At 60.0% G+C, this 57,671-nt stretch carries 48 protein-coding genes and 4 pseudogenes (1 of these 52 cut by a window edge); 29 read left to right on the forward strand and 23 right to left on the reverse strand.

Annotated elements, in window-relative coordinates; translation table 11 throughout:
- Positions 1 to 732, reverse strand: partial view of an epoxide hydrolase family protein gene (locus NKI25_RS16210; RefSeq protein ID WP_352998695.1) — the 5' portion only. Its footprint begins 567 nt before the window's first position; the window shows 732 of its 1,299 coding nt (coding positions 1–732); it begins with the start codon at positions 730 to 732; its stop codon lies beyond the left edge, outside the window.
- A 348-nt stretch (positions 733 to 1,080) separates the two neighbouring features.
- Here NKI25_RS16210 and NKI25_RS16215 point away from each other — a divergent pair, with 348 nt between their 5' ends.
- Entirely contained in the window at positions 1,081 to 1,935 is an 855-nt protein-coding gene (locus NKI25_RS16215) for an alpha/beta fold hydrolase (protein WP_352998696.1), read from the forward strand.
- Between the two features lie 357 nt (positions 1,936 to 2,292).
- Here NKI25_RS16215 and NKI25_RS16220 read toward each other — a convergent pair whose 3' ends face one another.
- Positions 2,293 to 2,604: a TrbI/VirB10 family protein gene (locus tag NKI25_RS16220; protein ID WP_352998697.1), complete on the reverse strand. Its 312-nt coding sequence runs from the start codon at positions 2,602 to 2,604 to the stop codon at positions 2,293 to 2,295.
- Positions 2,605 to 2,809: 205 nt separating this feature from the next.
- Here NKI25_RS16220 and NKI25_RS16225 point away from each other — a divergent pair, with 205 nt between their 5' ends.
- Genes NKI25_RS16225 through NKI25_RS16235 form a run of 3 tightly spaced genes read left to right on the forward strand, consistent with a single transcriptional unit; the run spans position 2,810 to position 6,759 of the window.
- Positions 2,810 to 4,093 (forward strand): substrate-binding domain-containing protein, encoded by a 1,284-nt coding sequence (locus tag NKI25_RS16225; RefSeq protein ID WP_352906709.1) that lies wholly within the window; start codon positions 2,810 to 2,812, stop codon positions 4,091 to 4,093.
- 60 nt (positions 4,094 to 4,153) lie between these two features.
- Positions 4,154 to 5,707 carry a sugar ABC transporter ATP-binding protein gene (locus NKI25_RS16230; RefSeq protein WP_352998698.1) on the forward strand — a complete coding sequence of 518 codons (1,554 nt, stop codon included), beginning with the start codon at positions 4,154 to 4,156 and terminating at the stop codon, positions 5,705 to 5,707.
- Positions 5,704 to 6,759 carry an ABC transporter permease gene (locus NKI25_RS16235; protein WP_352998699.1) on the forward strand — a complete coding sequence of 352 codons (1,056 nt, stop codon included), beginning with the start codon at positions 5,704 to 5,706 and terminating at the stop codon, positions 6,757 to 6,759. The genes NKI25_RS16230 and NKI25_RS16235 overlap by 4 nt, the downstream gene beginning before the upstream one ends.
- A 17-nt stretch (positions 6,760 to 6,776) precedes the next feature.
- Here the strand turns inward: NKI25_RS16235 and NKI25_RS16240 are convergent, their stop codons facing one another.
- From NKI25_RS16240 to NKI25_RS16265, 6 genes and pseudogenes are all read right to left on the reverse strand, one after another.
- Positions 6,777 to 12,326: a trifunctional serine/threonine-protein kinase/ATP-binding protein/sensor histidine kinase gene (locus NKI25_RS16240; protein WP_352998700.1), complete on the reverse strand. Its 5,550-nt coding sequence runs from the start codon at positions 12,324 to 12,326 to the stop codon at positions 6,777 to 6,779.
- Positions 12,327 to 12,463: 137 nt separating this feature from the next.
- Entirely contained in the window at positions 12,464 to 12,859 is a 396-nt protein-coding gene (locus NKI25_RS16245) for a response regulator transcription factor (RefSeq protein ID WP_352998701.1), read from the reverse strand.
- 280 nt (positions 12,860 to 13,139) lie between these two features.
- Positions 13,140 to 13,424: pseudogene (locus tag NKI25_RS16250) on the reverse strand (oxidoreductase C-terminal domain-containing protein); the annotation flags it as partial.
- A gap of 1,175 nt (positions 13,425 to 14,599) precedes the next feature.
- Positions 14,600 to 15,460 (reverse strand): ATP-dependent DNA ligase, encoded by an 861-nt coding sequence (locus NKI25_RS16255; RefSeq protein ID WP_352957607.1) that lies wholly within the window; start codon positions 15,458 to 15,460, stop codon positions 14,600 to 14,602.
- Between the two features lie 452 nt (positions 15,461 to 15,912).
- A complete protein-coding gene (locus tag NKI25_RS16260; protein ID WP_352998702.1) occupies positions 15,913 to 16,920 on the reverse strand; it encodes an alpha/beta hydrolase family protein in 1,008 nt (335 codons plus the stop codon).
- On the reverse strand, positions 16,910 to 18,523 hold the full coding sequence (locus tag NKI25_RS16265; RefSeq protein WP_352998703.1) for an RcgA family putative transporter: 1,614 nt from the start codon (positions 18,521 to 18,523) through the stop codon (positions 16,910 to 16,912). The genes NKI25_RS16260 and NKI25_RS16265 overlap by 11 nt, the downstream gene beginning before the upstream one ends.
- Positions 18,524 to 18,774: 251 nt before the next feature.
- Between NKI25_RS16265 and NKI25_RS16270 the strand changes: the two genes are divergently transcribed.
- Positions 18,775 to 19,011: a hypothetical protein gene (locus NKI25_RS16270; RefSeq protein WP_352998704.1), complete on the forward strand. Its 237-nt coding sequence runs from the start codon at positions 18,775 to 18,777 to the stop codon at positions 19,009 to 19,011.
- Between the two features lie 359 nt (positions 19,012 to 19,370).
- On the opposite strand, the gene NKI25_RS16275 is transcribed toward NKI25_RS16270, so the two are convergent.
- Positions 19,371 to 20,126: an SDR family NAD(P)-dependent oxidoreductase gene (locus NKI25_RS16275; RefSeq protein WP_352998705.1), complete on the reverse strand. Its 756-nt coding sequence runs from the start codon at positions 20,124 to 20,126 to the stop codon at positions 19,371 to 19,373.
- 133 nt (positions 20,127 to 20,259) lie between these two features.
- Between NKI25_RS16275 and NKI25_RS16280 the strand changes: the two genes are divergently transcribed.
- The gene (locus tag NKI25_RS16280; protein WP_352998706.1) at positions 20,260 to 21,153 is read left to right on the forward strand and encodes an AraC family transcriptional regulator; all 894 of its coding nucleotides are present in this window, start codon (positions 20,260 to 20,262) and stop codon (positions 21,151 to 21,153) included.
- 50 nt (positions 21,154 to 21,203) lie between these two features.
- Here the strand turns inward: NKI25_RS16280 and NKI25_RS16285 are convergent, their stop codons facing one another.
- The 6 genes from NKI25_RS16285 to NKI25_RS16310 all read right to left on the reverse strand — a co-directional run bounded on the left by NKI25_RS16285 (position 21,204) and on the right by NKI25_RS16310 (position 24,388).
- The gene (locus NKI25_RS16285) at positions 21,204 to 21,395 is read right to left on the reverse strand and encodes a hypothetical protein (protein ID WP_352998707.1); all 192 of its coding nucleotides are present in this window, start codon (positions 21,393 to 21,395) and stop codon (positions 21,204 to 21,206) included.
- 57 nt (positions 21,396 to 21,452) lie between these two features.
- Positions 21,453 to 21,797 (reverse strand): hypothetical protein, encoded by a 345-nt coding sequence (locus NKI25_RS16290; protein ID WP_352998708.1) that lies wholly within the window; start codon positions 21,795 to 21,797, stop codon positions 21,453 to 21,455.
- Between the two features lie 91 nt (positions 21,798 to 21,888).
- On the reverse strand, positions 21,889 to 22,431 hold the full coding sequence (locus tag NKI25_RS16295; protein WP_352998709.1) for a hypothetical protein: 543 nt from the start codon (positions 22,429 to 22,431) through the stop codon (positions 21,889 to 21,891).
- A 120-nt stretch (positions 22,432 to 22,551) separates the two neighbouring features.
- On the reverse strand, positions 22,552 to 23,250 hold the full coding sequence (locus NKI25_RS16300) for a thermonuclease family protein (protein ID WP_352998757.1): 699 nt from the start codon (positions 23,248 to 23,250) through the stop codon (positions 22,552 to 22,554).
- Complete coding sequence (locus NKI25_RS16305; RefSeq protein WP_352998710.1) at positions 23,247 to 23,786, reverse strand: thermonuclease family protein; 540 nt, start codon at positions 23,784 to 23,786, stop codon at positions 23,247 to 23,249. Before NKI25_RS16305 ends, NKI25_RS16300 begins: the two co-directional genes overlap by 4 nt.
- Entirely contained in the window at positions 23,783 to 24,388 is a 606-nt protein-coding gene (locus NKI25_RS16310) for a hypothetical protein (protein WP_352998711.1), read from the reverse strand. Before NKI25_RS16310 ends, NKI25_RS16305 begins: the two co-directional genes overlap by 4 nt.
- A gap of 176 nt (positions 24,389 to 24,564) precedes the next feature.
- Between NKI25_RS16310 and NKI25_RS16315 the strand changes: the two genes are divergently transcribed.
- From NKI25_RS16315 to NKI25_RS16380, 14 genes and pseudogenes are all read left to right on the forward strand, one after another.
- Positions 24,565 to 25,509 carry a lytic transglycosylase domain-containing protein gene (locus NKI25_RS16315; RefSeq protein ID WP_352998712.1) on the forward strand — a complete coding sequence of 315 codons (945 nt, stop codon included), beginning with the start codon at positions 24,565 to 24,567 and terminating at the stop codon, positions 25,507 to 25,509.
- An 11-nt stretch (positions 25,510 to 25,520) separates the two neighbouring features.
- Positions 25,521 to 25,871 (forward strand): TrbC/VirB2 family type IV secretion system protein, encoded by a 351-nt coding sequence (locus NKI25_RS16320; RefSeq protein ID WP_236372199.1) that lies wholly within the window; start codon positions 25,521 to 25,523, stop codon positions 25,869 to 25,871.
- A gap of 3 nt (positions 25,872 to 25,874) precedes the next feature.
- Positions 25,875 to 26,174 (forward strand): VirB3 family type IV secretion system protein, encoded by a 300-nt coding sequence (locus NKI25_RS16325; RefSeq protein ID WP_352998713.1) that lies wholly within the window; start codon positions 25,875 to 25,877, stop codon positions 26,172 to 26,174.
- A gap of 3 nt (positions 26,175 to 26,177) precedes the next feature.
- Positions 26,178 to 28,598, forward strand: a complete 2,421-nt coding sequence (locus tag NKI25_RS16330) for a VirB4 family type IV secretion/conjugal transfer ATPase (RefSeq protein WP_352998714.1) — start codon at positions 26,178 to 26,180, stop codon at positions 28,596 to 28,598.
- Complete coding sequence (locus NKI25_RS16335) at positions 28,588 to 29,673, forward strand: lytic transglycosylase domain-containing protein (protein ID WP_502897385.1); 1,086 nt, start codon at positions 28,588 to 28,590, stop codon at positions 29,671 to 29,673. Before NKI25_RS16330 ends, NKI25_RS16335 begins: the two co-directional genes overlap by 11 nt.
- A gap of 11 nt (positions 29,674 to 29,684) precedes the next feature.
- Positions 29,685 to 30,386 carry a type IV secretion system protein gene (locus NKI25_RS16340; RefSeq protein WP_352998715.1) on the forward strand — a complete coding sequence of 234 codons (702 nt, stop codon included), beginning with the start codon at positions 29,685 to 29,687 and terminating at the stop codon, positions 30,384 to 30,386.
- 22 nt (positions 30,387 to 30,408) lie between these two features.
- Positions 30,409 to 30,600 (forward strand): hypothetical protein, encoded by a 192-nt coding sequence (locus NKI25_RS16345; protein ID WP_502897386.1) that lies wholly within the window; start codon positions 30,409 to 30,411, stop codon positions 30,598 to 30,600.
- A gap of 15 nt (positions 30,601 to 30,615) precedes the next feature.
- A complete protein-coding gene (locus NKI25_RS16350; protein ID WP_352998717.1) occupies positions 30,616 to 31,653 on the forward strand; it encodes a TrbL/VirB6 family protein in 1,038 nt (345 codons plus the stop codon).
- 35 nt (positions 31,654 to 31,688) lie between these two features.
- Positions 31,689 to 32,384: a VirB8 family type IV secretion system protein gene (locus tag NKI25_RS16355; protein ID WP_352998718.1), complete on the forward strand. Its 696-nt coding sequence runs from the start codon at positions 31,689 to 31,691 to the stop codon at positions 32,382 to 32,384.
- Positions 32,381 to 33,190 (forward strand): TrbG/VirB9 family P-type conjugative transfer protein, encoded by an 810-nt coding sequence (locus NKI25_RS16360; protein ID WP_352998719.1) that lies wholly within the window; start codon positions 32,381 to 32,383, stop codon positions 33,188 to 33,190. Before NKI25_RS16355 ends, NKI25_RS16360 begins: the two co-directional genes overlap by 4 nt.
- Positions 33,190 to 34,416 carry a type IV secretion system protein VirB10 gene (virB10, locus tag NKI25_RS16365; RefSeq protein WP_352998720.1) on the forward strand — a complete coding sequence of 409 codons (1,227 nt, stop codon included), beginning with the start codon at positions 33,190 to 33,192 and terminating at the stop codon, positions 34,414 to 34,416. The genes NKI25_RS16360 and virB10 overlap by 1 nt, the downstream gene beginning before the upstream one ends.
- Positions 34,397 to 35,419: a P-type DNA transfer ATPase VirB11 gene (gene virB11 / locus NKI25_RS16370; RefSeq protein ID WP_352998721.1), complete on the forward strand. Its 1,023-nt coding sequence runs from the start codon at positions 34,397 to 34,399 to the stop codon at positions 35,417 to 35,419. Before virB10 ends, virB11 begins: the two co-directional genes overlap by 20 nt.
- Positions 35,416 to 37,539, forward strand: a complete 2,124-nt coding sequence (locus tag NKI25_RS16375) for a type IV secretory system conjugative DNA transfer family protein (protein WP_352998722.1) — start codon at positions 35,416 to 35,418, stop codon at positions 37,537 to 37,539. The genes virB11 and NKI25_RS16375 overlap by 4 nt, the downstream gene beginning before the upstream one ends.
- Before the next feature lie 318 nt (positions 37,540 to 37,857).
- Positions 37,858 to 38,031 (forward strand): annotated as a pseudogene (locus NKI25_RS16380) (KTSC domain-containing protein); the annotation flags it as partial.
- Between the two features lie 130 nt (positions 38,032 to 38,161).
- Here the strand turns inward: NKI25_RS16380 and NKI25_RS16385 are convergent.
- Complete coding sequence (locus tag NKI25_RS16385) at positions 38,162 to 38,395, reverse strand: hypothetical protein (protein ID WP_352998723.1); 234 nt, start codon at positions 38,393 to 38,395, stop codon at positions 38,162 to 38,164.
- A gap of 681 nt (positions 38,396 to 39,076) precedes the next feature.
- Between NKI25_RS16385 and NKI25_RS16390 the strand changes: the two genes are divergently transcribed.
- On the forward strand, positions 39,077 to 39,262 hold the full coding sequence (locus NKI25_RS16390) for a hypothetical protein (protein WP_352998724.1): 186 nt from the start codon (positions 39,077 to 39,079) through the stop codon (positions 39,260 to 39,262).
- Positions 39,263 to 39,679: 417 nt separating this feature from the next.
- Positions 39,680 to 39,934, forward strand: a complete 255-nt coding sequence (locus tag NKI25_RS16395) for a hypothetical protein (protein ID WP_352998725.1) — start codon at positions 39,680 to 39,682, stop codon at positions 39,932 to 39,934.
- Between the two features lie 201 nt (positions 39,935 to 40,135).
- Here the strand turns inward: NKI25_RS16395 and NKI25_RS16400 are convergent, their stop codons facing one another.
- On the reverse strand, positions 40,136 to 40,285 hold the full coding sequence (locus NKI25_RS16400; RefSeq protein WP_352998726.1) for a hypothetical protein: 150 nt from the start codon (positions 40,283 to 40,285) through the stop codon (positions 40,136 to 40,138).
- 224 nt (positions 40,286 to 40,509) lie between these two features.
- Here NKI25_RS16400 and NKI25_RS16405 point away from each other — a divergent pair, with 224 nt between their 5' ends.
- Positions 40,510 to 41,064 (forward strand): GNAT family N-acetyltransferase, encoded by a 555-nt coding sequence (locus NKI25_RS16405; protein WP_352998727.1) that lies wholly within the window; start codon positions 40,510 to 40,512, stop codon positions 41,062 to 41,064.
- Positions 41,065 to 41,217: 153 nt separating this feature from the next.
- Here NKI25_RS16405 and NKI25_RS16410 read toward each other — a convergent pair whose 3' ends face one another.
- Together NKI25_RS16410 and NKI25_RS16415 are read right to left on the reverse strand one after the other, a co-directional pair.
- Positions 41,218 to 41,922: a gamma-glutamylcyclotransferase gene (locus NKI25_RS16410; RefSeq protein WP_352998728.1), complete on the reverse strand. Its 705-nt coding sequence runs from the start codon at positions 41,920 to 41,922 to the stop codon at positions 41,218 to 41,220.
- Positions 41,923 to 42,499: 577 nt separating this feature from the next.
- Positions 42,500 to 43,015, reverse strand: a complete 516-nt coding sequence (locus NKI25_RS16415) for a TetR/AcrR family transcriptional regulator (protein WP_352998729.1) — start codon at positions 43,013 to 43,015, stop codon at positions 42,500 to 42,502.
- A gap of 112 nt (positions 43,016 to 43,127) precedes the next feature.
- Between NKI25_RS16415 and NKI25_RS16420 the strand changes: the two genes are divergently transcribed.
- The 6 genes and pseudogenes from NKI25_RS16420 (at position 43,128) to NKI25_RS16450 (ending at position 49,318) form a co-directional block, all read left to right on the forward strand.
- Complete coding sequence (locus tag NKI25_RS16420; RefSeq protein ID WP_352998730.1) at positions 43,128 to 43,523, forward strand: hypothetical protein; 396 nt, start codon at positions 43,128 to 43,130, stop codon at positions 43,521 to 43,523.
- A pseudogene (locus NKI25_RS36460) lies at positions 43,516 to 44,021 on the forward strand (DUF2867 domain-containing protein). The gene NKI25_RS16420 and the pseudogene NKI25_RS36460 overlap by 8 nt, the downstream one beginning before the upstream one ends.
- Before the next feature lie 117 nt (positions 44,022 to 44,138).
- Positions 44,139 to 44,680: pseudogene (locus NKI25_RS16435) on the forward strand (helix-turn-helix domain-containing protein); the annotation flags it as partial.
- 738 nt (positions 44,681 to 45,418) lie between these two features.
- On the forward strand, positions 45,419 to 46,297 hold the full coding sequence (locus NKI25_RS16440) for a CPBP family intramembrane glutamic endopeptidase (RefSeq protein WP_352789620.1): 879 nt from the start codon (positions 45,419 to 45,421) through the stop codon (positions 46,295 to 46,297).
- 474 nt (positions 46,298 to 46,771) lie between these two features.
- Positions 46,772 to 48,097: an NRAMP family divalent metal transporter gene (locus NKI25_RS16445; protein WP_352998731.1), complete on the forward strand. Its 1,326-nt coding sequence runs from the start codon at positions 46,772 to 46,774 to the stop codon at positions 48,095 to 48,097.
- 810 nt (positions 48,098 to 48,907) lie between these two features.
- Positions 48,908 to 49,318, forward strand: coding sequence for a hypothetical protein (locus NKI25_RS16450; RefSeq protein ID WP_352998732.1), 411 nt, complete (start codon positions 48,908 to 48,910; stop codon positions 49,316 to 49,318).
- A gap of 20 nt (positions 49,319 to 49,338) precedes the next feature.
- Here the strand turns inward: NKI25_RS16450 and NKI25_RS16455 are convergent, their stop codons facing one another.
- The 4 genes from NKI25_RS16455 to NKI25_RS16470 all read right to left on the reverse strand — a co-directional run bounded on the left by NKI25_RS16455 (position 49,339) and on the right by NKI25_RS16470 (position 57,669).
- Positions 49,339 to 49,692: a Y4oE-related protein gene (locus NKI25_RS16455; protein ID WP_352998733.1), complete on the reverse strand. Its 354-nt coding sequence runs from the start codon at positions 49,690 to 49,692 to the stop codon at positions 49,339 to 49,341.
- A 107-nt stretch (positions 49,693 to 49,799) separates the two neighbouring features.
- Entirely contained in the window at positions 49,800 to 51,053 is a 1,254-nt protein-coding gene (locus NKI25_RS16460; RefSeq protein ID WP_352998734.1) for an adenylate/guanylate cyclase domain-containing protein, read from the reverse strand.
- Positions 51,050 to 51,439, reverse strand: a complete 390-nt coding sequence (locus NKI25_RS16465; protein WP_352998735.1) for a response regulator — start codon at positions 51,437 to 51,439, stop codon at positions 51,050 to 51,052. Before NKI25_RS16465 ends, NKI25_RS16460 begins: the two co-directional genes overlap by 4 nt.
- The gene (locus tag NKI25_RS16470) at positions 51,436 to 57,669 is read right to left on the reverse strand and encodes a GAF domain-containing protein (RefSeq protein ID WP_352998736.1); all 6,234 of its coding nucleotides are present in this window, start codon (positions 57,667 to 57,669) and stop codon (positions 51,436 to 51,438) included. The genes NKI25_RS16465 and NKI25_RS16470 overlap by 4 nt, the downstream gene beginning before the upstream one ends.
- Positions 57,670 to 57,671 lie beyond the last annotated feature (2 nt).

Here is a 57,671-nt window from a genome sequence, read left to right on the forward strand (position 1 = left end):
GGTGGCGGGCATATTCGTGTGGATGCCGATCAGGCCCGGCAGCGTCTGCAGCGCCATCTGCTCGGTGACGGCATTCCCCCAATCGCCGCCCTGCGCCACATATCGCGTGTACCCCAGGCGCGTCATCAGTTCGCCCCAGGCTCGCGCGATCCGGATTGGATCCCAGCCGGCCGCCGTCGGCTTCCCTGAGAAGCCGTGTCCCGGCAGCGAGGGGATGACAAGGTCAAAGGCGTCGGCGGCGCTGCCCCCGTGGGCCGTCGGATCGGTCAGGGGACCGATGATCTTCAACTGCTCGATGATCGAGCCGGGCCATCCATGGGTGACGATGGCCGGCAGCGCGTTCGCATGCTTCGAGCGAATGTGGATGAAGTGGATATCCAGCCCGTCGATCTCGGTAACGAACTGCGGCAAGCCGTTCAGGTAGGCCTCGCATTTGCGCCAGTCGTATTCGGTCTGCCAATAATGCGCGAGCGCCCGCATCGTCGCGAGCCCAACGCCTTGGGTGGTGTCGTTCACCGTCTCGCGCTCGGGCCAGCGCGTGGCTTTGACACGCTGCTTGAGGTCGACGAGATCCGCTTCCGCAACGTGGATACGGAGCGGGCGGATGGCGGCAGATCCGCCACTCGTCGAAATGGCCCCGGCGAGACTCACCGAGGTAATCATTGCAATGGCGCCTGCGGCGGATGCCGCGAGGACTTCCCGGCGGGTGGACACCGAAGATATTGGTGACATCTGTACTCCTCATAACCTGGTCAAAGCTGCTCGCGTCGAGACAGCATCAATCCATGAGGCCAGTAAGTGCCGGTCGGCTCTATTGGACGTTGGTATCGCCGATACCTTGGTACGCTCCCGCGTCAAACGCATCTCACGCAACGCCGAGGCTCCGCCACGTGACCTCGGGGCTGATGCCTGAGGCGCTTGCAGCAGGACAGCGCCAAGGGCGGGCGCACCCACGCCGTCCTCGTCGGTACAAAAGTATCGGCGATACCTGCGTCCAATGGATTTTGCGGGGCAGCGCGGGTCTGATCACGGTGAATCCATACTTCGGCGGTGACGTCGATCTTCCGAAAGGGACTCGCCATGGGCAAACTAATCAAAGCAGCGGCGCTGGCTGGGGCGATGAGCCCGGAGACCTTGGCGTCGGCGCAGACCGGCAACATCAAGCCGACCATCGTGCTGGTCCACGGGACCGCCTGGGACGGCCAAATGCTCCTCCTCGCACAGAACGGTTTCCGGGTGGTTGCGCACGACCGACGCGGCCATGGCAGGTCCAGCCAAGCCTCGTACGGCAACGACATGGACGGCTATGCCGACGATCTCGCAGCCGTGATTGAGGCGCTGGACCTTCAGGACGCCACATTGGTCGGACATTCGACCGGAGGAGGCGAGGTCGCTTGCTATATCGGACGGCACGGGACCAAACGGGTCGCCAAGGTTGTCCCGCCGATCATGCTCAAGACCGAGGCCAATCCGGAAGGACTGCAGATCGAGGTGTTCGACGGCATTCGGGCCGGCCTCGTCAAGGACTGGTCGCAATACTACAAGGATCTGGCCGTCGCATTTTGCGGCGCCAACCGGGGGGGCACGAACGTCTCGCAGGGCACGCTCGACGGGTTCTGGCTCAGGAGCATGCAGGCCGGCCTGCTCAACGCCTGCGAAAGCGTCAAATCATTCTCCGAGACGGACTTTTCCCAGGATCTGCAGAAATTCGATGTCCCGACGCTGGTTCTGCACGGGGAAGACGGTCAGATCGTCCCGGTCAAGGATTCGGCGCGGAAGTCGGCGAAGCTGATCAAGGGCGCCAAGGACATCTACTACCCTGGCGCGCCTCACGACATCACAGCCACGCACCAGGATCAGATCAACGCCGACCTGCTCGCCTTCATCTCAAATCACGATCGCGCGTCGTCAGCAATTCCGTGGAGGAGCCAATGACCATCTTTGGCAACCTTTCGCGGACCTTGAACCGCGTGTCAGGCGGCGCGCGAGGCCAAACGTTGTGCGCTCGCATAGCCGAGCGATCGCCTGAATGCTGGTTCTGTCAGCTTATGTCACGGATTGTAGAGCCGAACCATTGCGCCATCGAGCTGGCGCGCTGGCATAGGCGCGGAACATACACCGCGGCACGGCTGCCGTACGGATAGCCACGGCCGCTAACGACAACATATGGAGCCTATGCCGATAACTGGCAGGCTGGGGTTACGCCCCAGTCGGGATCGACCCAGGGAACCGGTTATCCCTTGAGGAAAGGGCTTTTATGGGTCTTGGAGGCCTCTAACTGTAGTCTGAGCGTCACGGCATCACACATTTGGCTGAGGTCTCCGAGGCACAATATTGAAGCCCAATTTGAACCATTAGTACGCGAGGCATCTTCTTCGGCGTGCCGGAGCTTACCCCGGTCGGCCGGGATGACCTCATACAACGCCGGTAGGGCTGGACCACGAGGTCCTTCTCGACGATCACGCGGAGTGGCCAGCCGGGCCGAATGGTGAGCGTGGGTTGGATATTGAAATTCTTCTCAACTAACCGCTGGCCGGCTTCGTTCCTACTCTGCTGAGCCGATTGCTGAGGCGCCCGAAGATCGCTTTGGTCGCTACCGACCACCGAGCAGGGTCGCGAGCACGACGCCCCTGATGAGCTGCCAAGTGTGGAAGTCCACTCCGTTCTCGGAAGGGTCCGTTGGCACAAAATGGGAACGAATACAGTTGAAGCTCAGGTCCAGGCTCCTGTCGAATGCTAGGTCGCCTAATCTGGTGTCAAGATCGATTCTGAATTAGAATTCAGACTGGTGTTGGGGCGGATCAAGGGCATGGAACGCACAGAGAGAAAGCACGTCAATATCGAGTTGCGTACATTCCGGTCGATCCTGTTGGTCGTTCTCGGGACGACGATTTTACCTGCGGGCGTCTCAGCCCAGAATTCGATCGTGGCCGTGGACCCCAATCTGGCGCCGTGCGGGACGTACAATGCCGCGGCGCTCGATCCGAGACCGGTTCCAAGTGCCATCGGCGGCCCGGCGATGATCGAAGCGTTGCTGCAGCAAGGCTTCCACACGCCTGCGACGATGCTGGGGGCGCCCAAGGACCTACCGGTAACCTGGTACGACCAGGTCAGGGTGACTCCTGAAGATGCCAAGCGGATTTGCGATCAGCACCTGACGGCGGTCTACATCGATTGGGCAAGCGCGCCATATAACCTGGCCATGCAAAGCGGCGCCAAGATTGTATTTGATGCCCTGGGCATCAGGCTGCTACGGATTGGAAACTACGCCTTCAATCCCAACGGATTGAGCGGCGTGCTCGCCGCCATTCTGCCGTTGCGGCCGAACATTCTGCTCACCGGTGGCGTCGCAAACCCGGCGCAGCTCGGCGCGATTTTGAAGCCCGCCGTGGATCAAGGCATTGTCATCAGCCTATGGGCTGTCGCATCGCCTAAACTCGAGATCGGGCAGAACGGTCCGATCAAATCCCTGGTCAGCTACGATTTCTACGGGCTCGGATTGCAACTCGCTGATGCCGTCCACCAGCAGTATCCAAACGGCGCCGAGCTCGGCTACATCCACTGGATCAACGACTCGCCGCCGGTTCAGGCGCGCGAGCATGGGTTTCTCGACGGATTGAAGAAATACCCCAACATCAAGATCGTGACCAACGGCGAGCCGGACCCATCGAATCCCGCGTCCGGCTTCACGAACTTTAGCTCGCCGCAGGCTTTCACGACCGCTTTCCTGACTCAGCACCCGAACGTGAATCTCTTGTTCGCCCCTTGGGAAGATCCGCCCGCACTCGGCGAGGCTGCGGCAATCCGGGCCTTGCATCTCGAAGATAAGATCAAGATCGTGACCATGGACCTGGGCGGTGATGGGATCTACCAACTCAGACACAATGGTCCTATCGTCGTGGACATGGCCCAGGATGTGTACGACGCCGGACGGGTGATGGCGCTGACGGCCGCGCTTTCGTCGATCGGCAAAAGCAACTACCAGTACGTTCTGGTTCCGACCTTCCCCGTTTTTTCGAATTCCGACATGAGTGCTGCCTGGGATTTCATGCACGGACCGGAGATGAAATGCCCGGATACAGCCTGCCAGTGAAATGCCTGCTTTTCCGAGCCAAGATGAGTTGGCCAAGAGCGTTGCGAGGGAACGAGCCCGGTGTCCGAGGCTGACGAACACGCATGCGCTCTCGAAATGGCGCATGTCGGCAAGCGCTTCGATCGGAATTGGGTTCTGGAGGATGTGAACCTCAAGGTCCGGCGCGGCAGTATCCATGCAATTGTCGGCCACAACGGCGCGGGCAAATCCACCCTGATGAAGATCGCGCTGGGCGCCGAGAGGCCGACCGCGGGTGAAGTGCGCATCGGCGGTCGAAGCTTGACCTATTCCCGTCCTGCGGAAGCGCGCGCGTTGGGGCTCGGGATGGTGATGCAGGAACGCAGCCTCATCGCGACGATGACGGGCATCGATAACATCTTTCTCAACGCCGAGCGCCAGAATGCCTTGGGCGGTGTCGACCTGCGACGTCAGCGGACCGAGACCCAGGACATGCTCGAGCAGCTCGGCATCCGGCCGTCCACACTTCGACTGTGGGTGTCGGATATGAGCACGATTGAGCAGGAGTTGATCGAGATCGCCAAGGCGCTGCGCCTTGGCAACCGGGTTCTGGTGCTCGACGAGGCGACGGCGCCCCTTGGCAGCGATGAGATCGAAAGGCTGTTCGCGGTCTTGCGCGCCATCGCCGCCCGAGGAACGGGTATCGTGCTGATCACGCACCACCTCTCGGAGGTGTTCGCTGTCAGCGACGAAGTGACCTGCCTGCGTGAAGGAAAGGTCGTCCTGTCCTGCGCGACGAAGTCGGTGGACATGGCTGCGCTCGTCTCCGCGATGCTCGGGCGACGTTCCTTGCCGGAGGCGCATGCGCGCCGACGCGCGCCGGCGCGTCACGGGTCGAGCCAGGTCCCGACCCTGACCGTCCGCAATCTGCGCGTCGGGACAAAGCTGCGCGACATTTCGGTCGAGGCCTTCGCCGGCGAGGTTCTCGGCATCGTCGGGCCTGCGGGCAGTGGTCGCACCACCCTGCTGCGGGCTCTCTTCGGCGACCTGCGCGCCAGTGACGGCGCGCTTCGCCTGTTCGGCAGGCCGTACCGGCCCCACTCTCCTGCCGACGCGATTGCGCACGGTGTCTTTCTCGTTCCGCAGGATCGCGCGGCACACGGGCTCGTCTTGCTCGAGTCAGTTGCCGAGAACATCATCCTCGTCGCGCTGAAACGTCTGATCGACACGTTGGGATTCCTGAAGCGTGCTGAAGGCCGCCGGCAGGTGCGGCAGATGATCGACACACTCGGGATCCGGGTGAGCAGCATGCATCAGCCGGTCCAGGAATTGTCGGGTGGCAATCAGCAAAAAGTCGTTCTGGCGAAAGCCTTGACCGCCGGGTCGCAGGTCTTGCTGTTCGACGAGCCGACCTTCGGCGTGGATATCGCCGCGGCGCGCGAAATCATCACGCGGGTCCGCGGCTTGGCGGATGCGGGCGCGACCGTGCTGTGGGTCTCGTCCGACCTGCTGGAAACCACGTCCATCTCCGACCGCATCGTGATCCTGCGGGACGGGATCATCCGGGCCACCTTCACCAGCGAAGACGGGCATGCGTTCAGCGAACACTACCTCTCGGCGGCGATCCACGCAGAGCCGGACAGAGCGCGCCAGTGAGCCAGCCGGACACGCGCGAGAAGAAACTGTTGCTACGGGCTGGCCGGCGCTTGGGCTGGGCGTTGTGGAGCGCCTCCCGCGGCCAGAGCCCGGCCATTCTGGTCGGGGCGACGCTGGTCGTTTTGGCGATCTTCTCGGTGATACTGCGCGATACCGCATTTTTGACGATGGCCAATCTGCTCGCGATCGTCCGCATCTCCACGACCACCACCGTGATGACCGTCGCGACGGTTTATGTGCTGTGCGCCGCCGAGATCGATCTGTCCATCGCCTCGATCGTTCCGGTCTCGGCGCTGATCGCCGCGGTCCTGTTGTCGCTGCACGTCCACTTCCTGCTCGCCGTCGCCGTGGCGATTTCGTTTGGGGCCTTGGTGGGACTGGTGAATGGCCTGGCCACGGTTTTCTTCGGCATACCGTCGTTCGTGGTGACGCTCGGCTCGATGGGGGTCATGCAAGGTCTGGCCCAGATTGTGACGCATACCAACACGATCTCGATCTCCGACGATCGGTTTCTGTTCTGGTTCGGTTCGGGATCGGTCGGCTCGGTCCCGATCCTCGCCTTCTGGTCGTTCGGGGTACTGGTGGTCGGCAGCGTGATCCTGTCCTACACCGGTCTCGGCAGGCGGGTGCTCGCCACCGGGGCCAATGCCGGGGCAGCGCGCTACTCCGGCATCCGCACGGAGCGCATAAAGGTCGGTGTCATGGTTGCAAGTGGCGCGGCCGGGGCACTTGCCGGCGTGCTCTATGACGGCCAGTACGCGGCCGGGGATTTCACGCTCGGCTCGGCCGATCTGCTGCCGGTCATCGCCGCCGCCGTCATCGGCGGCTGCTCGTTGTCCGGCGGCAGAGGCAGCGTCGTTGGGGCGGTGACCGCGTCGCTGCTGATCGGCATGCTGAGCAATGTACTCCTTCTTGCCGGCTTCGGCGCGCCGGAGCAGTTGATGGTCCAGGGCATCATCATTGTCGCGGCCGTCATCGCGGGCTCGCGCCGCGGTCGTGGCACGCTCTGGCGCTGGCTGGCAGCCTTGGAAAACAACCGCGATCCGGACTGAGCCGTCCTAGCAGTCGATCAGGCCGCGTCAGCGGCAGATGGCGGTTGGCTGGTCGGCAGTGTGAACTGGAAGGTTGCCCCCTGGCCTGCTTCCGAGGTCACCCACAATTTCCCGCCGTGGGCTTCGATGATCGAGCGGCAGATCGAGAGCCCCAGGCCCAAACCATCGGGCTTGTTGCTGTAGAACGCGTCGAATATGCGCTCGTGATCGGAATCCTCAACGCCAATGCCGGAATCACGCACCGCCACGAGTACGTCGGTCGATTCGGCATTCGTCGTACTGATCAGGATTTCCCTTGACCCTAGGGCGGTTGTTTTCATTGCGTCTACGGCGTTCAAGATCAGATTGAGGACCACCTGTTGGAGCTGAATCCGGTCTCCGTTGACCGGAGGAAGATCTCCGGCCAATTGCGTCTGTACGCTGACTTCGTTCCTCGCCACCGCGCCCTGAGTCAGGGCGGTGACTTCCAGGATCGCCTCGTTGATGTCCAATTCTTCCTTCTGCGGCGGGGTCTTCTTGGCGAGAGCGCGGATCCGGCTCACCACCTCACCGGTCCGATGCCCGTCCCGCACCACGCGCGCCAAGGCCTTCCGAATCTCGCCCACATCCGGCGACGGACGGTCGAGCATGCGCAGAGCGGTTTGAGCGTTGATGACGATGCCGGTGATCGGCTGGTTGACCTCGTGGGCGACGGACGCCGAGAGATGCCCGAGGGTCGCGACCCGGTTCGCATGGACGAGGTCCAGCTGGATTTCGTGGTATCGCCGATCGCTCTCGCGCGCCGCTTCTTCCGCCCGCGTCCGCTCCGTCAGGTCGAGAACGAATGCTACGCCTTCGTTTCTTGGTCCATCCAGGATGGCGGCACCAATCAGCACCGGCACGCGCGCTCCGGCTTTTGTGAAAAATTCCTTCTCGTAAGGTTCGACGGCGCCCGTCGCCAGGACTCCGGCCAGCCGTCTTTCGTCACCCGCAAGCCATTCCAGGGGCGTCAACTCTTTCCAGCTCAACCGGCCGGCGGCTAAGTCTTGACGATCATGGCCGACGATGCGGAGGAATGCCTCATTGGCGTCAATGATCCGGCCGTCCACATCCCAGAAGAAGATGCCGATGATGTTGGAATCCACCAGCCGGCGAATCTTCGCCTCCCGCTCCTGAAGATCGCGGTAAAGCTGGGTGTTCTCGAGTGCGATCGCGGCCTCGGAAACCAGCAGCTTCAGAATAGCCACCGCCGCGGGCGTGAATGCTTGTTGCGCCAGGTTGTTTTCCAGGTAGAGGACGCCCAGCAGCCCGGTCTGTTTCAACAGCGGGATGCAAAGTATGGAGCGAACTCGATGCTTGCGAATATACGCGTCCTGCGCCAACGGGTTCGCGGCGGACGCATCGTTCAGCAGCACGGTATCCTTGGTTCGCAAGACATAGTGAAATACCGACTCCGGCAGGTCTTCGCCGGTCACCCGCACTTGGCGGAGTTCGACCTTCACCGCGTCACTGCTGGTCGTCGCTTCCGCTTCGATTCGGTACTCATCGTCCCGGGACACGATCAGCAGACCGCGTGTCGCGCCCGCGTATTCGAGTGCCGTACGCATGAGCGTGTCCAGCAGCTTCTCGAGCACGAGCTCGCCGGAAACCGCCTGCGACACCTTGATCACGGTCGCAAGGTCGAGCCGCTCGACCGGGGCGAGGATCGTACTCGTGCTCACGGCGTCGGAGGATGTCGATTCTTCTCTGAGCCTCGGATACAAGTGCTCAAGCTGCCGGACCTTCCCGTCTGCCCCCCACCGCTGGTAGCCGCGCCTGGCGTCCCGCAGGTACAGGTCGCCGATCTTCTGAAAGCCGCGTGCCGCGTAGAAGCGCGCCGCAAGCTCGCTCGCCAGCGCTTCGTTGTGCACAAAGCCGCCTGCGTGTGCCGATTCGATGGCGCGTTCATAGTGCCGCTCCGCATCGAGTTCGCGGCCTTCGATTCGCGCCATCTCAGCACTCAGCAAGGCGAGGCGATTTTCGAAGTTCTCGGGACCGTTCCGCGCCCATACCTCGAATTTCCGGTGGTGCGCCGCCAGCTTCTCGAGATGTGCTTCCCGCGCCTCCGCCATCCCGAGATCGCAGGCTGCGGCGTGACTGAGCGCATCATAGAAGTGGTACTCGACCGTCTCCAACAGAGACAGCGATGCCCAAAGCATCGGCTCCGCTCTGGTCGACGCATTGAGCGCGCCCTGACAGTCGCCTGACAGATAGCGCGCCTGCAGCTTGCGGATCCAGTACCAGCACTCGGGCAGCGCCAGGGCGGGATTGCGCGCCAAGTCACCTTCGAAAGCGAGTTCATTGAATCCCGCCTCATCGAACGAGCCGAACGTGTCGGTCAAGCCGCGCAGCATTCGTATCAGGCGAAGCTGGCCGGTGATCCAGCCGACGATCAGTCCGAACCGGACTCTGACCGCAAACTCCAGGCCGATTTCGGCTTCTTTCTGTGCCTCGACCAGAGGATCGCCCGCCAACAGGAAGTTGGTCGTGATCTGGCCGCAGGCATAGCCGGAATAGGTGATATCGCCGGTTCGACTTGCGATCTCGAAAGACCGGGTCAGCAGATCTCGCCCGGCGCGGACATGCTGCGTCCAGGGTATGACGAACCCGAAGGTCTCATACGTTCTCGCCTGAAAGCGCTGCAGTTCAGGTCGTTCGACGAGCTCGCAGCCAAGTCGGCCAATCCTGTATCCGGCGTCGTAGTTTCCGAAATGGGGTCCGGCCAGCATCGCAAACAATTCGTAGGCAATACACGACGCATCGCTGTTGCCATGTTGAAGGCTGAGGCTGACGGCCCTGCAGACCGCCACGGCAAACAGATGGGACGATACAAAGAAAGCAGGGACGGCGACCCTGACGAGCAGATCGAGAGTTGCCAGGGAAATCGGGTCCGTCATCAAAGGCGAATCAGTCAGCTGCTCGATCGTGCGATCACCGAGCAGAACCCAGATGCCTTGGTATTCGCTATAGGCCTCTTCCTCGGTCGGACGTGGGGACCACTCGATCCCGACTTTCCGAAGCGCCTCCAGACCGACGCTCACCGCATAGTCGCTTCGGTCGATCGACATGTACAAATCCACCCGCAAGCATGCGACGGTAGCTTGCTCGATCGTCGTCGTGGCGCGGCCTGACAGCGCGCTCAGTCGCTTCTCAGCTTGGTCGACGGCTCCAGACACAAATTCGCATTGGGCCCGCGCCAGCTCGATTGAGAAGACCAGATCGTGGCGCCGCTGCCAGCAGTCATCGGTGAGCAATGCCGCGCCGATCTCCAGATAATTGAGAGCGGAGGCGTACGCGGTCGACGTCTGTGCCCGCTTGCCGGCGATCAGGTTGAACTCCGCCAGTTGCTCGCGTTCATTGATCGACGTGATGAGAGCCGCGCCGCGGTTGAGCTGATTGACGATCTCGAAGATCGCCTCCTCGCGCCGCTCCACCGGCATCCTCGCCGCGAGCCTCCTGCCAATTCCGAGATGCGCTTCCGCGCGGGACGCTTCCGGGATCAAGGAATAGGCGGCTTCGTGAACCCGGTCGTGCACGAACTTGTAGGAGCCGTTCGAGTGGACGATAAGCTCGACACGAAGTGCCTCCCATAGATCGGCGATGACTTCGTGCTCGAGAACTGTGAGCAGCGTCGCGGCATCGGCGCTGTTTCCGACGCAGGCCAGGCCTTGGAGCGCGCGTTGAGTCTCGGTCGGAAGCCTGCTCAGCCGCGCGACCATCAAGTCGACCACGTTGTCGGTATGGCCCTTTACTGCGATCCGATCGAGATCCCAGCGCCACGCGCTTTTGTCATGAGAGAAGGCGAGCAGGTCCTCTTCGACTAGGGCGTAGATGAATTGTATCGCAAAGAACGGGTTTCCCGCCGTCTTCTCATGGATCAGCGCCGCCAGGGGTGCGGCCGCCTTTGCTTTGCAGCGCAGCGCATCTGCGACCAACCGGGCCCAGTCTTTGCTCGCAAGGGGCCCCAGATCGATCTCCCGCACGCTGGCCCCGCATTTTCGGATCGACTCGAGCTTGCGCATCAGTGGGTGGTCGCGGCCGACCTCATTGTCACGGTACGCACCGATCAACAACAAGTGGCGCACGTCGGACTGGGTGAGGAGATCTTCGATCAGATCCAGTGTTGCAAGATCGAGCCACTGCAGATCGTCGAGGAACAGAGCCAGTGGGTGCTCAGGCCGTGCGAACACGTTGATGAATTGGCGAAACACCACCTGGAAGCGGGCCTTGGCTTCGTACGGCGGAAGGTCGGGGACCGGCGGCTGCTCTCCTATGATGAATTTCAGTTCGGGCACGAGATCGATCACCAGCGCTCCGTTCGATCCCAATGTCTGGTGAAACTGATCGCGCCACGTCGCCAATTCCGCTTCCGGTCTGCTCAGAAGCGGGCGTATCAGGCTCTGCAGGGCCTGCGCCAAGGTCGCGTAGGGGATATCGCGCTTGTACTGGTCGAATTTGCCCGTGGCAAAGAGGCCGCGCGGCAAGACCAGGATCTTGTGCAATTCGTTGATCACGGAAGACTTGCCGATGCCGGCATAGCCGGAAACGAGCAACAGCTCCGAGGTTCCCTCCGTCGCAATCCGATCGAAGGACCTGAGCAGAGTTTCTACCTCGGTTTCGCGACCATAGAGTTTTTCCGGGACGACGAGCTGATCGGATGTGTCGCGTTCGCAAAGTGGAAAGGCGGCGATGGCACGCCGCGCCTTCCACTCGACCAGGCACCGCCGAAAATCAGTTTCGAGGCCCGCTGCCGTCTGGTAGCGTTCCTCGGGGACTTTGGCGAGCAGCTTCATCAGAATTGCGGAGATCTGATTGGGGGTCGCGATTCCGCGCTCGTTTGGCGACGCCGGCGTGCGCGCGAGGTGACAGTGCACCCATCCCATCGGGTCGGTCGCGGCAAATGGGAGGCTTCCCGTGAGCGCTTCGTAGAGCACAATGCCAAGCGAATAGATGTCGCTCCGAGAGTCGATTGAACGGTTCATGCGTCCGGTCTGCTCTGGCGCCATGTAGGCGAGTGTGCCGGCGATGAACTCGGGGGGCTCAGGCGACTGACGTTCGCGTCGCAGCCGAGAGGCGATTCCAAAACCCGTCAGCCAGGCTTTACCGATTGTGAGATCGACGACGATGTTCGACGGCTTGATGTCCTTATGAATAAGGCCGTGCTCGTGCAGGCCGCGAAGCGCGACCGAAGTTGCGATGGCGAGGCCCAGAAACTTGCCGACTTCCATCGGTACCCCGAGGGCGCGATCAAGCGGCTCGCCGCCGGGGAATTCGAGCGTCAGCGCAGTGCGACCTGACTTGTGGAGGAGCTTCAGAGGGCGCAATGCCCAAGCGCTGTCGAGGTAGTCCTTTAGTCCGTATTCATGTGCGAGAATATCGCCGCTGCGAGAGGCTGCCGGCTCCGACCCCGCTTGCGCAGAATGCCGTGGGTATTGCTGGCTGCCCTCGTCGGCGTAGCACGTTCTGCAGAAGACGCGCTCACCGTCCTCCCATAGCATTTCGAGGGGAAGATCCTTTTCAGAGCCGTTGAAGCCGGAATAGGTGCTCAATTTCTGGGTTTCCCGCGGCTGATCCTCCCAGCCAACCTGCTTTGCTCGTTGCCCCTAGTCAGCGGGCTGGACAACTTGCCACAGGGAATGCGGCGCCGATACCCTTAAGTCTCCTGTTGGCCAGATCGGCAGCTGGCTCAGTCGTGTTGTTCTTCCTCCGCTGTGCCCAAGGCGACGCGGAGACACCCCAATAGGACTTCATCGTCAAACGGCTTTGTCAGATAGCAAACGACGCCGTCCGCCAGGCTTCGCATGCGCGTCTCGTCATCTGGGTAGGCCGTAATGAGAATCGTTGGAATGGCATAGCCCGAGCCAACCAGACGACGATACAACTCCACTCCAGTGATCTTCGGCATGTTGATGTCGGCGATCAAGCAAGACGTATTCTTGATGGCAGACGACGAGAGGAAAGCGCTGGCGGACGGGAATGACTGCGCCCTAAATCCCAAGGACCGCATTAGAGCCTCCGTAGCCTCTCGCACCGACACGTCGTCATCCACAATCGAAATTAACGGCGTTGCCTGTTCCGACATCCAGCGATCTTCCGACGTCCATCCAGCGATCTTCCGACGTCCATGTGTCGCATCCCATCAAATGCTGCCGTCTTGCATGAAGGTCTGCAGCCATCGTCACCAAATCGTCGAGAAGCATGTCCGATGCGGACCAATGCCAGTCTCCATACCCTCGCTTCCATTCGCCCAAGCTTGAGTGCCCCGGGGTGGGAGCGTCAATTATACGTTGGTATTGGTACGCCCTAGGCCGAGCTGCTGCAAAACGACGCGAATGGGTGCAACCCGATTTGACATCGGGCAGTTAGGGGACCTCATAACGCTCCATCGCGAGCTCGGCGCGAAGGTTCTCGGCATCACGGAATATTGAGGCGACAGCCATTACTCGGCCATCCTTTTTGTACCGCAATAGGCAATCCCTCGCTTTGATATCGCCGTCGATTTCTATCTCGTCCCAATCTTCGGCATGGCCGATGTAATTGATCGGCACGTCGTAATGCTGGCTCCAGAAGAACGGCACGGCGACGAACGGCTCATACGATCCCAGCATGTTGCGAGCCGCGGTCTGCCCTTGACGCTGGGCCACGATCGGCTCAGATTCCCGATCTCGACGGCGAAGGCCAGCAGCGGAAAAGGCAGTGCTGTGGCATTGATCATCCCTGTGCAGCGCCATAACGGCGAGCGTCGAAGGTGCTCCGCGCAACGGGATCAGCATCCCGTCAGGTCGGTGGGCGGCGTCATGCTGGCAGCGCTGCGAGCATGCCTGAATGGATGAGCCCAGCCGCCTTGACCATGCCGGCGGCGAGCGCGGCGCCGGTGCCCTCCCCAGCGGCAGCCCGTTTCCCCCGGTCGAGCTCGACGGCCGGCAACTCGTCCCAAACCAGGGCAACAATTCCTCGACCACCTCTTCAGCGCGCTCTGCGAGCGTCCGATTGATCTTGTTGATCTCGCGTTTCAGTTGCGCAACCTGCTTCTCCAAGGCTTCCTGAGCTTCGCGCTGCGTCTCCGTCGGCAAAGACCGGGCGAGCGCCTGGGAATTGTGCAAGGGTTTCACATGAGGCGAAACCGAGAAGACATACTGGACGATGACCCGATAACCTTGAAAGAGGCCGCAAGGAAGGCGCGTCAACACTCTACGTACGATTCCTGGCTGCCCGTCGTCACGGCGCATATGCGACGTTCCGTTAGCCGCCGATCGCGTTCCTATCCACGACAATCGCGTGGTGGTACATTCGGTTTGATTTGGCGAATGTTTTTTGTCGTCAGGCTCACCGGGAAACCGGGGAGGTGGTCATGAGAATTACCACTCTAGCATGCGTCGTGGTCCTTGCAGGTTGCACAACTGCAGGCCCCCCAGGACCCCAAGGGCCTATCGGTCCACAAGGTCTTCCCGGCAAGCAGGGATCTAAAGGTGCAATGGGGGCTGAGGGTCCAGCGGGGAAGGACGGCGTCGGCGGTTGGGAAATCACCCAGTATGCAAGCGCGAGTGATACAAGCCCAGACAAATCCGCACAGGCTTGGTGTCCCAAGCCAAAAGTCGTCATAGGTGGCGGTGCCAGCGCGTCAAATTCAAATGCTCTAATTTCTAGGAGCTTGCCGGTTACTTCCCCAGCTCCAGGGTGGGTAGCACAAGCGCATGTAGCCACTACGTCCCCAACAGCTTGGACGCTGACAGCATACGCCATATGCGCGCTTGTCAAATAGTCGCGCTTGGCCGAGCCGGTGAACTTTGCGTTGTCGCGCCTTCGAGACACAAACGGCGTTCTAGTCTTCATCCCAAAAATCCTGCAGCGAGGCGTGCCGAAGGTCTTCCTCGCCCCTGAGATGCTTCACGCGGGCTTTGATCCCCGGCTTGACCCATTGCGTCGCTGACCGCTTCATGCCCTTTGGCGGCGACCCGGCATGCTCCTGGACCCGCTTCCATAGCCGCTCGCGGATCGCCCGGCTCGAATTGATGAAAGCCGAACCGACATATTTGCGCGTGCCGATCTCGCCCATCAGGGCGAATGCCGGCTTGCCGGCCTCGCGCTCGACGCCGAGCAGTTCATATTCGTCAACGGTGTAGCACTTCACCTTCAGCCAGTTGATCGACCGCCCGCTGCGATACTTGCTGCGACGGCGCTTCGAGACCATCCCCTCCAGACCGGCCTGATCAAGTAGATGAAAGATTGCCTTGGCTTCCCCCGGAAGAGACTGACTGAATTGGATGCGACTTCCCGGCGGGATCAAACCAGCAAGCAGCTCGCGCCGATGTTCCAGGGGCAGGTCGCAAAGGTCATGACCATCGTGGTGCAGCAGATCGAAGGCGACGAAATAAAGGTCGTGCTGGCGCCTGGTGATCGCCTTCCGAAGCGCGGCGAAGTCGGAAAGGCCGGCCTCATTCGGGACGATGATCTCTCCATCGATGATGGCGCTGTCGACGTTGAGTCCCTTGGCCGTCTCGACCAAATCGGGATACTTCGCCGTCCAGTCCATTCCGTTGCGCGTGAAGATGCGCGTGCCGGCTTCGTCGATGATGACCTGCGAGCGGTAGCCGTCGAACTTGACCTCGTGGATCCAGTCGCCTCCTTCTGGAGGCTTATCCACCAAGGTCGGCATCAACGGCTCTACAAACTGCAAAGGCATGAACGGCACTCACGAGACCGCCATTCAATCCTTTTGGTTATATTAGGTTCCGAAAATATACGGTGTGGGCAACAAATCCGCATGGACTGACGTTGCGCTTGATCCGATTGAGCAGACAGGAGGATCAAATTCCACCCCCTGACGAGACCGACCGACGGTCCAGACAAATGTCGCCGTTGGGTCAGATCGCGTCATGCAACGCTCGCAACTGAATGACCGGCCTGCCCTGCCTTCCATTCGGAAGGAAAGATGATGGTACGGCCGCTTTTGAAGGAGCTGGTGCGGCGATGATTGACGCGAGGATTAGCGGCACGGGTCGGTTCCGGTAGGGGCGACCCCAGATTCATCACTTTCGTGTCGTGACGCCTACCAGAGAATTTGCTGGTGAACTGACCGGCCAACGCCAAACTCATGCTCGCCGGGCCGACTTGTCAGCAGACGACAGAAACCGCTCAATGGCCGCGCCTTAGTAACCGCTTCAAGCTCAAACCGGCCAACAAAATGTAAGGCGGCATGGCGAGCGAATAGTGACCACAGTTTAATTCCAAAATATTTGGCCCAGCCCCGGCGTCCTTCAGCCTCTGCATGAACCTCTCCGATAGCTCTGGCAACACCACTTTGTCTCTCTTAGCCAACACAACCTGAAGATCGAGATCAGGCCGTGCCAAACTATGCGCGTAATTCTCCAAGTTAAGTGGACCCCAGGCCCTTCTGAGATCGGTCAGCTCAATCTCAGGCTCAAGGCTATCGCGTATCGATCGTGTCGCGCGGCCCGTCCAAACCATATCCGCTAGACTCCCCGCCGTCAGAAACAACGAGGCTTTTGACACAGCCAAGTCGTGTGCCGCGACTATGGCCGCAACCCAGGAACCTAAGCTCATTCCGAGAACCGCAATCTCTCGATAGCCTTCGCTATTCAACCAACGTATGAGTTTTCGCCCATCCAACACTGCCTGCCTTACAGATTGGATCGTTCGACCGAGATTAGGGCTAAGCATATAGTCGGCGTGCACGGAGCCGGGACGGCTGCGTTCGAAGTGATAGGGCATAGCAATCTCGACAACTGTGATGCCACGCTGCGAGAAAAAGTTGGCAATCTGACGATTCCGGGCGCTCGCATTCCAATGGTGAAAAATCACCATCGCCTGATCGAACGACCCGCTTTCTGTGATTTTCGCCGAGACGACATCGTTTTGTTCGATATCAGTAGAAATGTCCGATGGAAATTTGAGCCACCCATCTAGCCTCTCAAAACCCTTATCACTCACACTCGGCTCATCGAAAAAGGCTGGATCAGCCACGGCTTGGTCCGCAAGGGCACAGAATTCCTCGATACTTGTTATCTTCTTCGCACCTGGAAAGGCGCGTTCCGCGTCAAGGACGAAATCCGTTGGTTTCTTCCCTTCCTCTCCGCGAAGGGCCCGGCGTTCGTCCCAACGATCGAGCCAACTATGAAACACTCTGATTGTTTCCTAACTCGCTCGCTCGCCAGCGGCCTAATCCTGGATCGAACAGGCCGTATAGTGCGACTAGCACTGAAATGGCCAGAAGGGTCGAAAAGCCGGCAAACGCGTCGATCAGCAAGTAGCTGACAACAACTAACGCCACGACCGCCGACATCTTCCACAAAGGCGCACGAAATCGACCTCCGACACCTAATCGGATGGAGCCATACAGAAATACAAAACAGGCCGAAATAACGATAAGAAGGCTGCTGTAATGCGTCGGCATACGGTAGCGGAACCCGGTGCTCACATCATTGCGACCTTCGAACATCGAAGACATATCGCCGACCAACCACGCCACAATATTCTCACCACTGGATGCCAGATAAGAGCTTTGGACCTTCATCCATATGGCGACCAGAACCCCCAAAACAGTACACCGAAAAACTCCACGCATCACTGTGAGGCCGGCTTCATTGAGCTCTTGCTGATGATCAACATGCGGCAGCTTCTTCAATCCGTCTCCAATTCTCCAAAGATCATGAACAACCGTATAGAGCAAAATGAGACCTGCGAAGAAAAGATAAAACACCAGGCACATGTATAGGTAAGCGAGCCCCGTAAAAACGACTGTTTCAGGGACAGATATGACCTCAGGACGCACAAGAGCTATTTTTCCCCAATCCATGGCATAGTTGCCACCGCCCTTCATCAACGGGATCAAGGACACGCCGATCCATTGAAAAAGACCCGCGAACAGCAAGCAAATCAAAAAAACCGACCAATATGTGTACGAGGAAGCGTCAACGTTGCGCAACCAGGCATCGTCGCTTTCCACCTGATCGCCCTGCGCTGCGAGCTTTCTGCGCCCCTCACTTTTCCAGAAGACCAGCAACTCTATAACGAAGAAGAAAAACAGCGGTAAGAACACCATAAAGTCGAGTGTCCAATTTGCGGCCCAAAGGAATCCAACCTGCTTAATGAGCCCGTCCGCTCGCTCGTAGGTGACGTTGTGGATACCAATGATGTACGACAAAAAGCCGAGGGCGGTGATGCCGGCAAACACCGACGCCGGTAAATTCAGGGGAGATCCGTGACTAAAAAACGCCTCCGATTTCCTCGCCAAACTAAAACGCCGCCTCGGCCCCTTGGCGTCGGTGTCCCGTCTTAGCTCTGCCGGCGACGCTGTCTCGTCATCGAAGGTCACAGCCAGTGCTGTATCTGGAATCTCCCGTGCAACGCTGCTTCCGGCTCTCTTCCATCCTCGTCTCTTGGCCGATAACCGCGATTGCGCAGCACTAAGCTCCATCTGCCATTCGCTGGTTGCGACCGGATCATCGCACCCAAAAATCCTCGCCAGCCAACGAATGTTGGCAGTGCTAATTCCCTTCTCGTTCTCTTGAAACCAAAGCTGCACCGTTCGCAGATCGACCCCAACCCGGTTGGAATCAATCTGTGAAATCGCCTCTGCAAGAAGCTCGGGCGTCCATGGGCCTGCAGGAAACCCGTCTTCGCCCAACGGCCGACCCGCGCCCGCCGCCGCCAATCGTTTGAATAATTCTTTGAAATCACTCCCGTCTCTCGGCGGAGGGAGAAATAACTTTCCGTTCTTAAACAATGACTTATAGGCTCTGGTTTCGTTCCGTTTCGCTAGGCTTCGTATCTTATCGTGCCTTCGTCCTCAATCAACTTATCGTTGCCGAGCGTACTCTCTACATGATCCCCTCCACTAGGAATGAAGCCGTGCTAAGCCTAGGAAAATCCTCAAATGATCTATTCCGAGACAACCATGTCGCTCGGCAGAATCGTGCGGCGATTCATGCTGATGCGAGGGTCGGTTTAACGCTAGCCGACATAACCGAACGACATATGGCAGCTCAAAAAGCGGCCGAAACGTTGCGACAGGAGAAGGGGCTCTGGGCCGGCGATGTGATCGCGTTGGATGAGGCCGCGGCGCGGCGCGACGTGGTGACGTATCGGCCAGCCAATCACCGGGAATCAATCGAGAAACTGGTGTATATCGCGGCATATTTGATCGCGAGGCGGAAGGGTCTCGAAGAAGGGGAAATGGCGACGGTCATGGAGATGGCGGAACCATTTGGGTGAGGTGATCTGCTACATCTTCCACTGGAAAACCCATGGAGCACTTAATGCTTACCCACCATCTCGAATGGAACGGCCTCAACAACATCATCATAATCGAGAACGGCGACCATGGCCGCATCGAGATGACGCTCGACGAGTTTTTTTGAACTTTCCGACCAGCTCAAAGCTGACCTCCATTTCGATCCTTGGGCGACGAGTAAGCATCTCCGTTCTCAGCGCCCAGACCGTGCAGTGGCCGCTTACCGGTCATCGCCACTTCCGAGTCTTCGTGGTAGTGAAAAAGCCCGCCTCGGTGAACTGACCCCGAAAGTTGGACCCAACCTTCGGGGGTCAGTTTCTTGATCTTCGGGCTGCGTGGGTCAGATGTTCTGGCCGCCTGACACCTCGATCCGCTGCGCGTTGATCCAGCGGTTCTCCTCGCCGAGCAGGCTCGCAATCATCGGGCCGATGTCATCAGGCACACCGACGCGGTCGAGCGCGATCATATCTGCGAACTGCTTGTTGAGGTCCGGCGTGTCACGGACCGCACCGCCGAGAAAATCGGTCTCGATCGCGCCGGGCGCCACCGTGTTGACCGTGATGCCGCGACCGCCGAGCTCCTTCGCCATGTAGACGCTGAGTACCTCGATCGCGCCCTTGACCGCCGAGTACGCGCCAAAGCCGGGAGCCGAGACGCGGGTCAGCCCGCTGGAAAGATTCACGATGCGCCCGCCATCCGCGATCAGCGGCAGCAGCGCCTGGGTGAGAAAGAACACCCCCTTGAAGTGGACGTTCACCAGCGAGTCGAACTGCTCCACGGTCGTGTCGGCGATCAGCGCGTAGTCGCCGTGGCCGGCATTGTTAACGAGATGGTCGAACGTGTCGCGCCGCCAGGTCTCGCGCAGCGCCTTGCGCAAGCGCTCGGCGAAACCCGCGAAAGCGCCGACATCGCCGGTGTCGAGCTGGAAGGCGCGCGCCTTGCAGCCGAGCGCCTCGATCTCGGCGACCACGGCGCGAGCCTCTTCTTCGCGGCTGCGATAGGTGATGACAGCGTCGCCGCCCTGCCGGGCGATGTTGATTGCAGTGTTGCGGCCGAGCCCGCGGCTGCCGCCGGTGATGAGAGCGATCTTGGACATGGGACAACTCCTTTCGTTGTGACCACGCCAATATCGAGCCGGCTCGCGCGTCCTTGTTGCCGAAACCTCGGCGTTCCTTGCCTAATCCTCCAAACCATATTTACAGACCTGCCGGATCGGCTAAGGTCGGGACATGCAGGACACGTTGCTCGATACCGTTCGCCGCTATGCGCAAGCGAACGCGGACCCGGCAGGCGCCGCGCGCACGCCTGTACCGGGGCTGACGGCCATCCGCGCCACTCGCCGGAGCGGCCTCGACTATGCGATCTCGCGGCCGCTTGTCGCGCTGATCCTGCAAGGCAGCAAGGATGTCACCATGGGCGCGGAAACGGTGACGGTCAGCGCCGGAGGTTCCCTGTTGATCACCGCTGATGTGCCCACTGTCAGCCAGATCACGGACGCCAGCGTCCGCGATCCCTATTTCTCACTGGTGCTCGACCTCGACCCGGCGGTCATAGCCGAACTGATGGTCGAGATGAAAATCGCGCCTGCCACTGATCGCAGACCGTTGAGCGGCGAACCGACGGACGCCGAGGTGGCCGATGCGGCGCTCAGGCTCATGCGCTTGCTTGAGCGTCCGGCCTCGCTGCCGATCCTGCAATCACAACTTGTTCGCGAGATGCACTATTGGCTGTTGGCCGGCCGGCACGGGGCCGCGATCCGGCGGCTCGGCCTGCCCGACAGCCAGGCGCAGCGCGTAGCCAGAGCGGTTGCGGTGCTCAGGACAGAGTTCGCCCGGCCGCTGCCGGTCGACCGGCTGGCATCGGTCGCCGGTATGAGCCTCTCCTCCTTCCACCAGCATTTCCGCAGCGTGACCTCGCTGTCGCCGCTGCAATTCCAGAAGCAGCTGCGCCTGATTGAGGCGCGGCGGCTGATGCTGGCGGAGGGAGCGAACTCCAGCAGCGCCGCCTTCGCGGTCGGTTACGAGAGCGTGCCGCAGTTCACGCGCGAATACCGCCGCATGTTCGGCCTGCCGCCCGTGCGCGACACCGACGCGGCGCGGAATATGGCTGCCGCAGCGGCCTGAATGCGGTCAACCGAGGACACAAAAAAGCCCCGCTGAATGAAGCGGGCTTTTCATGCAAGCTCGCAGTTCAAAGTCGATCCGATCTTCCGTGGATCAATCTGATTGCACCTGCTTGTACGGCACCGGTCAAGCATCCCCAAAATCAAAGCAGCCATGAAGTTCCAGCCGAAAAGCAGGGCAATGACGAGGCCGATCAGACCTGTCGCACAGACTGTGGCGTAGTCGAGCAGTTCGTCTTCCATTTTCAGCAACACCTGTTTTCGTCGGTCTCACCGTTTGAGAACGGCGGCGGAGGCCGGCTAGTTGATGGTAGCGATCCATTCTCCGGATGCGCCTTTGGCAAACCCGACGGCGCGATCCAGGGGCTGTGCCTGCGGTGACATCTTGATTGATGTCATGCACGATACTCCGGGGCCGCTGCTGTTCCTGTCGCACTGGCCGAGAGCAAGCGAGATCGCGGGCATGTTGTTGCGGTCCCAAACGAGCGGCGAAGCTTCCTGTGCCTTCCGGAAGGCGGCAAGAGCTTCATCCTCCGTCGGCGCTTCGACGATCGGGGCTTTCGGAACAGGGCACAGCGAAGGATCGGCCGAAATAGCCGCTGTGAGTTCTGCCTTAGAAAGTGCCTGTGCTTCGACGCCGGGCATCGCAAGCCATGTGCCGGCAGCGCCGGCTAACAAGCCAACGGTGGCGGCAATCGCGAGAAGTGCGTTCTGGTTGGAGTCCTCACCTAAAGATTCAAATTGAACCAGTGGCGTGCTTTACGCCTTGGTCCTTCGGGATGTCGAAATACCAGGGATCGGCACGGCGGGGACGCATTGACGAAATTTCTTTAGTGCAGCTATCGCTTCCGTCATCGGTGTCACGACCAGCGCGACGAACGGGAATCGTGAGGCCATTTTTGTCGGCCTGGCTGTTAAACCTCGATTTGCAGACATTCACGGTCTTGACGCACTGATCGGGGACGCGGCGATTGCCTTCCTTGCCCCGCTCGCTGTAGCCGACCTTCGAGCCTTCCGCGCAGTCTGCGTACTCTTGGCGGCCAGGTTCTCCAGCCTTTGCTTCGTGGCAAATCGGCCAAGAGAAGCCTGGCTTCGCCATGGCGCGAATGAGTTTCGTCATTGGCGGAACGCAGTAGGAGACGCCATGCCAGGACGGACTTTGCGAGGCAGCACAGAGCAGTACTTGGCAACCCCAGGAGGCATCTTGAGCGTTGGCGGCGGTAGCAGGCAGGATGGCGAGGGCTGCTAGTCCGGCTGCCGCATAAAGCAGGTTTTTCATGTCAGGTGGTCCTCTCGATGGTGCTGCCGGTGTCGCCCGATCGACATGGAGATTGTCGACGGGTAGGGCGGCTGCGCTTCGGGTTTGCGATGGAGTTCGCAATTGGGCGAAGTCTGGCAACTATCGGTCTGTCCTCTTCGTTTTTTTGCGAGCGTCGGCGAAGGGAGGCGAAATTTCGCTTTCCCGTTCTGCAAGAAGATTGAAATCAGCGATCGGCCGGCGATTTAAGGTCTTGTCCACGGCCTTGCGTCGCCACTCATCCATATCGAGGACGTAAGTGGCCCACATGCCGTAGCGTGCTGCCATCGCGTAGTTCTGAACGGTCAGATACTGGCCGTTCACGGGGTAGGGCGAGGCGACCCGCGCCCATCCGACACGCAGCATTTCGAGGGCGAGATCCTCGCCGCCCGTTGCGCAGTGACCGAGCGGCAGACCGTCATGGCTGTAGCCGAGAACGGCACATTCGACGCTTTTGTTGCCGACAGTGCGTTTCAGCCATGCCTTGGCGAGCGGACCACATGGGACCGGGGGCGGCGCCTTGATCTTGTCGCGGGTCTCCCATTTGGGATTGAGCGCCCATTGCGGCAGCTCGCATGCATCGATGTCGGCGAGGCGAACCCATTGTGCATATTGGGGATACCAAAGCGTTCGGCCGTCCATGACGGCAACGCGCCCGTGAAATACCGGAAGGGACTGCACTGGCGCTGGAGCGCGTTGTTCCGGGCGGGGCGGCAGTGGCGGCTCATCAAAAATGTCGGCGGCGATCGAGGGATGCGCGATGGCGGCGGATACAGCGGCCGCGAGCATATGGTTTTTCATTTGGCAGCTTTCTTGGCGCGTTCGTTTGCCGACCTGCTCAAGAGGATGGCCGGGTGCCGCACGTCTTCGAACTGCCACAGACCGGCCCGTTGCTCTCGTGCGCTTTGTTCGGCAACGACATAGGGAGGATGAAACGGCAGGCCTTCGGCATTGAGGGCAGCGAAGGCATATCCGCTGGTGACCATCATGGTCGCGAGATCAAGTCTGTTCTTCCCGACTGTGGCGTAGCAGACGACATAGGATGTCTCCGCCATCTTGGCGACAGGCGCACAAACCGGTCGGGTGTCTTTGATGTAGGCGGCGAAAACTGCGAGCGAAGCGTCGCCGCAATCTCGCTTTTGGCCTGTCTTGTCGGTGTAAGGGGTGCCGCGAAGGCAAGATTGCACGCCGTAGAGACGATAGCGGTTGCCGGCGACAACCCACGTGTCGCCGGATTCGAGCGTCACGCCAGGTTGAAGATCGAAGTACCCTGCAGGCGCGGCATTGATCTCTCCTGACGTGAGAAACGCCGCAAGATAAATCGCGGCCTTTCTCATTGGGCTTTGACCCTCGGATCGGCCCACATCCCGTACCCTTGTTTGCCGATGCGTTGTGCTTTTTCGAGATCCGCTCGCGCGGGCGAACCATCCGGGTTTTTCACCACTCGAAGTGCGCCAAGGGAGACCAGCTCGTCTTCAAGCATGTCAACGCTGTCGAGGCTGCCGGGATAGTTATAGTAGCCGTAGCAAGTCGCATCCTGGCTCGGTGCATTCTGTTCGCTGACGAAGGCGCGGCAGAAGAGAACCTTTGCGGACTTCAGTATCACCTGCAATTCTTGCTGCGCGAAGCCACTGCATGATCCCGAATATCCTTCGGTGCGATTAACCATCTCGCCGCTGCACGGCTCGACGCCGTAGAGATGCAGTGTTGTCTTGTCGTCGACCTGAATGTCGGTCGGCGAGACAGCCTTATATCCACTGGCAGATGCAAACCCCTTGCGATCCACGACTTTACCGCTGCCGTCATAGTATTCGACGACCAGGACTGTCTTGCCCGGCGACGCCAGCGACTTGATGTAGTCCTTGTCGATGTCCGGCGCGGCCAATGCAGACGTTGCCAATATGCAACTTGCGAGTGCGACAGCGATCGTGCGTTTCATTTTCTAGCCCTTACCATCTTGGTCATGTTCGATTCCCTGCACCTAGGGGGTTTCAGTATGGCGCAAAAGCATGTATCAGTATGCCAGATCGGTATCATACCTGTGAGAACTTAATCGGTTTTCATCGCGATCTCAACACCTCAAATGAGGCGGGGCCGATGCAGGAAGGGGCTAGGATGGCAGCTGATTCACGCATCGTTCTGCTGATTAGTGCAGCGGCGCTTTCGACCTTGGGAGGAGGAGCATCCAAGGGCGGCGAAATCCTTGAAAGAGCACCAAAACAGCACGTTTCCATCAGCGATCAGGGGAGCCCTGCCGCTCTTAGCGAAACCGCGATCACGGCCATATTCGATAGGCGGTGGTCCAGCCCTGAAAGCGACTTCGTCCTTGGGGCCGATGGCGTTGTGTTGTCAGAGCCACCGGCTAAAAAAGCCGCTATGATTTCTAATCATATCGGTAACATTTATTCCGAAGAGAGAGCCAAGTACAAAAGATCGAGTGATACCGATCCGGTTAGAAGCGCCACGGGCGAAATAAGCCACAATGGCATCATTGTTTCTGACAAACAGGACACGGAAAACGTGCGTCAATGCGGCCCCTCTCCTTTAGGTGCCTCTGAAACCAAGACGTTGGTCGTTGAGTCAGCGCGTCGCCACAAGGTGGATGAAGTATTTGCGACGGCCATTGCCTGGGCTGAGAGCGGCTTTGATCGAATCCGAAACTCGGAGAAGGGCGCGCGCGGGCCGATGCAGCTCATCCCTGCGACTGCGGCACAATTCGGAGTGCGCGACGTCTGCGATCCCGCGGAAAACATCGAAGGCGGGATGAAGTACCTGCGGGTGCTCCTCGACGAATTTCAAAATCCACTGCTGGTCGCGGCTGCCTACAACGCCGGGGAACAGCGGATTTACGAATACGGCGGCATTCCGCCCTTCAGAGAGACCGTCGGCTACGTGGCGAAGGTCGTCAACTATCAGCTTGGTCTGCCGATGCCGGCAACCACGGGCAAGTCGCCGGCGGATGCTTCGGAAGCAATCGCCGATGCGGGCGATGATCGAGATGTTGGCGTCATCGCGGTCAAGAAAACCGGCAGATTCGTCGGCGGTGTGATGCATTTTTGAAGGAGAGAAGTATGAGAATTGATGCGGTAAGGGGACCGGGGGCAGGGGCTGTCAAGCTGGCGGCGCTACTCGGGCTCGTGGCGGTTATGCAGGTGGCTGGCGCCGATCTGGTGCTTGCACAAGGCACTGGCGGTGGTGGTGGTGCATTCGGGCCGCTTCAAACCGCCGTACAGATGATTGTTGACTTCATCACCGGTCCGTTTGGTCGGTTGCTCGCGATCATTGCCGTCATCGGACTGGGCTTTCTGGCATTTGCGGGCCGTCTGTCTTGGTTCACAGCGGGCGCGGTTGTCATCGGCATCGGTTTGGTGTTCGGCGCTCCCAATATCGTCGATGAGATGATCTCGGCTGTCGGCAATTGACCGATGGCTGAGCACCAGGACGAAAAGCCTCTGGTGACCCCGTTGGTGATCGGACTAACCCGGTCACCAACGCTGTGGGGCGTGCCGTACATGGCCGTCATCATCATCGTCGGCATAACCATCATCGGCTGGCTTGGGACGAATTCGCTGTGGGCGCTCCTGATAGCTCCGGTGAGCTACCTCTTCCTGTTTTCGCTCTGCACTTGGGACAGCAAGATTCTTGACGTGTTGCAGGTGGCGTCCCGGAAGACTCGGCGGACGCCCAATAAGACATTTTGGGGAGCCAACTCATATGGGCCGTAACGGATGCTGAAAGTCGTTAGAGAAGAACTCGGATTTGGGAAGGTCGCCAACAAAGAGCGGCCTATGGCGACTCATATTCCTTATTTACGGCACATCTCGAATACGGTCGTGGGGTTGGAGAATGGCGCCCTCCTTTGCGTGATCAAGCTGGATGGCCTGTTCTTCCAGACGGAGGATCAGGCTGAGCTCAATATGCGCTCGGTCGTCCAGAACACGATGATCCGGGCGCTCGGATCAAGCCGTTTTTCCGTCTGGTCGACGGTCATCCGGCGCGAGGTCGAAACGGAAATTGAGGGAACCTTCGATGATCCGTTCTGCGATCTCCTGAACAGGCGCTACATGGAGCAGTTGCGCCGGAAGCGCATGTTCACAAACCAGATCTACCTGACCATTGTGCGATCGGGGATGCGCGGACCGCTCGGCTTGAGCGATGCGGCCAAGCGCCTTCTGGATCGGACTGCCGGCGGCGATGCGCGCGGGCGGCAAACGCGCGAGGATGTGACGGAGCTCGAGGAGCTGACCGGAAACATCACGCGCGAGCTTCAGAAATACGGTGCCCGGGCGCTCGGCATCAGCTATCGCGACGGCGAGCCCTATTCGGAACCTTGCGAGTTTTTCAATACGATCCTGACCTGCGGTGTGCCCCGGAAGATGAGGCTGCCCCGCATGGGCATGCGCAATTACGTCGGAACGTCGCGGTTGCATTTCAGCAAGCGGACCATGCAGGCGCAAGCGGCCATTGATGAAGACAACCGTTATGGGGCGCTGCTGTCCGTCAAGGAATATCCGCCGTTCACCGGTCCAGGGATGCTCGACGGCCTGCTGCAGGTGAATCACGAATTCATCCTGACGCAATCATTCACGATCGCGGACAAACCTATTGCCCAGGAGCGGATTAGTCGCCTGCAGCGGCAAATCCAGGCGTCTGATGAAGCCGGCAGTTCGGTCGAGCACGACATCGACTTTGCGCTCAACAGCCTCATGAATCAGGAAGCCGTGTTCGGGTTCCATCATCTGTCATTGTTGTGCCTGTCGCGAGATCTGGAAGGCGTAAGCCGCTCCGTTTCGGATCTCGGATCGTGCCTCACCGACATGAACATCAACTGGCTGCGAGAGGACGTGAACCTTGAGGCGGCCTTTTGGGCGCAACTGCCGGGAAATCACAGCTACATCGCCCGCAAGGCCATGCTGTCGAGTGCAAATTTCTCGGGCCTATCGTCGATGCACAATTTCGCAGCCGGGCAGGCCGACCGGACGCATTGGGGCCTGCCGATCACGATCCTCGAGACAACATCGCAAACGCCTTATTGGTTCAATTTTCATCGTCGCGATATCGGTCATTTCACCATCGACGGTCCCACCGGGTCGGGCAAGACCGTGGCGATGACGTTCCTGCTGGCGCAAGCCTTCCGGGTATCGCCGGCGCCCAAGGCTGTGTTCTTCGACAAGGACAGGGGCGCGGAGATTTTCATCCGTGCGATTGGCGGCTCCTACGAAGTGTTGTCGCCTGGCACGCCGACCGGCTTCAATCCATTGCAGCTTGAGAACACCGGACCCAATCGCGAGTTTCTGCTGCGCCTGCTGAAGGCCATGCTGCGGTCGGGCGATCGGCAGGACTTTTCACCGGAAGACGAAGACACGCTCGAACGAGCGATCGCACGCCTGATGCAGGAGCCTGCGGCCGAACGCAATCTGCCAAATCTTTCGGGCCTGCTCGTCGGCCGATCTCGGGCCGACGCGAATGATCTTCATTCCCGGCTGCGGCCGTGGATCGACGGTGAAAAGGCCTGGATGTTCAACGCTCCGCACGATGTCCTGTCGTTCTCCGGAAGGAGCGTCTTCGGTTTCGACATGACAAGCATCCTCTTGACTGAGGATCTTCGCACGCCTGCTTTGATGTACATCTATCATCGCCTCGACGAGCTCCTGACCGGCGACCCTGCCATGTTCTTCATGGACGAAGGCTGGCAGCTTCTTTCCGACGAGACGTTCAGCAACTTCATCGTCGACAAGATGAAAACGATCCGAAAGCTGAATGGCATCGTCGGCTTTGGTACGCAATCAGCCGCCGATATCGCCAAGGCGAAAGCGTCTCACACGATTATCGAGCAAGCTGCGACGAACATCCATTTCCCGAATCCGCGCGCGGACGACGAGAGCTACATCAAGCGATTTGGGCTGACGGTCAAAGAATTCAACTTCATCAAGAATACCCCGCCTGAAAAGCGCACGTTTCTCATCAAGCACGGCAATGACTCCGTCATTGCCCGTCTCGATCTGTCGACAATGCCGGAGCTCGTAAAGGTGCTCTCCGGCAACAAGAAGACGATCGAAGAGTGTGCCGCGCTGCGGGAAAAATATGGCGATGAGCCTCAAAACTGGCTGGCTGAATTCTGCGGATGGGAGAGGGCCAATGGAGAATAGTCCTGCTCTATGGCTGATGTTGACGGCAATTGCCGTACCGGCGCCGGCATTGGCGGGAGGAGTGCCCGTTATCGACGGTGCGAACCTGACTGAGCGTACGACGAAGGACGAAAAGACGACCGAAATCGAAAAGGTCGACAAGGATCGCTTTTCCATAAACAAGAGCGTCACTTGCTCGGTGTACCGGCCTGCCCGGCGAGACGATCCGGTAGCAGCTGCCAACGCCAATCCGGAAATTGCCGGTCTGGTCAAACGCGTTGCCCGCGAAGAGGGCCTCGATGAAAGCCTCTTTCTCGCCCTTGTGTACCAGGAAAGCAGGTTTGACCCCTGCGCCAAGTCCGGCGTCGGCGCGATCGGGCTGTCGCAGCTCATGCCCGGCACGGCGGCCGATCTTGGCGTCATCCCGCACAACATCGAACAGAACCTCCGGGGTGGTGCTCGCTACCTGAAGCAGCAGCTTAGACGCTTCAACGGCAATACCAATCTTGCCCTTGCGGCCTACAATTCCGGTCACGGCAACGTTCAAAAATATGGCGGCATTCCGCCGTTCAAGGAAACCCAGGGCTATGTGAAGAACATCAGCCAAAGGTGGCTTCCGGCCTTCGGCGGAACGGATGCGGCGAACATCCCGCTGAACTATGGGGGTGGCAACGCTGCCTATACCGGCATGCGGGACTCAACGATCAACGCCATGGCGACGTCGCAAGCGGCGACCGACAGCGTCGGAAATGTGGCCTCGTGGCTGCAGCAGTTGGGTGGGATGCAGAGTGGCACGATCCAGGACAGTTGGGATCACAATTCCGGCGCCCGCAATGCCAATCTCGAAATGATGAATCAGCTCATCCGCATGGGAACGGCAATGGGCGACCTGATCAACTCTCGCAACGCGAATACAGCAAGCAATCTCTCGGGCGCTTCGCAGTCCTCCGATTTCAAGGACGAAGACAAGAAACCGCGCGAGACAACCGGCCTCTGCGATCCGCGCGAAGGGCTCGAATGGCGCCCGGCGGAGAACGCATGCGTTCAGAAACGCGAACGCTCCGCCAACGTGAATCTGATGTTGAAGCCACAATGAGGTAGAACACCATGAAACGCTTTATCATTTCTGCGTCGGCGATAATCTTTGCGTCGGCCGCATTCGCACAAGTTCCCGTCATTGACGGGGCGAACTACGAAATCGCAAAAAAAACGGCCGCTACCACGGACAATATTCTGGGCACGAACAAGGAAATCCTCACGACCGTCGAGGAGACTTTGAAGTCTGTGACAGGCGATCGCGGCAGTGATGCCAATCAGATGCAAGACCTGGCCGTCGGCAATGGCTTTTCGGTCTCGTCGATGCCGTCATTCGATAGCCTGCTTCAGGGCGGTGTGCCGAATTTCGGCGGCATGAGCGGGGACGTTGGCACGGTCGCCACGACATTCATCAATGGACTGCAGCTGGTCAAAAGTCTCTCTGGCCAGGCGAACAGCACGTTTTCTGGCGATAAGTCGTACGAGGAGTTGGTGAACACCGTCCTTGGTGTCGCGGCGCTGGTGAACGGGTCGCAACAGGCCGTCCAGACGCGCAAAAGTGCTTTTGAACAGGCAGGCCAGCAGATCGGCCAGGCGCAGGACATCAAGGGATCGATCGATCAGAACACACAGCTTCAGGTGCAAGCGGGCCTGACGATCAACGAATTGATCGGTGTGATGAACGGCGCGGTTTCATCTCTCCAGGCGGACAATCAACGGCGTCTGACCGATATCTCCAACTCGAAAAAGGCGCTCAGCTACAGTGGGAACTAAGCCGACAAAAACAGCGACACTGATGACGCTTTTCGTGGTCGTGGGCGGTCTTTCCGGCTGCGGCACAGTCAAGGAGAAGACCGCGCCCTGCAAGCGGCCGGCAAACCTGACGTCTTATGCGCCGGATCCTCGTCTGGAGTGCGGACCGATGATGCATGTCAATGGCGATGCATCTACGGCTTTCGCGGCGATCGAGGCGATGCAAGCGCAATAGGGACGGTAGGCGGCAATGCAGGATTTCCTGGGCGAACTGCTGGACAGGATAGAGCAGACAGGGGCGAATTTTTCTGAACGCGCCTACGAAATTGTCGGCGGCGAGATCGTTCCACTGCTCAAAGTCATGTTCCTGGCCTATGTCGGCTATTACGGCCTGCAGCTCTTTATGGGAACTGCTCGCGTCAGTGTCAGCGAAATCATCGGTCGCGTCGTTCGCATGCTGCTGATCCTGACACTGGTGAGCCAGTGGAGCCATTTCAACACGTTCTTCTACTCCTGGCTCAACAATACCCCTGAAGACGTCGGGCGGGCCATCCTCTCGGCGACCGGGACAGGTATCACCGAGCCGACGAACGGCCTGTCGATGATCTGGAAAACCGCGAATGAAGCGGCTTCGGCATTTGCCGAGCAGTCAGGGTATTTCTCGGTTCTCCCTTCAATGGTCGGCTTCCTGATCATGTTGTGCGTCGCCGTCTTCATTGCCGTTGCGCTGGCAATTCTGCTGCTCGCCAAGGTGATGATGTGGGTGCTCATTGGAACCGCGCCGATTTTCATCGCTTGCATGCTCTTTGAACAAACGCGGAACCTGGGTGCCTCATGGTTTCGACAGGTTCTGCTCTACGCGCTGATTCCGCTCTTCGTTTATGTCGTTGCCGCTTTCTTGATCGCGGCAATGGACCCTGAGTTGACGAAGGTATCGAACGCGGCGAACCAAAGACGGCTCCAGCTCAGCGATATTTCGGCATTTCTGCTGCTGTGCGGTGCCGGCACGTTTGTACTGATCAACATCCAGATTCTCGCACAAGGGATAGTCGGCGGAGTGGCGGCCGGCATCGGCAGTGTCGCGAGAACGGTCGGAGGATACACCGGCTTGACGGCCCCTATGGAAGTGTCGCGGGCCGGCATCAGGGGCGCAAGGATCGGCTTCCACGGCGGCAAGAGCCTCTACACCCGCTTCCGTGGCAATGGCGGCCCCCCAACGCCGTCCGGGGGAGACGGCACAAAGGCGGCGATGCAGAACCGGATAAGCAGCCACAGCATGCCTCGTTGAGGCTGTTGGTTCGTTAGAAGTGAGGGCTAGACGAGATGACAGATTCTAAGGACGTTGCTCTCAGGAGTTATTTCCAGGACGGTGACCGTTGGGAAAACGAGATCGTCAAAAAGGCGAAGCGCTCGCGCGCGCTCGCGTGGTTTGTGACAACGCTTTTCGGAGCGACAACGCTTCTGGCGCTTGCTGCTTTGGTGCTGCTCGTACCGTTAAAGAGCTTTGAGCCCTACATCGTCGAGGTCGACAGGAACACCGGCTATATTGAGGTCAAAACGGGCCTGACCAGGCCATCGAACCTGACCGAACAGCAGGCAATCACCCAGGCCAACGTCGTACGATATATTCGTGCGCACGAAGGCTATGATCCGTTCGCCATTGAAGAGAATTTCGGCATCGCCGCGCTGTTGTCGACAGGCGACGCGGGCCGCGAGCTGCAAGAGCTCTATAGCGCCGCCAACACGAACAATCCGGCGAAGGTCTATGGAAAGAACAAGCGCGTCCTCGTCGAAATCAAATCGGTGACGTTTTCGAACGCCAGCACAGCGCTGGTCCGTTTCTCGACGACGGAAAAGACCGACACGGACTCGATCGTCCGGCACTACATTTCCGTCGTGCGCTACCGCTACACTGATACGCCGGTGACAAACGAGTGGCGCTTCGAAAACCCGCTAGGCTTCCAGGTCTATAACTATCGTCGCGATCAAGAGACCGTGACGCCGGGAGGTCAGGGATGATAAAATGTTTCCTGATGTCGGCGGCGATCTTCGCCGCGATCCTGACTCACGCCCATGCGGCGCAAACGCCTCGGCCAGGCAGCCTCGATGCGAGGGTGACGAGCGTTGTCTATCAGCAAAACAACGTGGTGAAGGTGGCTGCGACCTACGGAATCTCAACAATGATCATCTTCGATGAAGATGAGAAGTTCGAGACCATTTCGCTCGGCGACACCGAAAGCTGGCAGGTCGCGCCCTCCGAAAAAGGCAACATTCTGTTTGTGAAGCCCATCGCGAAGAACGTGGCCACAAACATGAACATCGTCACCACCAAGAGGATCTATTTCATCGAATTGCACGATTTTGCGCCCGATGCCGGCAAAAAGGTCTTTGGGGTTAGGTTCGTCTATCCGGAAAAGGACCTGAACGCCGCACTGAGGAAAGAGGCCGAGTATCGCGCCTCTAATCCCAATGTCTCGAACATCGACAAGGCAGACGTCAATATCGACTATTCATTTACCGGCGATCCGTCGCTCAAGCCGTCTATGATTTTTGACGACGGGAAGAAGACGTTCTTCAAATTCGGTGGGCGCATGCCTGCAATATTCGCTGTGAATTCCGATTTCTCGGAAACGCTCCGCAACTTTCGCAAGGAAGGGAAATATCTGGTCGTTGATGGCGTGGCGACCCAGTACACGCTGCGTGACGGAAACCAGTGGACGTGCATTTTCAATCTGAGAAAGCCTGATTTTGGCGCGCCGGATCCCGATATTCTCGGTCCAGCTCCCGATCGCGTAGCGTCCAAGCGCAGAAGGAGCGGCAACTGATGAAGCGCACCCCCGAACTGGAAGCGATGCTCTCGGCCGACGAAACGGACGTCAGCAACAAGAACGCCAAACGCAACCAGGTCCTGGGCGGCGCGGCACTCCTGCTTGGCGGTGCCATCGCGGCCTATTTCGTTCTCGCCGGTGCACAGGAAAGGCCTCCTGACGTGCTGGATGCTGACGAGGAATTCAGGACCACCACGTTCAGGCCCCCGTCCTTTGTTCATGATGTCGAGAAGCCGCCGGCCGCTCCTGACAGTGAGATCATAACGTTGCCGCCACCACCGCCGCCTCCCGCTGAGGAAAAGCCGGACACGACAGCCTTCAACGTGCCGCCACCTCTGGCACCTGTAGTTGCCGCTCCCCCGCCACCCGAAGCCGCCGAACCGCCACCGGAAGAATTTCCGGAACGCTACAAGTCGGCCATGGTCGTATTCGACAACAAGGGCTCGGCAGCCGATGGTGGCACGCTGGCCGGTGACGAAGGCGAAGGCCTGAGTGTCGCCGGCGAGGACCGCAATAGCAAATATCTGGCGGCAGCAGCGAGCTTGGCCGACAGATCAGCGACAGCACGCCAGATCAAGCGTATCGACGCCATGATCCCGGAAGGAACATTGATTCCAGGCATCCTCGAAACGGCAATCGTCAGCGACCTGCCAGGACAGATACGCGCCATCACCTCGCAGGACGTTTATTCCTTCGACGGAAGGCGCGTGTTGATCCCGACGGGAACCCGGCTGATCGGCGAATATCAGTCCGATGTCGTCAGGGGCCAAAAGCGGATCTTCGTCATCTGGACGCGCCTCATCCGTGACGATGGGGTGTCAGTGCGCCTCAATTCGATCGGCACGGATAGCCTCGGCCGCTCCGGCCTCACCGGCATTGTCGATAACAAATGGCGCGAGAGGTTCGGATCAGCCATCCTTCTCTCGATCGTCGGCGCCGGCGCAAGCTATTTGACCGGCTATGGCAGCGACGAAGCTTTCGGCGACGAGAAGGATGATGCTAAGCACGGCGAAGAGCTCGCGCGTGACACCATCGCGCAAATCTTCTCCGACATGGCAAATGAGGCCCTCTCCGAAAGCCTTCGCATTCCTCCGACGATCAGTGTCAGCCAAGGCGCGCGGATCTTCGTCTATGTCCGCGAGGATCTCGATTTCTCGGCCATGTACGACGATCCGGTGGCTGAAGCCATGAAGGAAATCAAGCGTGAACGTGGCTTCAAATAATTTTGGGCCGCGAGACCCCTACTATTTTCTCAATCGTGCGCTCGCACCGATAAAGGATTTCCTGGATGACCCGGCTGTCGTCGAAATCTCGATCAACAAGCCGTGTCACGTCTATGTCGAACGGCTTGGGGCCGATCATATGGAGTTTCGCAAGGTCGATGCTCTGACGGCCGAAGAAATCCAGAACATCGGCGAGCGCGTTGCCGGCGCAACTGAGCAGTTCATCAGCCGGAATAGGCCGATCCTGAGCGCGGCCTTGCCAACCGGCGAGCGCATCCAGGTCGTTCTTCCGCCTGCCGCTCCGGAAGGCGGGGCCATCTCCATCCGCAAGCAGGTCGTGAACAATTTCACGCTGGAAGAATATCGCGACAACGGTTCGCTTCAAAAAGTCTCGGTGGCCGTCGGGGGATTTAGCGATACCGATCGCGAGCTGATCGGCTATCTCCGCTCAAATGCCATCTACGAGTTCATCCACACCGCGATCATCAAACGTGTTTCGATCCTCATCAGTGGCGGCACATCGTCTGGCAAGACCACATTTCTCAATGCGTGCCTGAAGAGCATTGACCTGAACGAACGCATTCTGACCCTCGAAGATACCAGAGAGCTCTTTCCGCCGCAGACGAACAAGGTGCATTTCATCGCGTCGAAAGGCGACCAGGGTACCGCCGACGTGACGATTCAGCACTTGCTCGAGGCGTCACTGCGCATGCGGCCGGATCGGCTGTTCGTTGGTGAGATTCGCGGCGGGGAGGCATTTTCCTTCCTGCGTGCCATCAACACCGGCCATCCGGGTTCGATGTCGACGGTTCATGCCGACACGCCTCTAGGGGCCTATGAGCAATTGGCGATGATGATGCAGCAGGCCGGTATGTCGGCCGGTTTCACCAAACAAGATCTCATGTCGTATATCCAGATGGTGATCCCGATCGTCATCCAGTTGCGCCGTGACGGTGGCAAGCGCGGCGTTTCAGAGATATTTTTCGCGCGGCACGAATCATGAGCAAGGGATACCGGGCCGTCTTCCTGATCTTCTGCCTCTGTGTTGTATTCGCCGTCTGGATGCTCGGCTATGGCCTTGGCTTGCAGCTCTTCTACAAAGACGGCCGCATCCTCGAGACGACGATCACGGCGAATCCGTTCGTTCCGATCCAGCAATTTTGGCATTTTGCGAGTAATCCAACCCTACAGAAGGTCGCGATCGGCTCGCTTGTACCGGCGCTCGTCGCCGGCGGCCTCGTCGCTTACGTCGGCCTTCGGCCGCAAGGCAGCCCGCTCGGTGACGCGGCCTTTCAGGACATCACTGCTCTGCGCCGCGGCAAGTGGTTTCGCAAGTCCGGTCATATCTTTGGCCGCATCGGCCGCAAAATCCTGCGCACCAAGGATGATCGCCACCATCTGATCATCGGCCCGACACGATCGGGCAAAGGCGCCGGCTATGTCATTCCCAATGCTCTCATGCATAAAGGATCTATGATCGTAACTGACCTCAAGGGAGAGGTTTTCAAGGCAACGGCCGGCTATCGCCGGCGCAACGGCAGCCAGGTCTTCCTTTTCGCGCCAGGCGCGGAGCGGACGAACCGCTACAACCCTCTCGACTTCATTCGCCAGGAACGCGGAAATCGCACCACCGATATCCAAAACACGGCGAGCATTCTCGTTCCCGAAAACACCGAATCCGAAAACTCGGTGTGGCAGGCGACCGCTCAACAGGTCATGGCAGGCGCAATTAGCTACGTGCTGGAAAGCCCGTTTTATAACGGCCGGCGCAATCTCGGGGAGGTCAACTCGTTGTTCAACAGCGGCGTCGACCTGCAGGCGTTGATGAAATACATCAAGGCAAAAGAGCCGTACCTGTCCAAATTCACGTTGGAAAGCTTCAACGCTTATCTTGCGCTTTCCGAGCGCGCCGCCGCTTCGGCCTTGCTCGATATTCAGAAAGCGATGCGGCCGTTCAAGAACGAACGTATCGTCGCCGCGACGAACGTAACCGACATGGATCTTCGTGCGATGAAGCGTCGGCCGATCTCCGTCTACCTCGGGCCCAACATCACGGATATCACGCTGCTCAAGCCGCTCCTGACGCTGTTCGTGCAACAGACAATGGACATTCTTACCCTCGAGCACGATCCGAACTCGCTGCCGGTCTACTTCCTGCTCGACGAATTTCGGCAATTGAAGAAGATGGACGAGATCATGACCAAGCTGCCCTATGTGGCAGGGTACAACATCAAGCTCGCCATCATCATCCAGGACTTGAAGAATCTCGACGAGACTTACGGCGAAACCTCCCGGCATTCGCTGCTCGGCAATTGTGGTTATCAGCTCATTCTAGGCGCGAATGATCAGGCGACCGCCGACTATGCATCCCGTGCGCTCGGCAAGCGGACCATCCGCTACCAGTCGGAATCGCGCACGATCGAGCTCTTCGGGCTGCCAAGGCGCACGAAGGTCGAACAGATTCGCGAGCGTGACTTGATGATGCCGCAGGAAATCCGGCAGATGCCGGAGGGAAAGATGGTACTGCTTGTTGAAGGCCAGCGCCCGATCTTCGGCGACAAGCTGCGATTTTTCGAGACACAGCCCTTCAAGTCCGCTGAAGCCCTTTCGCAGACGCACATGCCGGATGTGCCACCGATCGAATATCTCCCGGTACAGCCGGTTCCGGCTTTGACCGACGATTACACCCGGGCAGGCCAGCCCGCCGAAGATGTCGGTGCCCCGACTGCCGGGATGGCTGATTCCGAAAAGAGAATGTCATCACCAGCCGAGGCGATGCCGACTGCCGCTGCGACCGCGAAAGTGGCAACAAAGGAGCCAGCAACTCGCACCGTGAATCACAAAGCCAGCCTGCCGCAACCGAAACGCGCCACGGCGTCGAGTGGCGGATCTGGAAACGAAGCGGAGGCGACACCGGACGTAACGACTATCGACGCGCGAATTAAGACCGCCGAAGAAAGCCTCAAACCTAGCGCTGAACGCCTGAAGGAGACAGTTTCTCAGAAAGTCGAAAAGCTCGGCCAAGCATCGCCCACGAAACGGCGAAATTATCTCGATATTTTCGCGGCCACGGTCCCTGATCCCGTCGAACTCGGCCTGGAGGCCGCCGAAGCCCAATCTTAAAGTGCCGCGAATTGCGTGTTTTTTTGTGCTTGGGCTCGCACGTTCGCGCCTAGCTTCGGATGCCCACGTCGTCGCCTGAGGACGCTGACTGGAGAAGGTCGCCAGGATCGTTCTGCACATACATCCAGCGAAGGAGCCGAATTTGGTGACGTAGCGCGCTCACAAATCACCAGGAACGCGACGGCCCAACCGATCGTTGACTTCCTTTGATCGAGCCGCCTCATGCCGTCTACCTCGATACGCAAAACGGAATACGATCCGTATAGCAGAATGCTCTCGGTGTGGTTCGTCGCCAGCGGTAAATGATACGAGTTTGAGGACGTGCCGCCGGAGACCTTCGCCGCGTTCAAAGCCGCCTTTGCCAAGGGCCGCTATTTCAACGAACGCATCCGCAATCACTTCCGGTATCGGCAAGTTGCGTCCGGCACGACGCGGACTGACGGTAGGCCAGTCAAACGTAGGCAGGAAGTCGTCCCAACTGCCGGTTGGTAGCGGCGCCGCCGACGCGCGTATGGTTTTCCACGATCCGTGCACCGGGCACACCCGATCCCCCGCCCACACCCTGTGCTTTCGTGATGACTGATCGCCCGCCGAGCCGAAAGATGCGGCGGGCTTTTTGCGTTTACGGGTTGCTCATCGCTTGGCAAATGAGCGCAACTAAGCGATCGAGCGCATCCTTGTGGAGCGCGCCTTTAGGGCGCCAGGCAAGGAAATCATCCACGCTCAGCCAGTTCACCGGATTTGACTCAACATTTGGCCGGCTGAATTCCACGTAGAGATGCAGATCGTCAGGCACAAAGACGAGTCGCCACGTTCCCTTTGCGTCGGCGGCGAGGCTGTAGGCGAGGACGGTCATGGCGATCACTCCTTCGCCCCGAGATTGCCTAGTCCGCAGGGCAAATCCATCGCAAGAAGTTGGTATTGACAGCGCTTTTTTGCGTTTGTCGGTAGTGGGTCAGTTTGAAATTCCGGCCCGATCGCAATAGGCGCTTTCGCCTACGCGCTGTTTGTGGGAAATCGGTGATATTGTCGCGCTGGTTGAGGCTAAAGAGGCAGAGAAACCTCCGGTTCGCGGCGCCTACAAAAGCGGAGGGAAATTTGAAGTATGAGTGGGCGAACAATCCTCAGTTGGTTCTGCCAATAACAGCCTGCTTCGTCCTATTGGTGCTGAGTTTCGCAGCTGCGTTTGTCTCACTTCTGACCATAATTCTGCGAACCAATTTCTTCGGCTCAATAGATGATCAAAAGCTCCCTTGGAGCGAACGCCTTGGGCGGCGGAATGCAAGGCTGTATGCTGACTTCTTCTCACCCCGCTTCCGGACGGCGCGCCGGGTCATGGCATATGGAGTTATCGGCTATCTCTGTGCGTTCGGCGTGGCCTTGCTTATTATGTCCATCTTCGGCCATCCGTACTGATCAAAATTTAAACTGACCCACTACCCGTTTGTCGACCGGGATTGACTTGCACTCCCGATCATGAACGGAATGAGAACATCCAATCGGGGGTTCTCATGCATTCCGCCATCGACATTCCGGCATGCCGACCCGGGACGAGGTCGACAGGTTCATCATCTTGCCGCCTTCAGGCGCGCGGTCCGAATCGGATCTGCGCGGGGTCGAGGCATACCTGAAGAGCTGTTTTCCAGAATACGATTTTTTCGCCAACGGCGACATTTTGCCGTTCGATGGCGACTACCAGGTGTTACCGATTTGCGGCGAATGAGTGATAACGGTTCCAATCGCCATGTCCGTTCTGTCCCGCCCCTACTTCCATAACGAAGCTGCCGCATTTCAGCATGTCGAGGGCATGCTTTGGCCACGCCCAAGGCGCGGCCTGAAGTTTCACGGGAAAAGCATACTGATAAGAAGGTGGGGGAGTTGACGGCGTTCTGAAAGTGAAGGCGGAGCTTGAAAAGCCGCTACCCGCAAGCGCTACCCAGCCGTAGGGGAATGGCCGGGCACGCTGCGGCTGCTCGACTACCCCGAGCAATCGGTGATGATGGGAATCGCCGCGGCGCTGAAGGGTTTCAGGCCGGGGCAGCAACCCAGTTTCAGTTAGATCGCGGCTGTCTATGGACATCTCTTCTCAAGAGGCGACGATGGCAGCGGCAGAGCACGCGCGTTGGCCTAGGGAGCACAAGTGACGAAGCCCGGTACCGGAAAATATGTCGGTTCGGCCTTCATCAGCTTGGGGCGGGACATGAAGGAACGGCTGTGGAAGCGGGTCAAGGAACATGCCGGCCCACCTCCGGACGGCATCAAGAAGCGATCGGCGACGCAGTGGGTTGGGCCAGGCGTGAAGCTGCGGATCAAGCACCTTCATGGCGAGCACAAGTATATACGGCACGCTTCGCTGCTTGGCTTCGGCGACGATCCGGAGCGTCCGGGAAATTAACGGCCCGCCTGCCAAATCCAGCAAGGCCGGCGGGCCCTATCAGCGCAATGAAGGGACTTTGCTTGCGCCGATTTCTCCTCCCGGAGATGACGCTACCAACTATAAATGGGCTGCGGCAGTTCCCGGCACCGCCCGTGCACCCGGACCATTGCGCAGGCAGACTTAGGTCCCCATGATCGGAGCGGGGGTGCTGGGCGCACCTCAATTGGGACAGCGGGTCAGCCGCTCGACGGTCTCAATGATCGCCTTCGCAAGGGCCTCGGCTTCATGGATGGGCAGCGGCCCGTAGAGCCCGTTGACCGCTTCCTCGCTCGGCAGCACACCGGGCGGGCACTTCTCTTCGATGACCATGCGAATCAGGTGGAGGCAATTTCGAGCGTCATAGGCGGGGTCTTGGACTTCCATCCTGGCGATCTGGCGCCGGTCTGGCAATCGTCAAGGCCGGCCCGCACGTATCATGGCGCGCGCGCGATGGCGATATGGAGGACTCGGCAATCACTTCTTGAGTGCTGGAACCGGGGAACGATATTCGCGCGGACGATCCTTCCAGACGCCATTGAGCCGCAAAAGCACTCATGCCGCTGATGTTGTATGCTGCTAACCTCGCCGAAACCGGAGCCGGGTCTCGATATGGCAATGGGATGCTGATCAGAACGACGATGGAGGTGGATGCGACTGCGGTATCCCGATTGCTCGGTGAGTCTTGGCGTCGAACGTACTCACCGGTCCTCGGTCCCGAAAAGACGGTTAGTATTTCCAGCCAATATCACGCGCCTGAACGGATATGTGGAGACCTTTCAGATGCGAGCAAAAAATCCTGGGTCGTCGAGCGCCCAGACGGGTCGCTTGCGAGGTACGCAATGTGCGAAATAGATGACGCCGGTCAAGTTATTGTCGATAGGCTGCATATTGAACAAGCCGAATACGGCAATGGCCTGGCAGCCAGCATTATGCAGGTGATAGTTGACGCTTACGTCGGCAAGCCCGAAATCAGACTGGAGGTATTGGAGGGAAATGACCGTGCAATGGCCTTTTATCGAAAGCATGGTTTTGAAGGGGTCGAGCGCCGTGCCGCATCGCATGGAGCTTCTGGTTTTTCGTCGTTCATAATGAGCCGGCCACTTCCCTGAAACGTCTACATAGTATCGCGCGGCAGTACTTAGTGCCGATTGGGATACCTCATCCAAAGCTTGTCGGTGCCAGCTAAGCCACCCGTGACCAATCCAGCTCGGCAATTTGCGCTACGCTTTGGCGAGAGGTGGGCAATGACCGCTCCGTCGGGCTCAAAGGACATTCCGTCCCGTCGGGATTGCCTCTATCCGCTCCGCCACAAGGCGTTGAAGCCGCCAGAGGTTGCTGTCACGTATGCCCTTTGATTCGAGGTGAGAAACTGTGTTGAGCAAGTACTCGGCCCCGGTGCCCCAATGACCGCAGGCGCTGGCCAGGACATCGGCAACCGCTTCGAGCGACTGGCGGCCGGCATAGAGCGGCGAGGCGCGGTTCATGACAAAGGTCAATGCCGGAATGGCTCCAGAGGCGGTCTCGACTGTGACCCACCGGGGCATGCTGTTGGCCGGCTTGTAGGTGAATTCGCGTCGAAAGAGTTTGCCGAATTGGTTTTCGAGGTTGTCCCAGGGAAGATCGTACAGGACGCCTCGGCATTGCCCTCCATGATCGAGGGCCATCATAAGGCCGGGCTGCTCTGGCGTGCCCCGAAAGCGGGGCATCCGAAAGCAGAAAGCGCGATGCCAACCGCGAGCAAGGCCTACCTGCTCACCGACATGCTCGATTTCCGGCTTCCATATGAGCGAGCCGTAGGCGAACAGGCGGGTTCGTGCGGTCGGGTTCGGATGAGTTCGGACAATGCGCTCCACCCAGCCGTCATAATCAGCATCGGTGTGCAGCTCAGCGCCAGGCGCCAAGCCTTGGTCTTGAACCACTTTGTGGACGCGCGCTATATGCTCTGCGGTCAGCGTAAGCTTTGTCATGCTGATATCTTATCGTATTCACGATCCCGGAACTTTGCCAGGGGTCAGCAGCGCCATAACCATCACGTGGCCGGCTACGCGTCAAAACTACAGCCACAAATACCACTCCGCAAGCCGAGTAGCATAGGCCGCGATCAACCCATGCCGCCGAGCAGCCCAACCACAACCACTAACCTTGCCACTAATGAAAACCGGGCAACAAGCGCGTCGATCGTGGATCCTCTCGCATTCATCTGAGTGCTAAACCACCCAAGCGAGGTGCCTCGGGCTGCTTGTACGGCCTCGGGGGTTCGTGGTCGGAGCAGGCAAAGGCGAGGAAGGCATCGGCGCCGTGGGAGCTGTCGTCGTGGCGGGGACGGTCCTTCGAGATGCCATGAGGGCCGTGTCTGTGAGACTAGCAGGCAGGTCGCAGTGTGTATATTGGCAATGTCAGCTAGACCTTGCCAGCCAAGGGCATTGTCTTGAGTGCCTGCTGAATCTCCATGTAGGCCTTTTCGTTGCGGTGAACCATGAGCGCCGTCGCCGCTTCCGATGCCTTGTCGGGGTGACCGGAATCGATGGGAGTGTCTCTATTCGCTCACGTCTCAAACAGGTCGCCGATCTCAGCTACGGCCGTTGCGGCGATCGATGCGTGGCGCGGATCCATGACGTTGTCCTGGCCGAGGTAGGCCCAGTACAGGAAGGCGGCGCGGTCGTGCGCCTTCTGCGGCTCGACGCCACCAGCCGCGAGCAGGTTTGAGATGTAGGAGACCCGGCGGTCGTCGACGGCGGCAACTGCCGCGGCGACCTCAGCATCCTCCCCGGCCCACGAGCGGATGGCGCGATCGAGAGACCGGACCGAGCGATCCGGGCCGTGCTTTTCAACGAACGCCCGGCTCAGAAGAGTCTTCAGGCGATCGGGCTCGGCCTGCTCGGTTTCCAACAGCCGGATGATCCGATCGGTCGCCCAATCCCGCCAGCTGCGCAAAAGCTGCGCGCGGAAATCGGCGATGTCGACGAAGTGCCAGTAGAAGCTGCCGCGTGAGACGTTCAGCTCGGCCGCCATGGCACCGACCTTCAAGGCATTGGCGCCGCGCTCGGCAAGCGTGCGCATGCCATGCTCCAGCCAGTCGGACTTCGTGAGGCGTTCTGTCATCGCCTCACCATACACATGTGTATTGACTCTGGCCAAGCTCTCTCTAGGTTCCATACAGAGGTGTATGGAGATGGACTGGCGCAGCATAGCCCTGGGAACGGCTGGGCTCATCGGCGCCGCTACGGCGTCGGCCCACGGCGTTTTGATGCAACGGCTGATCGTCAGGCCGATCGACGCCCTCATCGGCGCGGACGCACGGATTTCCGCGCCGGTGCAGAGGCTGGTGCCACCACTGCTGCATTTCACGACGTTCAACTGGGGACTGAGCGGGCTCACCCTTATTGCCGCCGCGCTCTGGTTCGGGGACGGCGCACGACTGGTGACCGGCCTGTTTGCGGGCAGCTCATTCCTCTTCGGCGCGGCCGGCGCCCTGTGGGGGACGCGGCGCTTTCACCCCGGCTGGCTGCTGATGGCCATCGCGCTCGTCCTCATCGTCCTGGGGCTAGGATCCGCTATCCATGCATAAGTCTGTGCAACCCGTGCCGGTGCCGACCGGTTGTGTCTATGTCCTGCCGTCGGCGGACTTCAGCGACTCCTTCGCAGTCGACGTGGCGGACGACGCCCTCGATGCGCCGGCCGCCGCGCGGCGCGCATTTGCAGAGCCGCCACGCTGGATCACCGGTCTGCTCGGCCTGCGCAACATGCTCGTCGCACCACTCGGGCTGAAGACAAATACCGAGACCGAACCTGCCGACGACAAGCGTTTCGGCCTGCCATTGGTTGCCTCGTCTCGCGAGCGCGTCGTGCTGGGCATGGACGACCGGCACCTGGACTTCCGCGTGGTCATCGACGTCGAGCGCCTTCGCGACACCACACGCGTGACAACGACGACGCTGTACACCGCAACAACCGGCTCGGGCACCTCTATCTCGCCGCCGTGATGCCCTTCCACAAGATCATCGTGCCCGCTTTGCTGGCGCGGCTGAACACCACGGCCGAAAACGTGTCCGGCCCGCATGGGTAAATGCGGCCTTTCGGACGGCGAGGGCGGGGCGCGTACCGGGCAGCTAGTGGTTTCCGCCTGACATAAGAGTCCGGGTTGGGATTCCCTTTCGCGGGTGCGCATGCGAGTCTCGCGCATATGCGCACAGGAATATCTCTCACCGTATCGCCTATTGATCGCCAGCGCCTGACGGTGCTGATCAAGGATCGCAATGCGCAGCAGAAGCATGTCTGGCGGGGCGAGATTATTCTGCTGAGCAGCGACGGCGCGGGCGCTGTCGAGATCATGCGGCAACCGGCAAGTCCAAGACCTGCGTGTGGCGGTGGCAGGAACCCTTCGCTGCGGAAGGCTTCAGGGGGCTGTTGCGCGACAAGACGCGACCCTCGCGCATTCCGCCTCTCGGTCCCGAAGTCGCCGAACGCGTGGTGGCGCTGACGCTGAAAGACCCGCCGGGCGAAACCACCGACTGGATCGCCGACATGATGGCGGCCGCGGTCGGCATCAGCGCCAGCGCGGTGCGCCGGATCTGGAAGGCGCATGGGCTGCAGCCCAACCGCTGGCGCCAGTTCAAGCTCTCCAACGATCCGCAGTTCGTCGACAAGCTGCGCCACGTCGTCGGCCTTTATGTTGATCCGCCGGCTCATGCCATCGTGCTGTCGGTCGAGGAGAAGAGCCAGATCGCGTTCAGTGTCTGCGTGCTTCATCGACCGTCAGGAATCCACCCGATTGAGACGTAGAACGCTCAATCGCGGTATAATCCGAGCCCGCTACCTCAACATGGATCATCTGCGCGAGCACAAGAAGGAGAGCCTGAGGGCCTTGGCCGCCTGAGCACCGTCATGTGTCCGCCGCTCCGCTAAACACGGGGGCTGCGCGGCGGACACGCCGACGTCACCAATGCCACGCCATTTTGCAGAACTTGACGCACACAACTCAATCATCTGCTCCCGGTTCGTGCTGTAGGCGCAAGCTAACTCTGGCGTCTCGCTGCAAAGAGGTTGTCAGCAATACGATCAAGCGAAATCACGCCGGCGCCCCGTGTCAGCACGAGCAGCAGCAACGAGCAGGGCGGGTGAATCAATGTCAGATCGGTGTCAGTTCACGTCGACGCATGCGGGGCGCGGAAGGTCTGCTTCTGACTATCCGAGCCTCGAAGCTTCCTGTTTGCTCTCGTGAAGATCCTATGGGATGGAAGACGACCAGCGCTCTGCAGAGAGTCGCCAAACATCACCTGAAGATCAGCATGCAAGCCACCACCACCAAAGCTCCGGGGATCGCCGAAATCCCGATCCTCATGCATGCCTTGTCTCATAACCGAGGGGGTCAGTTCTTCATTTCGTCAGGGGTCAGTTTCGCAATTCGGCCGAACTATTTGTGGGAGCATGAGAAAGCATGCACAATCTCGGAGTCGATTGTTCATGCTGAAGAGTACCGGTGTTATTGAAGCACGCCGATGGTTGCCGAAGCTCTGCTCGTCTGATCGGGTGTTCGCAGCCCTGCCATCGTCGAAGCCTTTGCGAGAGACCGGCAGACAGAGAATGCCATTGATAGCCAACATTTTTGAAAGACGCGAAGGACCGGAGCCTAATCGGGTTCCTCCGCTGGGCCTGGGCGGCTCTGTGGCGCTGTTCGGGGTGGGTGCTCTGCTGCTGTTCCTGACAACGCGGGTAGCAGTCCCAGCGTTCGTCTCCGCCACCGGGGCTGAGACTGTGGTGATGTGGTTCTTGGCCGCAAGCATCATCGTTTTTGGCCCCCTGCTCCTCACGGCTGCCCTGCTGTTGTATCGAGAACGGCGTCCAGGAAGGCTGGGTTCGTTGGGCGGGCGGCTGTGGCTTCGCCCGATGAATGGCGGTGACTGGCTCTGGGCTGTTGGCGGGCTGACGGCTGTCAGCGTGCTGACCGGCGGCATCGGCGCTGCGCTCCGGATGCTGCAAGACGGGAAGAATTTTCATCCCTCATTCATGGCTTTCGAGCCGCTAGGTCCCGGCCGGTACTGGATTCTCAGCGCGTGGCTGCCGTTTTTTGTGCTGAATATCGTTGGGGAAGAGTTTGTCTGGCGGGGTGTCGCACTGCCGCGGCAAGAGGTTGCCTTCGGAAGGCGGGCTTGGCTGGTCAATGGGATCCTGTGGTTGCTGTTCCACGCTGCCTTCCCCTGGCAAATCCTGTTGACCCTTGTGCCGATCACGTTGCTGCTGCCCTACATTGTCCAGCGGCGCCGCAGCACATGGGCCGGGATCGTTGTCCACGCCGGGTTCGGAGCGATGGGCTTCCTGGTCCTAGCATTCGGGCTTGCCTAAGTGTCCTCACAACGCCCAACCATCCGCTGCAGCAGACGGCGGCCGCGATTTTGGTTTCTCAGAGTTCACCGTCTCTCAGCGCGGCCTCCGGTATTGGCTGGCCACACCTAACTGGATTACCTGCCACAGGGGGCGCCGCACTCCTAAGATTGCCGCAATCACCTCCAGCCCCGGTTTGGATATTCCCCGGCCTCATGCTCCTTCAGAATTCCGATGATCTGCTCTTCAGAAAAGCGGCTGCGCTTCATGTCCTGGTCCTCTCAGTGGGCCAGAACGAACTTCAATCCGGATTAGACCGCAGGGGCAACGTCAGCCCTGTTGGATGTTGGTATTGCGGTAGTTCGGAAAATGCCATTTCACGCGCCGACGCTCACTTATTGGGACGAAGCGATCGCCACTCTTTTCCTGTCCCTTCTCATCTTTTGGAAGTCACGTAAGATTCGGCGACTTCTGATGGGATAAAGGGCTTGGGCTGTGACAAACAAAGCGAAGCGGTCGCGTCATGCGAGACTTCCCCCGCGCATTGGGCATCGGCTACGCCGGGCTGCCCTGATAGAGCGGCTGGGGCCTGGGCTCATCACTGGAGCCGCCGACGACGATCCCAGCGGCATCGCCACCTATTCGCAGGCCGGCGCCCAGTTTGGCATGAACATGCTTTGGACCATGGTCTTCACCTATCCGCTTATGAGCGCCATTCAGATGATCAGCGCCCGGATCGGCCGCGTTACCGGGCACGGTCTTGCGGCCAATATCGGTCGCGTCTTTCCAGCTTGGGTCGTCACGATATTAGTGGCGCTATTGTTTATCGCCAACACCATCAATATCGGAGCCGATCTGGCAGCGATGGGTGCGGCTGCAAAGCTCGTGTTGGGTTGGGGCCAGCATACTTTCACCCTTGGATTTGCGGTCGTTTCGTTGATCCTGCAGCTGTTCATCCCCTATCACCGGTATGTCCGCTATCTGAAATGGCTGACGTTGGTGCTGTTCGCCTATGTCGGCATTATTTTTGCCGTCCACATCGATTGGGGTGACGTTGCCCTGCGTACGTTTGTGCCGAAACTCAGTTTCACCGGGGACATGATCACGATGGTGGTGGCGATCATCGGCACTACCATTAGCCCCTATCTTTTCTTTTGGCAGGCCTCAGAGGAGGTGGAAGACGAAGAGGCCGACGCCGCGAGCAAGCCACTGCTGAAGAAGCCTTCCCAAGCCCGTTACGAACTGGACCGAATCCGCTGGGATACCTATATCGGCATGGGTTTCTCCAACCTGATCGCCTTTTTCATCATTCTGACGACGGCTGTTACGCTGCACACCAGCGGCAAGACGGAGATCCAGACTGCCGCCGACGCCGCTAACGCCTTGCGGCCCGTAGCCGGCGAATTCGCATTCATGCTCTTCAGTGTCGGCATTGTCGGCACGGGCCTTCTCGCAATTCCAGTTTTGGCGGGCTCGGCCGCTTACGCGGTCGGCGAGTCCCGAGGCTGGAAGATTGGTCTCGAAAACAAGCCGTGGCAGGCAGTGGGTTTCTACACCGTAATCGGCGTGGCGACGATGCTCGGCATCGCTGTGGACTATTCGCCGATCGATCCAATCAAGGCCCTGTTCTGGACCGCGGTGATCAATGGGGTGATTTCCGTGCCCATCATGGCTGCGATGATGGTGGTGGCATCGCGCAGGCACGAGATGGGCCCTTTCGTCGCGACGCTTGGTCAGCGCCTACTCGGATGGGCCGCCACTGCCATCGTGGCCGGCGCGGCCGTGGCGATGTTCATCTTCAGCTGGGAAGCATCTAGGTGACGACAGCATCAGCGATACACGCACTTCCTTAGCGGGCGGCCCAGCAGCTTGGGTTAGGGGGGCCGCTGGGCCTGACCAGCGAGCGTTCGGGAATGCTCGACTGGCTGGTTAGTATTTTAGATAAATCTAATATAATCGAACCATGCGAACGAAGTACGCGGCGGTAAGAAAGTGGCTGGCACGATTCACTTACCGCGCGGTTTTGCCTTGGGTTCTGGCGAGCTTTCGGATGGGTTTGCAGCCAATTTTGCAGATCGCCGATCTGTTACCCACAGGGACGTTTTCCTCGCCACCAAATCGTCACGATCGCCCTCAGCGGTCGCTCGGCTATGCATCGCAGCTGTGGCGTAGTCGGCTCTGTTGGTTCGATAGTCTTCTTTTTGGATAGTCATCGTTTGCTCCCAGTTTCATAGCCCCTCTTTTTGCCCTGGCGGGGAGATTAACTGCCGGTGCATTACGCGAGTCAATCGATTAAACGACCACTCCGCAGTCGCGAGGGCGGGAAGCAAGCCGACAATTTCAACGTTGGAACGGCTTACAGAGTGCCGGCAACACAGCCGCCCTTTCGTCGGGCTGCGTTGATCGCGTCCATGTTGCCCTTCAGCTCGCCGATCTTGGCTTCACGTGCCTTGATGTCTGTGTTGTCCATCATGCTGCCAACCGGCAAGCCAAGCCAAAACACGCCGTCCACGTCATGGCGGGCAGTTCTGTCTTGTACGGCCATTATCGGCGCGGCCGGAACTCGTTCGGTAAAGTTCCGCTTCCAACTGGCTGCAGGATTTGCCCGCATATACGCTGGACGAAACCAGCATGGGCGTGATGTCGGCTGGGCGAGTAGCGCAGCCCGACAAAACGCTGATGGCTACAAACGCACATAACTTGTTTTCATGCTTCCCCCCAAAATGCCCACGGCGAGCATGCGGTGAGGGCGGGACGAAGTCTTTGTGCCTTGACGGCATGCGGAATATATTCCTATTTTGCGGGATGCCGCACCGTCGCCGACATGAACAGATTTCCGAGTATCATCTCGCCAAGATCGAGCGGCAGGCTTGGCTTTTGACGGTAGAACTGCGTGATGCACAGTTGGCGCTAAAGCCATTTCATGAGCATTGGGACGTGATCGACCGGCTGCACGGGGATATAAAGCGGGCGATCAATCTGCTGAACGGCCGACCGGCGGATTATGAGGAGCCGCACGCGGCGCCGATGTCGAAGGGGTAGCGCATTGCTGCTCGGGTTGCCTAGTGCCGCGTCAGCTCGAAGACCCGATACCAGAAGTCGTAATCGTCTTTGCGGCCGTCAGCACGCGCGGAGACAGCGCACCAAGCCGCCGCCAGCGCGGTTTTATTGTGATCAGTGGTCGGCTGGGCTTTGTTGTGATCCGCTGAGGCGGGTTCGTCTCGTTTCGCCATGACGCCTTCCGACTGGCGCGTCTTCTCGTTCGTCTCGTCCTCCGGCTGGGTCAGGCCGAAAGGATTGGCCGTGGGCATGCCGGCATGCTTGTCCGTCTCGGCCTGCTTCTTTTCGGACGCCGGATATTTCCTGGCGCCGGTTTCGTAATTGTAGTGCTCGGGTTGGATGGGTCTCGCGGCCATGAACCTCTCCTTCGGGTTCGAGTCCTGGTTGATATGTGTCAACCGGCGGGCCCGCCGAATGTTCCTGGCTGCGGTGCCAGCCGCCGCTGACGAGCCGCAATGTAGGATCAGTCGAGACTGATCTGCGTTCCCTTGGCGCCGTTCAGCAGCCGCTTCAGATGGAAGCTCGCAAGCTGGTCGTCCGAGCGCGTGCCGACCTGCGCGGCGAATGCGCCGAGCGCGCCGAGGTCGGCGGCCTCCAGCTTGGCGAAGGCGTCGAGATAACTGGCCGTCGAGGGATCGTCATATTGCCCGGGCAGCAACGGCTCGAAGGCGCGCAGCGCCTCCCTCCTGCCCCGCAGCACGAGATCGCCGACCGGCCGCCCGCTGAAACCGTCGATACGCCCGGCAGCACTTGCACTGACGCAAATGCGCGTGCCCAGCTGTTTGTTGGCGGCTTCGAGACGCGCCGCGATATTGATGGTGTCGCCATAGGCCGTGTAGTCGAAGAAACGGCCGCCGCCGAAATTGCCGACCAGCGCCGGACCGGCATGGACGCCGATGCGGGTGGCGCCGAGCGTGATCCCCTTGGCGCGCCAGACGTCACGGAACGACTGCGACAGCGCGTCGAGCTCGAGCGCGCAGGCGATCGCGCGGGCGGCATGATCGTGCTGTTCGCCAGGCGCGCCGAACAGCACATACAGCGCATCGCCGACGATCTTGGCGACGGTTCCTTCATGCGCGAAGACGATATCGGTCATCCCAGCCAGATAGTCGTTGAGGAGCGTGCCTAGCGTGGCTGGGTCGATCGTCTCCACCAGCGCAGTGAAATCTGTAATGTCGGTGAACAGCGCGGCGACCTCACGCCATTGCCCTGCGAGCGCCAGCCCGTCGATGTCGCCGGCCAATCGCTCGGCAAGGTTGGGCGAGAAATAGCGCGACAGCGAGGCATGCGCGCGCTCCGCGACCGCTTGCCGCCGCTGCGCCTCGTGCAGCACCTCGCGATGCTTCAGCGTCTTGGCGATCGTGGTCTCCAGGTCGGCAAAGTCGATCGGCTTGGTGATGAAATCGAAGGCGCCGCGGTTCATCGCGGTGCGGATGTTGGCCATGTCGCCATAAGCCGAAACGATGACCGTCGAAAGCTGCAGCCCCTCGGCCTGCTGCAGCTTCTCCAAAAGCGACAGGCCGTCCATGCGGGGCATGTTGATGTCGCACAGCACCATGTCGATGTCGCTGTTGCCGTCGATGACGGACAGGGCGTCCACTCCATCGCTGGCAAACAGGAAAATGACCGCGCCGTCGCGGATCTGGCGACGGAACTTCTGAACGATCAAGGCCTCAAGGTCGGGCTCGTCGTCGACCACGAGGATACGCGCTGTCACGCCACCATTCCCAGCCGCGTCTCGATCTGCTGCCTGAGCGCCGCAAAGTCGATCGGCTTGGTCAGCAGCGCTTCGGCGCCGTTCTCCAATGCCTTGCGCTTGGTTTCGGCGTCGCCGTAGGCGGTGATCATGATGACCGGGACTTCGGGCCGCAGCACCTTGATCTTCGGCAACAGCTCAAGCCCGCTCATGCCGGGCATGTTGATGTCGGACAGCACCAGGATCAGAGTCACCCCTTCGGCGCGGTCGATCTGCCCCAGCGCATCGGCCGCCGATTGCGCGAACTCCATGGTGAAGCGGCTGGCTCGGATGTCGCGGCGGAACTGCTGGCGAAGCAGCGGCTCGACGTCGGGCTCGTCGTCGACGACCAGGATGAGGAGGCTCATGCTTCACCTGCCGATTTTGCGAGCGAGGCCGCGGCGCGCGGCAGCACAATCCGGAACTCCGTGAACTCGCCTGGCTGGCTGTCGACGTCGATCGTGCCGGCATGCTGCTTGACGACGATGTCGTGGCTGAGCGACAGGCCGAGCCCGGTGCCTTCGCCTGCCGGCTTGGTCGTGAAGAACGGATTGAACATCTTCTCCTTTACCTCCGGCGGAATGCCGGTGCCGTTGTCGCGGATACTGATCTCGACACGGTCGCCGAGACTCCTGGTGGCGGCGGAGAGCGTCGGCTCATAGCCCGCGCCGTTCGCCGACGCGCTGCGCTTGGCGGTTGCGTAAAAGCCGTTGGAGATGAGGTTGAGAAGCACCCGCGTGATCTCCTGCGGGTAGAGATCGACATCGCCCGCCTGCGGGTCGAAACTCCGCGTCAGCGTGACGTTGAACCCCGGCTTTTCGGCGCGCGCGCCGTGATAGGCAAGGTTCAGGCTCTCCTCCACCACGGCATTGATGTCGATCGGGCGATGCTCCCCCGAACCCGCCCGCGAATGCAGCAGCATGTTCCTGACAATGGAATCGGCTCGCTTGCCGTGTTGCACGACTTTGTCGAGATTGCCCTTGAGCATGCCGGTAAGTTCGGCGACCTCGTCGCGCACGGACTCCTCCAAAGGCGCTCCGGCCAGCACGCTGCTCAAATCATCGATGAGTTCGCCGGAGAGCGCCGAGAAGTTGTTGACGAAATTGAGCGGGTTCTTGATCTCGTGCGCAATGCCCGCCGTCAGCTGGCCGAGCGAGGCCAGCTTCTCCGTCTGCACGAGGCGGTCCTGCGCGGTCCTCAGATCTTCGAGCGAGCGCGACAATTCGCGGGTGCGCGCCTGCACCTCGTCGAACAAGCGGACATTTTCGATGGCGATCACCGCCTGGTCGGCGAAGGTCTTGACCAGCTCGATCTCCCTCGTCGTGAAAGGATTCGGCTCGGCCCTGATCATGGCGAAGACGCCGATCAACTCGTCCTGCCTCAGTAAAGGCACCGCCAGCACCGTGCGTATGCCGCCAGCCTCGGCGACTGCCCCATGTGTGTATTCGGGGTCGTCCAGGATGTCATCTATCTGGATGATGCGCCGCTCTTCGACGGCACGCCCGACAGCCGATCCGCGGCCTGGTTGTGTCGGATTGGCGTCACCGTAGGCGCGGAAGGTCGCCGGAAATCCGCACATGGCGACATACCGGAAGCCGCCGTCGATCAGCCGCTCCAGTGCGCCCTTGTCGGCGCGACACAGCCGCACTGCGGACTCCGTCAGCGTATCGAGCACCGTCTGCAGATCGAAGGCGGAGCGGCTGATTACCTTCAGCACGTCGGCGGTCGCGGTCTGTTGCTGCAGCGCCTCGCCCAATTCGCGGGTGCGCGCCTGCACCTCGTCGAACAGGCGGACGTTCTCGATGGCTATCCCGGACTGGTCGGCAAATGTCTCGACGAGCTCGATCTGCCTCGGCGTGAAGTCCCGCACCTCGGATCGCGTCAGCGCGAACACGCCGACCGGCGCGCCTTCGCGCAGGATCGGAACGCACAGAATGGTCCGGTAGCCGCCGAGCTTCTGGAGCTGCGTTGCCCCGTATTCCGGGTCGGCGAGCACGTCCGAAACGTGGATGGCGCGCGCTTCGAGGGCCACACGTCCGGTGACGCTGTCGCGACTGGCGGCGAAGGGATTGGCTTTGGCGAAAACCGCGGCCTCAGGCAAATTGGCGTAGTCGGCGGACCACCGGTAGAGATCGCCGTCGCGCTTGAAGATGACGCTCGTGTCCGCGTCGCACAGCTTGGCCGCGGATTCCGCGAGCGTGTCGAGAACCGGCTGCAGGTCGAAGGTCGAGCGGCTGATCGCCTTCAGCACGTCGGCCGTCGCCGTTTGCTGCTGCAGCGACTCGCTCAATTCCGCCGTGCGCGCCTGTACTTCGTCGAACAGGCGGACGTTCTCGATGGCGATAACCGCCTGATCGGCGAAGGTTTCGACGAGTTCGATCTGCCTTTCGGTGAAGGGCCGCACCGTCGAGCGGGTGAGCGAGAAAACGCCGATCGGAAGCCCCTCGCGCAGCAGCGGCACGGCCAGCACCGTCCGATATCCGCCGAGCCGCTGTCCTTCCCGCAGCGTGTACTCGGCGTCTGCCAGCACGTCCGGAATCTGGACGGCTTTGCCTTCGAGCAGGACGCGGCCGACTCCGGTGCCGCGCCCCGGCACGTGCACAAAGCCGCTGAAATATTCTCCCGTCTCGGCCGGATAGCCGTAACTCGCCGCCTCGACGAATTTGCCGTCCGTCTCACGCACGATCGAGGCGTTGTCCGCTTCGCACAGCCGGGTCACCGATTCGGCCAGTGCGTCGAGCACTGCCCGGAGGTCGAAGGTCGAGCGGCTGATCGCCTTCAGCACGTCGGCCGTCGCCGTCTGCTGCTGCAGCGACTCGCTCAGCTCCGCCGTGCGCGCCTGCACCTCGTCGAAGAGCCGCGCGTTTTCGATGGCTATGACCGCCTGGTCGGCGAAGGTCTGGATCAGATCGATCTGTTTGTCGGTAAAAGGTTGGACATTCTGGCGGGCCAGCACGAGCACGCCGATCGGATTTCCCTCACGCATCAACGGCACACCCAGCACCGTCCGGAACCAAACCTTGCTGGTCGATTCCAGGAACGTGTATTCCCGATCGGCTAGGACATCGGCCACATGCACGATCTTGCGGTCGAGCAATGCCCGCCCGACCACGCTGCCGCGTCCGGGCGCCAGGCGCTTGTCCTTGACGTACTCCTGCCAATCCGAAGAGAGATTGTAGTTGGTCGCGTAATAGAAGCCTTCCCCCTCCTGCCGGGTGATTCCCGCCATGTCCGCCTCGCAAAGCTGTGCAGCCGATTGCGTCAGCGTGTCGAGCACGGTCTGCAGATCGAAGGCCGAGCGGCTGATCACCTTCAGCACGTCGGCCGTCGCTGTCTGCTGCTGCAGCGCTTCGCCCAATTCCGCCGTGCGCGCCTGCACCTCGTCAAAGAGACGGACATTTTCGATGGCAATCACCGCTTGGTCGGCGTACGTCTCGACAAGCTCGATCTGCTTTCCAGTGAAGGGTTTTACGACGGGCCGGGTGAGAACGAAGACGCCAACCGGAAGTCCCTTGCTGAGCAGCGGAACGCCAAGACAGGTGCGATATCCGCCGAGCTGCTGGTATCCCAAGGCTTTGTATGCTGGGTCCGCCAGGACGTCCGCGATATGGATCGTCTTGGCTTCGAGAGCCACTCGTCCGGTGATGCTGTCCTGAGCGACAGCGACGGGATTTTCCCTCGCATACTGCTCGTATTCCTCCGAGAAACCGAAACTGGCGGCGAAATGATAGAGATCATCGTTTCGCTGGAAGATGGCGCCCTTTTCGGCCTCGCAGACTCGAATGGCAGATTCGACAAGCGTGTCGAGCACGGTTTGCAGATCAAAGGCCGAGCGGCTGATCACCTTCAGCACGTCGGCCGTCGCGGTTTGTTGCTGCAGGGCTTCACCCAATTCCGCCGTGCGCGCCTGCACCTCTTCGAACAGGCGGGCGTTCTCGATGGCGATCACCGCCTGATCGGCGAAGGTCTGGACAAGCTCGATCTCGCGATCGGTGAACGGGCCGACTTCTGGCCGGGTCAAGGCGAAGACGCCGATCGGCTGACCCTGACGCATGAGCGGAACGCACAGGATCGACGCGAAGCCGCCGAGCTTCGCGACCTCGGGGAACTGGTGTTCGGTATCCTGTGACGCGTCGGGAATGTGAACCACCGACCTTTCCAGCGCCGCGCGCCCGACCCATGAGCCGCGCCCCACGACGTCCGGATGCGCCTCTTCGAAGGCGCGGAACTCGGGCGACTGGCCGTGCGCCGCGCCGAGGCGGTAGACGCCGCCATCCAGCATGTAAATTCCCGAGGTTCGGGCGTTGCAGAGCCCGGCCGCGGACTCGATCAGCGCCTGCAGGACGCTGCTCAGATCGAAGGCCGAGCGGCTGATGACCTTGAGCACGTCGGCCGTCGCGGTCTGCTGCTTCAGCGCTTCGCCCAGTTCAGCCGTCCGCGCCTGGAGCTCGTCGAATAGGCGAACGTTCTCGATGGCGATAACGGCCTGGTCGGCGAAGGTTTGCAGCAGCGCAATCTGTCGCGCAGCAAAGAGGCCCGGCAGTGATCGGGCGACATTGATGGCGCCGATCACGCGGTTGTTCTTGAGCATTGGCACTGAAGTGATGGAGCGGGCATTGACGGCCTTCGCCACGTCGCCAATTGCGTAGTCGGGATCCGCCTGGACGTCGGGTATCTGCTCAAGCTTGCCGCTCATCACCGCCCGGGAAGTGGTGCTGGTGCGACCGGGCGGCATGGGATAGGCGCGTGCCATGGCCTCATAGCCCACCGGCGAAAGCCCGTGCTGGGCCACGAAATGGATGAGCTGGCCGTCGAACCTGAAGACCACGCAGTACTCTGCATCGCAGAGACACGCAGACCTTTCGGCGATCATGTCGAAAACCGGCTGCAGGTTGGTCGGCGAGCTGGAAATGACGCTGAGGATGTCGTTCGTCGCCGTCTGCTGCTCCAGCGATTCGGTCAGCGCCCGGTTGCGCGCTTGCACCTCGTCGAACAGGCGAACGTTTTCCAACGCGATCAAAGCCTGGTCCGAAAATGTCTGAACCAGCTCGATCTCGCGCTGGCTGAAGGGCTTCACGGTCGGGCGTGCCAGCACGAAAACACCCGTCACATTGCCATCGCGGATCAACGGAACGCCGAGAAGCGTCCTGAAGTGGCCGACCTGCGGGCCCCCGAAAGTATATTCCGGATCGTCGAGAGCGTCGGGGATATGCACGATCGAAGCGGTCAGCGCGGCACGCGAAGTGACGGAGCCACGCCCCGGGCGCATCGGGTGTTGGCTCATATATTCGTAGAACTCTTGCGTCCAGCCGACTTGCATCGCCGGCCGGAAAACGTCGTCATCGCGCAGGTAGATGCATCCCATCGCCGCGTGACAGAGATCGGACGCGGACTTCACTAGCGTGTGCAGCACTGCGTCGAGATCGAACGCCGAACTGCTGATCGTCTTCAGCACCTCGGCCGTCGCCGTCTGTTGCTGCAGCGCCTCCGTCACCTCACGATTGCGCGCCTGCACCTCGTCGAACAGGCGGACATTCTCGATGGCAATGACGGCTTGATCGGCGAAGGTCTTGAGCAGGTTGATCTGCTTGTCGCTGAAGGGCCTGACCTCATTGCGCCGGATGACGAGCACGCCGATCGCCTTGTCATCGCGCATCAGCGGCGTGGCGACAATAGTCCGATGCTCGGCATGTTGAGCCATGGCTTGACCGACGGGAAATTCCTCGCCGGAAGCGAGAAGGTCGTGAATATGCAGCGTCTCGCGGTCGACAAAGGCGCGACCGGTGACCCAGTTGCGTGCGATCGGCTCAGGCGGCATGTCCAACGGGATAGGCCCGTAATGCGCCTTGACGGCAAGCGCTCCGTCCTTCGGCAGGAAGATCGCCACATCGTTGGTATCGCAGAACTGCGCGGCACTTTCGGCGACAACCTGTAGGACCGGCTGGATATCGGTCGGCGACGACGCGATCACTCTGAGGATCGCACCTGTTGCCGTCTGCTGCTCAAGCGCTTCGGTCACTTCGTGGTTGCGCGCCTGCACCTCCTCGAACAGCCGCACATTTCCTATCGCGATGACGGCTTGGTCGGCGAAAGTCTTGAGCAAGCTAATCTGCTTGTCGCTGAACGGCCTTACCTCGGTGCGGCGAATGACAAGCCCTCCGATCGCTTCGTCCTCACGCAGGAGAGGCGTCGCGAGAATTGTCCGGTGACCTAGCCGCCGGGCCATCGATTGGCCTGTGGGGAACTCGTCGCCGGCGGCAAGGAGGTCATGCACATGCGTTGGCGCACGATCGATCACGGCTCGGCCCGTGACCCAATCCCGCGCGATTGGGAAAGCGGCGAAGTCGACCGGGATCGGCCCGTGATGGGCTCCCATGACCAGCAATTCGCCGTGTCGCAGGAAGATGATCGCGTCGAACGCGTCGCAGAGCTGGGCAGCTCTTTCCGCGACCGCGTTCAGAACGGGTTGTATATCGGTCGGAGATGCGGCGATCACGCGCAGGATTTCGCTCGCTGCCGTCTGCTCGGCGCGCGATTCACTCAGCTCCCGGGTGAGCAGCGCTATCCTGGCTTCGAGTTCCGCGATGGAGTCCCGCACGG

Origin of the sequence: Mesorhizobium sp. M0808 (assembly GCF_040320025.1) — a bacterium.
Taxonomy (GTDB): domain Bacteria; phylum Pseudomonadota; class Alphaproteobacteria; order Rhizobiales; family Rhizobiaceae; genus Mesorhizobium.

Bases quoted from the DNA above. Each gene is read 5' to 3' on its own strand.
- NKI25_RS16400 (WP_352998726.1), bottom strand. From the start codon at position 40,285: ATGGTCATCGAAGAGAAGTGCCCGCCCGGTGTGCTGCCGAGCGAGGAA.
- NKI25_RS16315 (WP_352998712.1), top strand. From the start codon at position 24,565: ATGGCAGCTGATTCACGCATCGTTCTGCTGATTAGTGCAGCGGCGCTT.
- NKI25_RS16355 (WP_352998718.1), top strand. From the start codon at position 31,689: ATGACAGATTCTAAGGACGTTGCTCTCAGGAGTTATTTCCAGGACGGT.
- NKI25_RS16375 (WP_352998722.1), top strand. From the start codon at position 35,416: ATGAGCAAGGGATACCGGGCCGTCTTCCTGATCTTCTGCCTCTGTGTT.
- NKI25_RS16295 (WP_352998709.1), bottom strand. From the start codon at position 22,431: ATGAAAAACCTGCTTTATGCGGCAGCCGGACTAGCAGCCCTCGCCATC.
- NKI25_RS16350 (WP_352998717.1), top strand. From the start codon at position 30,616: ATGCAGGATTTCCTGGGCGAACTGCTGGACAGGATAGAGCAGACAGGG.
- NKI25_RS16270 (WP_352998704.1), top strand. From the start codon at position 18,775: ATGGCAGCTCAAAAAGCGGCCGAAACGTTGCGACAGGAGAAGGGGCTC.
- NKI25_RS16300 (WP_352998757.1), bottom strand. From the start codon at position 23,250: ATGAAAAACCATATGCTCGCGGCCGCTGTATCCGCCGCCATCGCGCAT.
- NKI25_RS16330 (WP_352998714.1), top strand. From the start codon at position 26,178: ATGCTGAAAGTCGTTAGAGAAGAACTCGGATTTGGGAAGGTCGCCAAC.
- virB10 (WP_352998720.1), top strand. From the start codon at position 33,190: ATGAAGCGCACCCCCGAACTGGAAGCGATGCTCTCGGCCGACGAAACG.
- NKI25_RS16335 (WP_502897385.1), top strand. From the start codon at position 28,588: ATGGAGAATAGTCCTGCTCTATGGCTGATGTTGACGGCAATTGCCGTA.
- NKI25_RS16360 (WP_352998719.1), top strand. From the start codon at position 32,381: ATGATAAAATGTTTCCTGATGTCGGCGGCGATCTTCGCCGCGATCCTG.
- NKI25_RS16285 (WP_352998707.1), bottom strand. From the start codon at position 21,395: ATGGAAGACGAACTGCTCGACTACGCCACAGTCTGTGCGACAGGTCTG.
- NKI25_RS16390 (WP_352998724.1), top strand. From the start codon at position 39,077: ATGCCGACCCGGGACGAGGTCGACAGGTTCATCATCTTGCCGCCTTCA.
- NKI25_RS16275 (WP_352998705.1), bottom strand. From the start codon at position 20,126: ATGTCCAAGATCGCTCTCATCACCGGCGGCAGCCGCGGGCTCGGCCGC.
- NKI25_RS16455 (WP_352998733.1), bottom strand. From the start codon at position 49,692: ATGGCCGCGAGACCCATCCAACCCGAGCACTACAATTACGAAACCGGC.
- NKI25_RS16345 (WP_502897386.1), top strand. From the start codon at position 30,409: ATGACGCTTTTCGTGGTCGTGGGCGGTCTTTCCGGCTGCGGCACAGTC.
- NKI25_RS16245 (WP_352998701.1), bottom strand. From the start codon at position 12,859: ATGTCGGAACAGGCAACGCCGTTAATTTCGATTGTGGATGACGACGTG.
- NKI25_RS16450 (WP_352998732.1), top strand. From the start codon at position 48,908: ATGGGCGTGATGTCGGCTGGGCGAGTAGCGCAGCCCGACAAAACGCTG.
- NKI25_RS16415 (WP_352998729.1), bottom strand. From the start codon at position 43,015: ATGCGCACGCTTGCCGAGCGCGGCGCCAATGCCTTGAAGGTCGGTGCC.
- NKI25_RS16290 (WP_352998708.1), bottom strand. From the start codon at position 21,797: ATGCCCGGCGTCGAAGCACAGGCACTTTCTAAGGCAGAACTCACAGCG.
- NKI25_RS16310 (WP_352998711.1), bottom strand. From the start codon at position 24,388: ATGAAACGCACGATCGCTGTCGCACTCGCAAGTTGCATATTGGCAACG.
- NKI25_RS16385 (WP_352998723.1), bottom strand. From the start codon at position 38,395: ATGACCGTCCTCGCCTACAGCCTCGCCGCCGACGCAAAGGGAACGTGG.
- NKI25_RS16440 (WP_352789620.1), top strand. From the start codon at position 45,419: ATGCTGAAGAGTACCGGTGTTATTGAAGCACGCCGATGGTTGCCGAAG.
- NKI25_RS16280 (WP_352998706.1), top strand. From the start codon at position 20,260: ATGCAGGACACGTTGCTCGATACCGTTCGCCGCTATGCGCAAGCGAAC.
- NKI25_RS16410 (WP_352998728.1), bottom strand. From the start codon at position 41,922: ATGACAAAGCTTACGCTGACCGCAGAGCATATAGCGCGCGTCCACAAA.
- NKI25_RS16340 (WP_352998715.1), top strand. From the start codon at position 29,685: ATGAAACGCTTTATCATTTCTGCGTCGGCGATAATCTTTGCGTCGGCC.
- NKI25_RS16225 (WP_352906709.1), top strand. From the start codon at position 2,810: ATGGAACGCACAGAGAGAAAGCACGTCAATATCGAGTTGCGTACATTC.
- NKI25_RS16320 (WP_236372199.1), top strand. From the start codon at position 25,521: ATGAGAATTGATGCGGTAAGGGGACCGGGGGCAGGGGCTGTCAAGCTG.
- NKI25_RS16325 (WP_352998713.1), top strand. From the start codon at position 25,875: ATGGCTGAGCACCAGGACGAAAAGCCTCTGGTGACCCCGTTGGTGATC.
- NKI25_RS16255 (WP_352957607.1), bottom strand. From the start codon at position 15,460: ATGCCTTTGCAGTTTGTAGAGCCGTTGATGCCGACCTTGGTGGATAAG.
- NKI25_RS16215 (WP_352998696.1), top strand. From the start codon at position 1,081: ATGGGCAAACTAATCAAAGCAGCGGCGCTGGCTGGGGCGATGAGCCCG.
- NKI25_RS16305 (WP_352998710.1), bottom strand. From the start codon at position 23,786: ATGAGAAAGGCCGCGATTTATCTTGCGGCGTTTCTCACGTCAGGAGAG.
- NKI25_RS16465 (WP_352998735.1), bottom strand. From the start codon at position 51,439: ATGAGCCTCCTCATCCTGGTCGTCGACGACGAGCCCGACGTCGAGCCG.
- NKI25_RS16420 (WP_352998730.1), top strand. From the start codon at position 43,128: ATGGACTGGCGCAGCATAGCCCTGGGAACGGCTGGGCTCATCGGCGCC.
- NKI25_RS16405 (WP_352998727.1), top strand. From the start codon at position 40,510: ATGCCGCTGATGTTGTATGCTGCTAACCTCGCCGAAACCGGAGCCGGG.